General features: G+C 44.2%; 48 protein-coding genes and 4 pseudogenes (1 of these 52 running past the window's edge). 21 read left to right on the forward strand and 31 right to left on the reverse strand.

Annotated elements, in window-relative coordinates:
* Window positions 1-55: 55 nt before the first annotated feature.
* The 5 genes from ACX5J7_RS19380 to cysK all read right to left on the reverse strand — a co-directional run bounded on the left by ACX5J7_RS19380 (window position 56) and on the right by cysK (window position 3,775).
* Window positions 56-475, reverse strand: a complete 420-nt coding sequence (locus ACX5J7_RS19380) for a hypothetical protein (protein ID WP_334050969.1) — start codon at window positions 473-475, stop codon at window positions 56-58.
* Window positions 476-586: 111 nt separating this feature from the next.
* The gene (locus ACX5J7_RS19385) at window positions 587-1,201 is read right to left on the reverse strand and encodes an FMN-binding negative transcriptional regulator (RefSeq protein WP_498707923.1); all 615 of its coding nucleotides are present in this window, start codon (window positions 1,199-1,201) and stop codon (window positions 587-589) included.
* A 124-nt stretch (window positions 1,202-1,325) separates the two neighbouring features.
* Window positions 1,326-1,877 carry a hypothetical protein gene (locus ACX5J7_RS19390; protein WP_498707924.1) on the reverse strand — a complete coding sequence of 184 codons (552 nt, stop codon included), beginning with the start codon at window positions 1,875-1,877 and terminating at the stop codon, window positions 1,326-1,328.
* 225 nt (window positions 1,878-2,102) lie between these two features.
* On the reverse strand, window positions 2,103-2,516 hold the full coding sequence (locus ACX5J7_RS19395) for a nuclear transport factor 2 family protein (protein ID WP_498707925.1): 414 nt from the start codon (window positions 2,514-2,516) through the stop codon (window positions 2,103-2,105).
* Window positions 2,517-2,809: 293 nt separating this feature from the next.
* On the reverse strand, window positions 2,810-3,775 hold the full coding sequence (gene cysK / locus ACX5J7_RS19400) for a cysteine synthase A (RefSeq protein ID WP_498707926.1): 966 nt from the start codon (window positions 3,773-3,775) through the stop codon (window positions 2,810-2,812).
* Between the two features lie 270 nt (window positions 3,776-4,045).
* Between cysK and ACX5J7_RS19405 the strand changes: the two genes are divergently transcribed.
* The 3 genes and pseudogenes from ACX5J7_RS19405 to ACX5J7_RS19415 all read left to right on the forward strand — a co-directional run bounded on the left by ACX5J7_RS19405 (window position 4,046) and on the right by ACX5J7_RS19415 (window position 6,953).
* Window positions 4,046-4,882 carry an AAA family ATPase gene (locus ACX5J7_RS19405; protein WP_020743720.1) on the forward strand — a complete coding sequence of 279 codons (837 nt, stop codon included), beginning with the start codon at window positions 4,046-4,048 and terminating at the stop codon, window positions 4,880-4,882.
* A pseudogene (locus ACX5J7_RS19410) lies at window positions 4,882-6,064 on the forward strand (vWA domain-containing protein). Before ACX5J7_RS19405 ends, ACX5J7_RS19410 begins: the two are co-directional and overlap by 1 nt.
* A gap of 19 nt (window positions 6,065-6,083) precedes the next feature.
* The gene (locus ACX5J7_RS19415) at window positions 6,084-6,953 is read left to right on the forward strand and encodes a nucleotidyltransferase family protein (RefSeq protein ID WP_498707927.1); all 870 of its coding nucleotides are present in this window, start codon (window positions 6,084-6,086) and stop codon (window positions 6,951-6,953) included.
* A 17-nt stretch (window positions 6,954-6,970) separates the two neighbouring features.
* Here the strand turns inward: ACX5J7_RS19415 and ACX5J7_RS19420 are convergent, their stop codons facing one another.
* From ACX5J7_RS19420 to cmoA, 9 genes and pseudogenes are all read right to left on the reverse strand, one after another.
* The gene (locus ACX5J7_RS19420) at window positions 6,971-8,344 is read right to left on the reverse strand and encodes an MATE family efflux transporter (RefSeq protein ID WP_498707928.1); all 1,374 of its coding nucleotides are present in this window, start codon (window positions 8,342-8,344) and stop codon (window positions 6,971-6,973) included.
* Window positions 8,345-8,474: 130 nt separating this feature from the next.
* The gene (moeA, locus tag ACX5J7_RS19425; protein WP_020743716.1) at window positions 8,475-9,689 is read right to left on the reverse strand and encodes a molybdopterin molybdotransferase MoeA; all 1,215 of its coding nucleotides are present in this window, start codon (window positions 9,687-9,689) and stop codon (window positions 8,475-8,477) included.
* Window positions 9,690-9,826: 137 nt separating this feature from the next.
* Window positions 9,827-10,498: a phosphoglycolate phosphatase gene (locus ACX5J7_RS19430; protein WP_498707929.1), complete on the reverse strand. Its 672-nt coding sequence runs from the start codon at window positions 10,496-10,498 to the stop codon at window positions 9,827-9,829.
* 80 nt (window positions 10,499-10,578) lie between these two features.
* Window positions 10,579-12,333: a sugar phosphorylase gene (locus tag ACX5J7_RS19435; RefSeq protein ID WP_012518648.1), complete on the reverse strand. Its 1,755-nt coding sequence runs from the start codon at window positions 12,331-12,333 to the stop codon at window positions 10,579-10,581.
* A 5-nt stretch (window positions 12,334-12,338) separates the two neighbouring features.
* Complete coding sequence (locus tag ACX5J7_RS19440; RefSeq protein WP_012518647.1) at window positions 12,339-13,562, reverse strand: glycosyltransferase family protein; 1,224 nt, start codon at window positions 13,560-13,562, stop codon at window positions 12,339-12,341.
* A 12-nt stretch (window positions 13,563-13,574) separates the two neighbouring features.
* The gene (locus ACX5J7_RS19445) at window positions 13,575-14,384 is read right to left on the reverse strand and encodes an HAD-IIB family hydrolase (RefSeq protein WP_012518646.1); all 810 of its coding nucleotides are present in this window, start codon (window positions 14,382-14,384) and stop codon (window positions 13,575-13,577) included.
* On the reverse strand, window positions 14,381-15,253 hold the full coding sequence (locus ACX5J7_RS19450; RefSeq protein WP_071968905.1) for a kinase: 873 nt from the start codon (window positions 15,251-15,253) through the stop codon (window positions 14,381-14,383). The genes ACX5J7_RS19445 and ACX5J7_RS19450 overlap by 4 nt, the downstream gene beginning before the upstream one ends.
* A 94-nt stretch (window positions 15,254-15,347) precedes the next feature.
* Window positions 15,348-16,346: a tRNA 5-methoxyuridine(34)/uridine 5-oxyacetic acid(34) synthase CmoB gene (cmoB, locus tag ACX5J7_RS19455; RefSeq protein WP_024016393.1), complete on the reverse strand. Its 999-nt coding sequence runs from the start codon at window positions 16,344-16,346 to the stop codon at window positions 15,348-15,350.
* Between the two features lie 59 nt (window positions 16,347-16,405).
* A pseudogene (gene cmoA / locus ACX5J7_RS19460) lies at window positions 16,406-17,138 on the reverse strand (carboxy-S-adenosyl-L-methionine synthase CmoA).
* Between the two features lie 173 nt (window positions 17,139-17,311).
* Here cmoA and ACX5J7_RS19465 point away from each other — a divergent pair.
* Window positions 17,312-17,947, forward strand: a complete 636-nt coding sequence (locus ACX5J7_RS19465; protein ID WP_015067347.1) for a response regulator transcription factor — start codon at window positions 17,312-17,314, stop codon at window positions 17,945-17,947.
* Between the two features lie 26 nt (window positions 17,948-17,973).
* Here the strand turns inward: ACX5J7_RS19465 and ACX5J7_RS19470 are convergent, their stop codons facing one another.
* The 5 genes from ACX5J7_RS19470 to purM form a co-directional block, all read right to left on the reverse strand.
* On the reverse strand, window positions 17,974-18,489 hold the full coding sequence (locus ACX5J7_RS19470) for a CAP domain-containing protein (RefSeq protein ID WP_231125021.1): 516 nt from the start codon (window positions 18,487-18,489) through the stop codon (window positions 17,974-17,976).
* A 169-nt stretch (window positions 18,490-18,658) separates the two neighbouring features.
* Complete coding sequence (fadE, locus tag ACX5J7_RS19475; protein ID WP_024016391.1) at window positions 18,659-21,121, reverse strand: acyl-CoA dehydrogenase FadE; 2,463 nt, start codon at window positions 21,119-21,121, stop codon at window positions 18,659-18,661.
* A 372-nt stretch (window positions 21,122-21,493) separates the two neighbouring features.
* Window positions 21,494-22,237 carry a DUF3108 domain-containing protein gene (locus ACX5J7_RS19480; protein WP_012518639.1) on the reverse strand — a complete coding sequence of 248 codons (744 nt, stop codon included), beginning with the start codon at window positions 22,235-22,237 and terminating at the stop codon, window positions 21,494-21,496.
* On the reverse strand, window positions 22,197-22,847 hold the full coding sequence (purN, locus tag ACX5J7_RS19485) for a phosphoribosylglycinamide formyltransferase (protein ID WP_012518638.1): 651 nt from the start codon (window positions 22,845-22,847) through the stop codon (window positions 22,197-22,199). The genes ACX5J7_RS19480 and purN overlap by 41 nt, the downstream gene beginning before the upstream one ends.
* Complete coding sequence (gene purM / locus ACX5J7_RS19490; protein WP_012518637.1) at window positions 22,844-23,884, reverse strand: phosphoribosylformylglycinamidine cyclo-ligase; 1,041 nt, start codon at window positions 23,882-23,884, stop codon at window positions 22,844-22,846. The genes purN and purM overlap by 4 nt, the downstream gene beginning before the upstream one ends.
* Window positions 23,885-24,188: 304 nt before the next feature.
* Here purM and ACX5J7_RS19495 point away from each other — a divergent pair.
* Together ACX5J7_RS19495 and hda are read left to right on the forward strand one after the other, a co-directional pair.
* Window positions 24,189-25,587, forward strand: a pseudogene (locus tag ACX5J7_RS19495) (DUF2066 domain-containing protein).
* Between the two features lie 6 nt (window positions 25,588-25,593).
* Complete coding sequence (gene hda, locus ACX5J7_RS19500; protein WP_498707930.1) at window positions 25,594-26,331, forward strand: DnaA regulatory inactivator Hda; 738 nt, start codon at window positions 25,594-25,596, stop codon at window positions 26,329-26,331.
* A 156-nt stretch (window positions 26,332-26,487) separates the two neighbouring features.
* Here the strand turns inward: hda and ACX5J7_RS19505 are convergent, their stop codons facing one another.
* From ACX5J7_RS19505 to arsC, 3 genes are all read right to left on the reverse strand, one after another.
* Window positions 26,488-26,910, reverse strand: a complete 423-nt coding sequence (locus ACX5J7_RS19505; protein WP_012518634.1) for a DUF2069 domain-containing protein — start codon at window positions 26,908-26,910, stop codon at window positions 26,488-26,490.
* Between the two features lie 92 nt (window positions 26,911-27,002).
* On the reverse strand, window positions 27,003-27,605 hold the full coding sequence (gene wrbA / locus ACX5J7_RS19510; protein ID WP_015067340.1) for an NAD(P)H:quinone oxidoreductase: 603 nt from the start codon (window positions 27,603-27,605) through the stop codon (window positions 27,003-27,005).
* The gene (gene arsC / locus ACX5J7_RS19515) at window positions 27,605-27,958 is read right to left on the reverse strand and encodes an arsenate reductase (glutaredoxin) (protein ID WP_012518632.1); all 354 of its coding nucleotides are present in this window, start codon (window positions 27,956-27,958) and stop codon (window positions 27,605-27,607) included. The genes wrbA and arsC overlap by 1 nt, the downstream gene beginning before the upstream one ends.
* Window positions 27,959-28,216: 258 nt before the next feature.
* Between arsC and ACX5J7_RS19520 the strand changes: the two genes are divergently transcribed.
* Window positions 28,217-28,723: a TlpA family protein disulfide reductase gene (locus ACX5J7_RS19520; protein WP_462835817.1), complete on the forward strand. Its 507-nt coding sequence runs from the start codon at window positions 28,217-28,219 to the stop codon at window positions 28,721-28,723.
* Window positions 28,724-28,738: 15 nt separating this feature from the next.
* Here ACX5J7_RS19520 and bepA read toward each other — a convergent pair whose 3' ends face one another.
* Window positions 28,739-30,202 carry a beta-barrel assembly-enhancing protease gene (gene bepA, locus ACX5J7_RS19525; protein ID WP_498707931.1) on the reverse strand — a complete coding sequence of 488 codons (1,464 nt, stop codon included), beginning with the start codon at window positions 30,200-30,202 and terminating at the stop codon, window positions 28,739-28,741.
* 329 nt (window positions 30,203-30,531) lie between these two features.
* Here bepA and ACX5J7_RS19530 point away from each other — a divergent pair, with 329 nt between their 5' ends.
* Window positions 30,532-31,605 (forward strand): AI-2E family transporter, encoded by a 1,074-nt coding sequence (locus tag ACX5J7_RS19530; RefSeq protein ID WP_015067336.1) that lies wholly within the window; start codon window positions 30,532-30,534, stop codon window positions 31,603-31,605.
* Window positions 31,606-31,759: 154 nt separating this feature from the next.
* Here the strand turns inward: ACX5J7_RS19530 and bcp are convergent, their stop codons facing one another.
* Both bcp and ACX5J7_RS19540 read right to left on the reverse strand, forming a co-directional pair.
* On the reverse strand, window positions 31,760-32,224 hold the full coding sequence (bcp, locus tag ACX5J7_RS19535) for a thioredoxin-dependent thiol peroxidase (protein WP_012518628.1): 465 nt from the start codon (window positions 32,222-32,224) through the stop codon (window positions 31,760-31,762).
* On the reverse strand, window positions 32,202-32,765 hold the full coding sequence (locus tag ACX5J7_RS19540) for a glycine cleavage system transcriptional repressor (protein WP_012518627.1): 564 nt from the start codon (window positions 32,763-32,765) through the stop codon (window positions 32,202-32,204). Before ACX5J7_RS19540 ends, bcp begins: the two co-directional genes overlap by 23 nt.
* A 178-nt stretch (window positions 32,766-32,943) precedes the next feature.
* Here ACX5J7_RS19540 and dapA point away from each other — a divergent pair, with 178 nt between their 5' ends.
* The 5 genes and pseudogenes from dapA (at window position 32,944) to ACX5J7_RS19565 (ending at window position 39,314) form a co-directional block, all read left to right on the forward strand.
* Window positions 32,944-33,828 (forward strand): 4-hydroxy-tetrahydrodipicolinate synthase, encoded by an 885-nt coding sequence (gene dapA / locus ACX5J7_RS19545; RefSeq protein WP_015067334.1) that lies wholly within the window; start codon window positions 32,944-32,946, stop codon window positions 33,826-33,828.
* 12 nt (window positions 33,829-33,840) lie between these two features.
* Window positions 33,841-34,944: an NlpB/DapX family lipoprotein gene (bamC, locus tag ACX5J7_RS19550; RefSeq protein ID WP_498707932.1), complete on the forward strand. Its 1,104-nt coding sequence runs from the start codon at window positions 33,841-33,843 to the stop codon at window positions 34,942-34,944.
* A gap of 12 nt (window positions 34,945-34,956) precedes the next feature.
* Window positions 34,957-35,670: a phosphoribosylaminoimidazolesuccinocarboxamide synthase gene (gene purC, locus ACX5J7_RS19555; RefSeq protein WP_498707933.1), complete on the forward strand. Its 714-nt coding sequence runs from the start codon at window positions 34,957-34,959 to the stop codon at window positions 35,668-35,670.
* Between the two features lie 189 nt (window positions 35,671-35,859).
* Complete coding sequence (locus ACX5J7_RS19560; RefSeq protein WP_024016383.1) at window positions 35,860-36,735, forward strand: DMT family transporter; 876 nt, start codon at window positions 35,860-35,862, stop codon at window positions 36,733-36,735.
* 223 nt (window positions 36,736-36,958) lie between these two features.
* A pseudogene (locus ACX5J7_RS19565) lies at window positions 36,959-39,314 on the forward strand (sensor domain-containing phosphodiesterase).
* 45 nt (window positions 39,315-39,359) lie between these two features.
* Here ACX5J7_RS19565 and ACX5J7_RS19570 read toward each other — a convergent pair.
* Window positions 39,360-40,457: an NADH:flavin oxidoreductase gene (locus tag ACX5J7_RS19570; protein WP_012518620.1), complete on the reverse strand. Its 1,098-nt coding sequence runs from the start codon at window positions 40,455-40,457 to the stop codon at window positions 39,360-39,362.
* Between the two features lie 277 nt (window positions 40,458-40,734).
* Entirely contained in the window at window positions 40,735-41,049 is a 315-nt protein-coding gene (locus tag ACX5J7_RS19575; protein WP_012518619.1) for a hypothetical protein, read from the reverse strand.
* A gap of 275 nt (window positions 41,050-41,324) precedes the next feature.
* On the opposite strand from ACX5J7_RS19575, the gene ACX5J7_RS19580 reads away from it, so the two are divergent.
* Window positions 41,325-41,567: a DUF2164 domain-containing protein gene (locus ACX5J7_RS19580; protein WP_012518618.1), complete on the forward strand. Its 243-nt coding sequence runs from the start codon at window positions 41,325-41,327 to the stop codon at window positions 41,565-41,567.
* Window positions 41,568-41,597: 30 nt separating this feature from the next.
* Here the strand turns inward: ACX5J7_RS19580 and yfaE are convergent, their stop codons facing one another.
* The 4 genes from yfaE to ubiG all read right to left on the reverse strand — a co-directional run bounded on the left by yfaE (window position 41,598) and on the right by ubiG (window position 46,710).
* A complete protein-coding gene (gene yfaE / locus ACX5J7_RS19585) occupies window positions 41,598-41,870 on the reverse strand; it encodes a class I ribonucleotide reductase maintenance protein YfaE (protein ID WP_024016381.1) in 273 nt (90 codons plus the stop codon).
* Between the two features lie 12 nt (window positions 41,871-41,882).
* Window positions 41,883-43,013 (reverse strand): class Ia ribonucleoside-diphosphate reductase subunit beta, encoded by a 1,131-nt coding sequence (nrdB, locus tag ACX5J7_RS19590; RefSeq protein WP_012518616.1) that lies wholly within the window; start codon window positions 43,011-43,013, stop codon window positions 41,883-41,885.
* A gap of 122 nt (window positions 43,014-43,135) precedes the next feature.
* A complete protein-coding gene (nrdA, locus tag ACX5J7_RS19595) occupies window positions 43,136-45,457 on the reverse strand; it encodes a class 1a ribonucleoside-diphosphate reductase subunit alpha (protein WP_015067330.1) in 2,322 nt (773 codons plus the stop codon).
* 548 nt (window positions 45,458-46,005) lie between these two features.
* Window positions 46,006-46,710 (reverse strand): bifunctional 2-polyprenyl-6-hydroxyphenol methylase/3-demethylubiquinol 3-O-methyltransferase UbiG, encoded by a 705-nt coding sequence (gene ubiG / locus ACX5J7_RS19600; protein WP_015067329.1) that lies wholly within the window; start codon window positions 46,708-46,710, stop codon window positions 46,006-46,008.
* A gap of 302 nt (window positions 46,711-47,012) precedes the next feature.
* Between ubiG and gyrA the strand changes: the two genes are divergently transcribed.
* The 7 genes from gyrA to ACX5J7_RS19635 all read left to right on the forward strand — a co-directional run.
* Window positions 47,013-49,727, forward strand: a complete 2,715-nt coding sequence (gene gyrA / locus ACX5J7_RS19605) for a DNA topoisomerase (ATP-hydrolyzing) subunit A (RefSeq protein ID WP_024016379.1) — start codon at window positions 47,013-47,015, stop codon at window positions 49,725-49,727.
* A 144-nt stretch (window positions 49,728-49,871) separates the two neighbouring features.
* Window positions 49,872-50,957: a 3-phosphoserine/phosphohydroxythreonine transaminase gene (gene serC, locus ACX5J7_RS19610; RefSeq protein WP_020746049.1), complete on the forward strand. Its 1,086-nt coding sequence runs from the start codon at window positions 49,872-49,874 to the stop codon at window positions 50,955-50,957.
* A 1-nt stretch (window position 50,958) separates the two neighbouring features.
* Entirely contained in the window at window positions 50,959-52,242 is a 1,284-nt protein-coding gene (gene aroA / locus ACX5J7_RS19615) for a 3-phosphoshikimate 1-carboxyvinyltransferase (RefSeq protein WP_141154038.1), read from the forward strand.
* 172 nt (window positions 52,243-52,414) lie between these two features.
* On the forward strand, window positions 52,415-53,086 hold the full coding sequence (cmk, locus tag ACX5J7_RS19620; RefSeq protein ID WP_015067326.1) for a (d)CMP kinase: 672 nt from the start codon (window positions 52,415-52,417) through the stop codon (window positions 53,084-53,086).
* A 119-nt stretch (window positions 53,087-53,205) separates the two neighbouring features.
* Window positions 53,206-54,876, forward strand: a complete 1,671-nt coding sequence (rpsA, locus tag ACX5J7_RS19625; protein WP_015067325.1) for a 30S ribosomal protein S1 — start codon at window positions 53,206-53,208, stop codon at window positions 54,874-54,876.
* A gap of 76 nt (window positions 54,877-54,952) precedes the next feature.
* Window positions 54,953-55,240 carry an integration host factor subunit beta gene (gene ihfB / locus ACX5J7_RS19630; RefSeq protein WP_014949641.1) on the forward strand — a complete coding sequence of 96 codons (288 nt, stop codon included), beginning with the start codon at window positions 54,953-54,955 and terminating at the stop codon, window positions 55,238-55,240.
* A gap of 207 nt (window positions 55,241-55,447) precedes the next feature.
* Window positions 55,448-57,671, forward strand: the 5' portion of a protein-coding gene (locus ACX5J7_RS19635; protein WP_024016376.1) for a PilZ domain-containing protein. It continues 119 nt past the right edge of the window; only the first 2,224 of its 2,343 coding nucleotides appear in the window; its start codon is at window positions 55,448-55,450; the stop codon falls past the right edge of the window.

The following is a 57,671-nucleotide window of genomic DNA, read 5'->3' on the forward strand; positions in this document are numbered from 1 at the left end:
CAGCTAATTATGGACCGAAAAAATGTCAGGGAGACACTCGGTTTTTATTGAGTTGTTATGCATCATTTTCCAAAACATCCAAGTTGCAATGGACTAAATCTGCGCCTTCTAGATTAGCGCACTCTCTATAACCATATTGCTTCAAAGATTCAATGACGGCGTTGTTTGTACTGTAGGTTCCTGTATTTAAACCATAGTCATTTTTATAGATATCTCTCAATCGAATATCGTCACGATACATGAGCGACACCGCAAGAACATACTGAAACTTAGCCGTTTCTTTGTCCTCCAATGAGGCTTCATATAAAGCAGTAAGAAGCTGGATGTCATTCCAACGATCGGAAGACAAATTGACAGTTGTGACTAACGCATCTATGTATTCTGAACTCTTTTTTGAAAGTGTAAAATATTTACCTGCTAAGAACGAAAAACCGGCTACTAATATTAAAGTGACAAAAAAGAGTTTATTTTGCATGTTCATCCTGATGCATAACACTAAGCTTTGGGGCGCAGGCACGGGGCTACAATCGCGAAGCGGCCCCGTGTTTGCGTCCCAGCGAACGAAGTGAGCGGCAACAGCGTTTTGTTAGCGGCCATGGCCTACTCCGCGCTGTTTCATATAATTAGCGAGCTGAACTGAATCGTTGTTTTGGCTACCAAGTAATGCTTCATAAACGCCAAGTTGATCTTGGCTTTTCTTGTGCTGCCCCAGTTTTTCTTTTCCTTGAATATCGGTTACTACCACTTTAAAACCTACTACAGCGTTTAATAATTTCTGAATGTATTTTTGCGGCATGAGATCTAAGTTATCTAATATCTCTGGTTCGTACTTATGAATCAAAGAATTTATTGCGTTAAGCGTTTCATCTGCATTCAGTTCATGAAATGTTCCAAAACAATGTACTGAAGCGTAGTTCCATGTTGGGACCGCTGGGTTTGAAACATACCAAGTAGGTGAAATATAGGAATGCGGCCCATTAAAAAGAACAGAGACTCGCTTTCCAGAAAGGCCTTTCCACTGCGGATTGGCTCGAGCCATATGTCCTATTATGCAACCATTCGCATTTTCTGATGTATCAAAAATCAGAGGTAGGCGCGTTGCCTCCAAATCTTGGGTGATTAATGTGCCAAAACCAAAATCAGATATGAATGCGCTGATAGTTCGCATATCTGACATTTCCATATTTTTTGGGGTGTACATTCAAATCCTCAATGCTAATGGCTGCTAACTTTTAAATAAGGGGCGCAGGCATGTGGGGCATAATGGCGAAGCCGCCCCGCATGTATGCGTCCCAGCGAACGAAGTGAGTGACTTGATTTTTTTGTTAGATGGCATTAGCCGCAAGTGTTCGAAGCTCACTTTCGTATCCTTGCAAGTTGAAATTCGTTGAGCACTTATTCATAAAACCATGAAAATAAGGCACCTGCCTAATTTCGGTTCTTTCTGTGTTGTGCAATTCCGAGATTAATTCTGGTACCGAAAAGTGTTTTTCTGTTTTTGGGAAAACAAGAGTAACTGGAAATAGTGGAACAACTTTTCGGTTATTTCTTATTTGAGACCCGTAAAAGCATATGGCTTTTTTTATGCGTGAAGATGCAAAACTTTCTGAGAGATTCCAAATGGCAGCAGCACCGATACTGAATCCGACGAGGTTTACAGAAGAATCCAAGTTGGTTAGCGAGTTAATCAAATGCTTGCTGTAATTTCCCAAGCCGATATTAGAGGAGAAATACTCATATGCATCGCTTTCAGTTTGGAACATTTTATATTGACCGTCATACGGGTCGACGATGAGATGGTTCTTACAAATGATATTTGCCAACTCTTCAAGAGCTGGTGTTTTACCAAAAATATCTGCAACGATTACAGTAGTCACCTAAACCTCCGTGCCATCTAACAGTTTAGTGTAAGGAAAAAATCCTTTATGTAAGGTGGAAAATTTCCGTATATCACTTTTTATTTGGAACAGATTATCAAACAAAAACAACACACAAAATAAAAACGAAAGGTTTTTTAGATTGAAAGCCGGAAAATTTCTCTTTTATTTTTACCTATAGCAAAAGACTGAAGTGCTGGTTATAAAAACAGTGCTTCTTGCTAATTATAAATAGGCGTCAGGGTGAATCTTGTTAACCTTCCACTCGCCATCTTCTTTAATCAAATCCAGGCTTCGTAGGTCTTCTACTTTATCGCCGTTATAGTTGCCGCTTAAAAACACGGTAATCGTTGATTTTTCTGCAAACTCGTTTCTGCCAACCCGTCCCGCGCTTTGAGGGGTAACTGTCACTGTGTCGTATTTTAAATTAAGCAAGTGGCGTTGAACGTTACTATTCGTGTGATATCGGGTGAGTATTCTGGATAATTTTTCGCTAGAAAGCTGTATCGCAGTATCTAAGTTGTCGTCTTCATAAACACTTTTTAGAAATTTCACGGTAGTGTATTCGGGAGTGCTCTCGTCTAGCATGCCGTAGCGGCCAATGCCTTCTTCTTTTTCACCGCAGCCGGATAAAATCAATCAAAACTGTAAAAAGCCCCAAAAGGGCGTACCACATACGCGTTTTCATTTGATATACCTTAATTTGAAGACGTCCGTTTCTTATTGATAGTTTTATATCTTAATGAAGTCAATGTACTGTTCGCTTCAATAAGCTATTGCTTGATTATTCACAATATTTAATGGAAAAGCAAAATAAGGAATGGGGGGCGTAACGCAAGAGGTAGTATAGGGAAGTCATCTAAGGCTGATTGAGACAAAAAAAGCGAGGCTTCAACAAATGCCTCGCTTCTCTAATTAAAAACGTTGCGTTTTTATTGAACTTCTTCTTGCTCGTCAAATGCACCAGCAAACAGCGGGCTACTTAGATAACGTTCGGTACCGCTAGCTAGCAGAACAACCACTACTTTGTCTTTGTTCTCTGCGCGTTCGGCAAAGCGCTTTGCAGCCACAACTGCAGCACCAGAAGAAATACCGGCAAGAATACCTTCGTCGGTCATAAGCTTACGCGCCATATCCATACATTCATCGTTGGTTACTTGCTCAACTTCGTCAATTAAGTCTAAGTCTAGGTTACCTGGAATGAAACCTGCGCCAATGCCTTGGATTTTGTGTGGTCCAGGTGTGAGTTCCTCACCCGCAAGCGCTTGCGTGATAACCGGTGAGTCCGTTGGTTCTACTGCGATAGACGTAATAGCTTTACCTTGGGTATTTTTTAGGTATCGGCTTACACCGGTAATCGTACCACCGGTACCAACACCTGCTACAAATGCGTCTACTTTACCGTCTGTATCTTCCCAAATCTCAGGGCCAGTGGTTTTTTCGTGAATTGCCGGGTTAGCAGGATTGTCAAACTGCTGCAGCAATACGTACTTATCTGGATCTGAAGCCACAATTTCTTGTGCAGCAGCAACCGCACCTTTCATGCCTTTAGGCGCTTCTGTTAGCACTAGGTTTGCGCCTAATGCTTTAAGTAGCTTGCGGCGCTCTAGGCTCATGCTGCTAGGCATAGTAAGCGTTAGTTTGTAACCGCGAGAGGCAGCGACAAACGCAAGCGCTATACCTGTGTTACCGCTGGTAGGCTCTACAATCTCTTTACCTTCGGTAAGGACACCGCGCTTTTCAGCATCCCAAATCATGTTCGCACCAATACGGCACTTAACGCTGAAACTTGGGTTGCGCGATTCAATCTTAGCGTACACATTACCTGATGTTACGCGGTTTAGCTTAACTAGTGGCGTGCGGCCAATAGATAGGGAATTGTCGTCAAATACGTTCATTATAAATCCTTACCTCGTTCCTGATTTAAAGGAAACCCCGTCTGTCGTGATCTGTACGACCTTTTTAGTAGTTAATAATTCAGCGCACGTGATAGTTAATAATTCACAGCCTAAATTAGGGGATTTCGTCATACCCCTATATCATTGGTCCCAAACTGTAAAATGCAAAGTGTTTTTTAGCTATATGTTATATCTATGGGCAATCATCTAGGTGCCTTGATAATATAGTAAAAATTGCAAAGACGAAAAATTAAACGGAGTACAACAATAATGGCTTTTAGTGGCACGTCTAATTATATCGCAACCAAAGACTTACAGCTGGCGGTTAACGCTGCCATTACCTTAGAGCGCCCGCTACTTATTAAAGGTGAGCCGGGCACAGGTAAAACCATGCTTGCCGAAGAGCTAGCCGAGAGTTTAGGTACTGAACTCATCCAATGGCATATTAAGTCAACTACGAAAGCGCAGCAGGGCTTGTACGAATACGACGCGGTATCGCGCCTTCGCGATTCCCAATTAGGTGACGATCGCGTTCACGACATCAGTAATTACATTGTAAAAGGTAAGCTGTGGGAAGCATTCAGTGCAGAAAAACGTCCCGTTCTCCTCATCGATGAAATTGATAAAGCCGATATCGAATTTCCTAACGACTTACTGTTAGAGCTCGATAAGATGGAATTCTTCGTTTACGAAACACAAGAGCGTGTAGTCGCGAAGCAGCGTCCTATTGTAATTATCACGTCGAACAATGAAAAAGAGCTGCCAGATGCCTTTTTGCGTCGTTGTTTCTTCCACTATATTCAGTTCCCGAACCCAGATGAAATGCAAGAAATCGTAAATGTGCATTTCCCGGATCTAAAGAAAAATCTGCTTGATGAAGCGTTGAAAGCCTTTTTCGAAATTCGCGATGTACCTGGCCTCAAGAAGAAGCCTTCTACCTCTGAACTGATAGATTGGTTAAAGCTACTTGTCGCTGAAGATATTCCACCTGAAGCGCTGCATTCAAAAGACGGCAAAGCATCAATACCGCCACTATACGGTGCTTTACTTAAAAATGAGCAAGACATTCATTTGTTTGAAAAACTGGTCTTTATGGCGCGTCGCTAATGCTTATTCAGTTTTTTTATACACTGCGAAAGTATCAGGTTAAAACCACGCTCCGCGAGTTACTTGATTTGCTCAAAGCGTTGGAGCATCACGTGGTATATGCCGACATCGAAGCTTTCTACAGCTTGTCTCGTACCATTATGGTGAAAGACGAAACCCAGTACGATAAGTTCGATAGGGCATTTGCTGATTATTTTGAAGGGGTAGAGTCTGTCGATTTGTTCGGTAAAGACATCCCAGAAGAGTGGCTGCGTAAAGAGATTGAAAAAAACTTGAGCCCGGAGGAACGTGAAGCGCTGCGTAAAGCTGGCGGACTTGACGAACTTATGGACACCTTGAGAAAGCGCTTGGAAGAACAAGAAAAGCGCCATCAGGGGGGGAAATAAGTGGGTAGGCACTGGCGGTACGTCGCCGTTTGGCGCCTATGGCGACAACCCGGAAGGTGTACGTATAGGTCAGAAAGGAAACCGCAAATTCTCTGCCGCTAAGGTGTGGGATAAGCGAGAGTTTAAAAACTTAAGTTCTGATGTTGAGTTAGGTACGCGCAACATTAAAGTGGCGCTTCGGAAACTGCGTAAATTCGCGCGCACAGGTGCTAGCGAACACTTAGATGTACCTACTACCATTGGCGAAACCGCGAAGAAAGGCGGCCTGCTTGATATTCACATGGCGCCAGAGCGCCACAACGCGGTTAAAGTGTTAATGTTCTTTGATGTAGGCGGTTCAATGGATCCCCACGTTAAGAGTACCCAAGAGCTCTTTTCTGCCGTACAAACCGAATTTAAGTACTTAGAGTACTTTTATTTTCATAACTGTGTATATGAAGAGGTGTGGAAAGACAATTTACGGCGGGAGAAAGAGCGTATTCCTATTTGGGATATCATTCATCGCTACGGTAAAGATTACAAGGTGATATTTGTCGGTGACGCCACTATGGGGCCTTACGAAATAACCTATCCAGGTGGCAGCGTAGAGCATTGGAATGAAGAGCCGGGTAGTGTGTGGATGCAGCGTTTGTTGAATCATTTTAGCAATGCCGTGTGGCTTAATCCGCAACCTGAAAACTATTGGCCTTATTATTCATCTATCAAGATCATCCGAGAGATCATGGAACAGAGAATGTATGGGTTAACCCTTGAAGGTCTAACTGAAGCCATAAAAGGGCTAAGTCGTAGCCGTTAGGTATAAACGACAATCGCTGATGAGCACGCGGAATTTGAATTTAGGTGATTATAATATAGCGTTCGTATTACTTGCTGGCGGGCAAAGCGCCCGTTACAAGGGTAATAAGCTGCTATCTACTCATCCCGTTTCTTCATTACCTCTTATTGAGCACAGCGTACGTACGCTCATTAAAGCAAAAGAGATATACCTTACCGCGCCATCGGCTTCTGCTTCTAGGGCTTTGTTTACAAGGGCGTGCAATCAGTCAACGTTACCGGTTCAAAACCAAGTCACTGTTGTTACGGGTAAGTGGCATTCAAGTATAGAAGCTCAGTTGAGTCAGCTACCGGTTAACCTTGTATGTAACACGGCGTGGAAAGAGGGGATGGCTTCCAGTATTCGGGTAGGTGTAAAACATGTTCTGTCGATTTCTTCACAAGCCGCGCTAAAAGATAAAACCATTTCTGAAGGTACACTTAAACCAGATTGCCAAAAGGAAGCGGACTGGCCCACTCACGTTTTATTTTCATTGGCAGATTTGCCGTGCCTTGTTGAAAGTGACGTGTTGCGGCTTATCGAAGCGTCGCAAAAGAACCCTAATAATATTGTTTGCAGCCAATGGCATATCAGTCGTGAAAAGCCAGGCGTAGCAAACAATTCGGGTGCACGGTTAACGGTACCAGCCATATTCCCCAAAGACATGTTTAACGAGCTACTTTCACTTCGCGGGGATGTGGGCGCTAAGCCAGTTATTAACAAATACTTAAAGGCGGGAAGGGTAACCATGGTGCCTACACCGAATGCGCAATTCGATATAGACACACCACAGGATTGGTCGCGCATAAGCCGTCTTTTCATTTTACCCAGTCATAATCTCGCACAGAGTAAAAAGCCAAAAGACGCTTAGGCAAACAGTAAGCTAAGCTACACGGCGTTTAAACGCGCTGCATTACTAGGGCGTTGAACATAAAGAAGGCGTGCGCCCAACATGATCGCCGCCGCGCTTAAACCTACGATAATACCAATCCAAAAGCCCGCAGCTGCCATTGGCTCTGTAGTTATCCAACTGGTTCTGCCTAAGACTACGCCAGTCGGTAGGCCGATTAACCAGTATGAGACAAAGGTAATGAGAAACATCGCTGTAGTATCCTTATAGCCACGTAATGCATTGGCCGAAATAACCTGTACCGCGTCGGATAGCTGAAATAGGGCGGCGTAGATAAGGAGCGCATTGGCAAGGGTGTAAACCGCGTCGTCACTGGTATAAAGGCCAATGATGAAGCCTTTAGCTAGCAGTGTAAATGTTGCGGTGCACACGGCAGAGCAAAAACCAATAAAAATGGCGGTGCGAGCTGCAATTTTAGCTTGCCGCTGATTGTTTTGGCCAATTCGGTAGCCTATTCGAATAGCCGCTGCCATACCTATACTCATAGGAAACATAAACATGAGGGCTGAAAAATTCAGTGCAACTTGATGTGCGGCAACGGTTGTTGCGCCAAATGGAGCAAGCAGCAGTGCAACCAGTGAAAATAAGGTCACCTCAAACAGAATGGTCATGGCGATAGGTAACCCAAGTTTGAACGTTCTCGTTATGGTGGCCAAGTTTGGTTTGTATAGCTGCCCGAACAGGTTATATTTTTGCAAAGCTGGCGCAAAGCGTACGTATATCACTGTGGCGATAAGCATGGTGTAAATAACGATGGCTGTTGCAATACCACACCCTGCACCGCCCATTGCGGGAATCGGTCCAGCGCCGTAAATGAATAGATAGTTACCTACTATGTTGGCCATCAGTCCAATTACAGTAATAGTCATTGTTGGCTTGGTTTTGCCTAACCCTTCGCAGTAGTTTCTTAGCCACTGGTAAAGTGCAAAACCGGGCATTGCAAATAACACGTATAGTACGTAGTCCACGGTTATACTGTATAGTTCTGAGGCCATTGGGAATAAAGCAACAATACTTGCTGTAAAGGGAATTAAACCCGCCACCAGTACGCCTACAAAAAAGACCAAGTAGCCTGCCTGTTGACTAGCATCGGCAATGCCATTTAAATTCCGATTTCCTTGTAAACGAGAAATAATAGGGGGCAGCGCTAACGCAATCCCCTGAATAAAACACAGCAAAGGTACGGTAATACTGAAGCCCAGCGCTACGGCTGCCATATCGGTTGCACTGTAACGGCCTGCCATGATGGTATCGCTCACGCCCATTAGCATTTGCGTAATTTGAGCAACCAGTAAAGGCCAAGCTAGTTTTAAAATATCTCTACCTTCTAAAAGAAAGCGTTTTTTATTCACGGCAATGTGTCTCTTAAGTTATCGCTAAGGTGCGAGCAGTGTGTCGGTTTATGTATTAGTGCTCTTGCTTAATAGGTTAAAGCGTGTGGAATTGAATAATGTACGTTAACCCTTCAAGTGCATACTTTATTTAAAAATGAAGAGGCATTACTTGAACCGTATCGCCTTCTTTTAATTCGCTTACTTCCTCAGGTACTATCATCAGGCAGTTTGCAGATGTAATTGACGTCATTACCCCAGAACTCTGCGATTTAAATGGCGTGACTTCCCATTCACTTTGTACATTTTTAGCCATGGTGGCCCGCTGAAAATCCCGACGGCCTGCACGGCGCTTTAAAGGCGTTGTGATAGTGGCGTTAATAAAGAGCGGCTCGTGGGGCTTTGCTTCTCCTTGCATTTTTTTGATAACGGGCACAACCAGTAACTTTGCGGTGACAAATGACGACACAGGGTTACCAGGTAGGCCACAGAAAAGCGTATTATTTATTTTACCTAAGGCAAAAGGCTTACCTGGTTTAACTGCCACTTTCCAAAAGTCTATGCTGCCTAGCTCTGCAATAATATCTTTAACATAGTCGGCATCGCCTACCGATACGCCGCCGCTACTTACCATGACGTCAACGCGCTTGCTAGCCTCAATGAAAAGTTCCCGTAGCGAAACTTCGTTATCTTCAACAATGCCAAAGTCGATAAGCTCAACGTTTTCGTTTTGCAAAATACTGGCAATGCCTACCCGGTTCGATTCGAAAATTTGAGTGGCGGCGCGGCTTTCGCCCGGTGCAGCTAGTTCAGAGCCTGTAGCGACAACCCCCACGCGCAGCTTTCGGAAAACGTCTATTTTACTTTTTCCTTGTGAAGACAGTAGCATGAGGTGCTCGGCGCGCAGTCGAGTGCCCTTATGAACGAGCGTATCGCCACAGCCAATATCATTGGCCTTTTTACGAATGTTTTCGTGGGCGATGGGGCGTTTGTCTATCTCCACATTGCCGTTGCACTCAGAGGTATTTTCTACCATAACAACGGCATTGGCGTTGTTCGGAATAGGGGCGCCAGTCATTATTTTAAATGCCTTACCTTTTTGTAGCGGGGTATCGGCTTCCATACCTGCTGTGATAATACCTTGAACTTCGAGTTCATTGCTGCCAGAAAGGTCTTCAACGTTAACGGCGTAGCCGTCCATTGCTGAATTGTCCCAAGGCGGTACATCAAGGGTGGCAACAAGGTCGTGCGCCAAAATGCGATTGTTAGCCTCAAAAATGCTCACTTGCTCTACGTCGTCAATGGCGTACGCCGCGTCTAATGCTTTGGCCAGAGCTTCTTCTAATGAAAGCCATTTTGATGACATACCCGTCACTCCTTGAAATATTTAACACGCGGATATTACAGAAAAAGCCGCGTTATACCAAAGGTTAAAGCGTGAAATAAAAGAAAGCGGGGAGTATTTTCCTTCTTCAGCTTTTGGCCCCCGTGTTTGGGTTTAATTTAAGCGCGCAACGACAGAATGTCGCTAAAGCTATCGAACACCCAGTCAGGCTGGTAGGTCGCAATACTTTCACCGTAATTGTACCCATAGGTAAGGCCTATACTTTTTATATTCGCGGCTTTAGCGGCAAGAATATCATTCTTAGAATCGCCTACCATTACGCATTCAGAGGGTAAAACGCCCAATTTTTCACAGGCATGCATAAGCGGTAAAGGAGAGGGTTTCTTCTCTAAAAGCGTGTCACCGCCAATGGTAATTGAAAACAAGGGCAACAATGAAAACGATGTAAGGATTGGTTCTATAAACTCTGAAGGTTTATTTGTTACTAACGCAAGTGTAAAGCCATGCGCTTTAAGAGTTTTGAGCGTGGCGGCAACACCGTCGTAAAGCACGGTGCTTTTGGTTTCTAATGTTCTGTAACAGATAAGAAATTTGTCTAGCGCGATATCAACTTCTTCTTGGCTAAAAGCGTGGTTAATTTTTGTATTACCGCTTAAACCTCTTTCAACCAGAACCCGAGCGCCATTGCCCACCCAGTGCCTTACTTTCGCTTCCTCATAGATTGGCAGGTTGTAATCACTTAGCATCAGGTTCAGGGCTTTCGCTAAATCTGGCACAGAATCTACTAGTGTTCCATCTAGGTCGAATAGAAAGGTATTAATATCTTGCATGAACATATAATAGGAGGGAGTGGTAGGTTAATCATAACACCGCAGTATCCGTACCGCGGTATATTTATCGACCAGTTGGGTTATTCAAAATCTTGGTTACTGATCCACAGTACTTGGTAGGGCTTCATTTGTAAAAAGCCGCTGGAAAGTGAAATCTCATCACGGGTAATGAGGTCAATCCAGTTGTCTGTACCTATCAAGTTAATGTCAGAAAGCAAAATAGTTTGCTCTTCGTCACAAATATTGCTGATACAGAAAATACTTTGCTTTCTGTCTAAGCTCTGACGCCAATAGCCGAATATTTGATTGCCCAATTGCAGCGTAAACTGCGTAGCATTGGGGTGGAATGCAGGCTGTGCCTTACGTATGCGGATTAACTGAGAAATACGAGTTAAAACCTTGTGATGTTGAGAGAACGGAGAATCTAACAAGGCTTCTAGTTCGTTAAAGTCCCAGCGCTTTCTGTTTATCGAGCGGTTCTGGCCAGTGTTAGCGACTTTCTCATAGTCGTTAGAGGTGCCCAGTAAACTATGAATATAGATACCAGGAATACCTTCCATGCCTAACATAATGGCATGTGCACAAATAAAACGGTCGACCTGATACTTGTCAGGCCCCTTTATCGTGCCTTGCAGAGCGTCAAACAGTGTGATGTTAATTTCATACGGTTTTTGCTGACCATGCTCAGAGGCCCGCCAAGATACTTTTCCACCGAAGTGCTGCATGGCGTGAACCAAATCAGATATTTCCTCTTCAGAAAGCAGGCCTTCTGCAGGGCGCAGCCCAATACCATCGTGCGAAGCAATAAAGTTAAAGTATGCCGTTCCGTTTTGTGCAGGAGGCATGCTCATCATCCAGCTCTTCAAATAGGTACAATCACCACTTACCAGTGTGTTTACAAGCAGTGGCGGTAACGAAAAGTTGTAGATTGCATGGGCTTCATTTGCATTACCAAAATAGGTTAGATTTTCCCTGTTTGGAATATTTGTTTCGGTAATGATAATGATGGATGGGTCAACGTGTTCAATCAGGGTTCTTATTAAACGAATGACTTCGTGAGTTTGAAACAGATTAATGCTGTTTGTGCCCACAATTTTCCATAGAAAGGCAACCGCGTCTAAACGGAATATCTTGGCGCCTTTATCAATGTACAGTTTAATGATATCGATAAACGCTAAAAGCACTTTAGGGTTTCTAAAGTCAAAGTCTACTTGATCGTGACTGAAGGTACACCACACATACTTAGTGCCATCGGCGGTCTCGGTTTCACGCAACAAAGGGGAAACACGAGGGCGGGTCACCAGCGATAAATCGTCAGCCGGATCTGCGGTAAAGAAAAAGTCAGATCCCGGCCCTTCACCTTTAACAAAGTTGTCGAACCAAACGCTGCGCGCAGAGCAGTGGTTTATCACTAAGTCTGTCATCAAGCCATAATCTTTGGCTATAGCTTCGATATCATCCCACGACCCTAATGCTTCGTTTACCGTAGAGTAGTCGATGACAGAAAAACCGTCATCGGAACTATAAGGAAAGAAGGGAAGAATATGCACGTTATTGATTGTGTTCTTACAATAACGATGCATGAACTTATTCAACGTAACAAGAGGGCGCTCATCTTCATCAATCACGCTATCACCATAGGTGATCATGATAATGTCTTCTTCATCCCAATAGTTGTGATGAGATTGAGGTGAAGCTATATCTGTTTGTTGCTGAATACCTATTGTATTCATTAGCTCTGTGGCTAGCGTCTCATAAGAGACGTCTAGCGCTACATCGGCGTAAATGCTTTCTAAATGGTGCTTTACTTTGTCATGGAGGTGCTCCCATGCCATATTACTTACTCCATATATTCTGCAGTGTCAGCTTCAACCGCTTCTAATAAGCGTTCTAAAATATCCGGTACCGCACTAGTAACGCGGTTCCAACTAGGGATAAACGGTGTTTCCATTGGGTTTTCTAAGAAATTTTGTCCCGCTTTCATTATATTGCTGGCAAACATTTCTACCGCTTTTTCCTCGCTGTGAATGTCTAAGTTTAAGCCGTTCATTACCGCGTCATTGTGATAGGTTTCTATAAAGTCTAGCGCAATACGGAAATAGGTAGCTTTTATTGAACGGAACATTTCGTTACTAAAGGTATAGCCTTGAGTCGCGAGCTTTCTAAATATCGCTTTAGTAATGTCGATAGACATTTTAGACAAACCGCCCTGGTCGTTATTTAGCGATAGGTCTTGGTGCTTATGGTCGTAAATGTCACAAATATCAGCCTGGCATAGGCGGTTGTGAGAATAATTTCGATGCATTTCAGAAAGCACACCAATCTCTAATCCCCAATCGCTGGGAATGCGGATATCGTTCAAAACGTCACGTCTGAATGAAAATTCACCGGCCAATGGATAGCGGAAGCTGTCCATGAATTCCAAATATTCGTTATCACCCATTATGCGCTTTAAGGCACGTAGTAAAGGCGTTACTAACAGGCGCGAAACTCGGCCATTAATTTTTCCATTAGCCACACGAGCGTAATAACCTTTACAGAATTCGTAGTTGAACATAGGGTTTGCAACCGGATAAATTAGCTTGGCAAGCAAATCTTTTTCGTAAGTCACAATGTCACAATCGTGCAGCGCTACAGATTCAGCGCGATTAGACGCTAAAACGTAACCCATGCAGTACCATACGTTTCTACCTTTGCCTAACTCTTTAGGGGCTAATCCTTGTGCCTGTAGCTCTTCATCAAGTGCTTTTAGTCGCGGGCCATCGTTCCATAGCACTCTGTGGTGCTGAGGAAGTTTGCCAAAGAATTTAAGTGCGTGCTTGTATTGCTCTTCGTTAGCTCTATCTAAACCGATAACAATTTCTGAAAGATAGGGCACGTTGGTCAGTTCATTCACAATATGCGGAAGAGCTTCGCCTTCAAGTTCGGAAAAAAGAGACGGTAAAATAAGTGCCATCGGGCGCTTTTGTGAAAACTGAAGCAACTCTGCTTCAAGCTCTTCGGTAGGACGACGAGCCAAGTTATGTAACGTAGTAACCACACCATTTTGATAAAAATCAGCCATGTGTCCTCCTGATCATAGGGATAGCAATTGAGTAAGCATTTCGTTCCAGCCTTCGGGGCCAGTTAGGGTGCTGGTGTATACCTCTTCTTTTTGTACTTCAGGTGGAGGATTTACCGGAGATAAAATGCGAATAGGAACGTGTGCAGCTTCAAGCATTGCCACGTCATTTTTACCATCGCCAAGGGCGATAGTGTTAACTTTCGTTAAATACTGTTTCTGGTATTCACTCGCCAGCCATTTAAGCGCTTGGCCTTTATCGCAATTACCAGAGATATGAATAAAGCGACCGCCTTCTAAAGGAAACGCGCCTCGGTCTTTAACAATTTTTAAGAAGCGGTGCTTTTCTTCCTCGCTACCTAGCCACAAAACAGGCTCCCCAAATTGACGCTTGGCCGCGAGGGCTGCAGAACGCTCATCTAAGCCAGTGCATTCTTGGATCTCTTCAATAGACATCTTAGAAAACTGCTTATATTTGCCATCGAACTCACTGCCCATTTTCTCAAGCAGTTTAATCCAGTAGTTTTTATTAGAGATAAATGCTTTACACCAATAGCCATCTATCCAAACGGTACCACTGGGCTTTTGCTTAAAAAATCCGTGGGGAATAAAAATAGCCGCGCCATTTTCAATGATGAATGGGCCATCTAAACCAATGCTTTCCCTTAGTGGCTGAAGCTCGGCAAACGTTTTGCTCGTTGTTGGAACAACCGGGATGTCTTTTTCTTCTAACGCTTTTAAAGCCGGTTTCGCCGCCTCGAATGAGTAGGTATGGTGGTCTAACAGCGTGCCGTCCATATCGGTGAAAACAAGCGTTTTCGTCATTGTTTTACGTCCTGTTTAGTAATCGTTCTTGTTTCATCAAGATAAAACACGGTATCGCTCTTTTTAGGCAGTTGGCGAAGGGCGTGTTCGGTAATCCGTTGGTAATGTTGCACAAAGTTTGCCACTTCTTCATCTGACATCACGCCTGTGCTATTTTTTGCGGCTTTTTTAGCGAGTTTATGTTCTTGCTCTAGTCGCCATTGATACACACAATCAAAACTTGGTGCTTTGAGCATAATACGGTAATCGATTTTGGCAAATAACGTTTGGTAATCGCCTGCAAGTTCGGTGTTGACGAAAGAACGCCAAATACCCAGCGGATCTTCAACTTCCTCTAAGTGATTTATAGGGGGCTTCAGTTCGCTTTGTGACTGTGGTGTAGCCCCTACACACCATCCTTCAAGTATGATGAAGTCAGGTGACGACGCTATTACAGGCCATTGTTCAGTAGGGAAGGGGTTGTCGGTTGCTTTGTCAAAGCGGGGAAGCAAGGTGCGTGACCCCGAATCTAAATTACGCAGGGTGTCTAATGCTAACGGTATATTGTGGGTGCCCGGTACGCCGCGAGTTGCGAGCAATGGGTGTACTTTTATCGCTAGTGCATTGCGCTGTGACTGATCAAAATAAAAGTCATCGATAGATAGCGATACCACCTGTTTGCCGTGAACCGATGATAGATAATATTCAATAAAACTGGTCAGCGTAGATTTTCCTGACCCTTGGCTGCCATTTATTCCAACAATAAATGGTTTGGTTGCACCTTCTTGGTGCTTTAGCAGCTGTTCACATAATGGAGTGAACCATTTTTGTGCAGTCTCTGCGTAACTACTTGGCAATTGATGCGTAGTTAAAAAGCCATGTATATCCATGTTGTCACCTCAATCATTGCAGAATTCGCACATTCAACTGGATTGGGGTAACAACAATTATGCCAATAGGTTGGTAAAGACGCTACGCGAGTAACTACTTCTTGTTCGCGACAATGACGGCCCGTTGTGGTGCAGGGTAACCTTCGATGGTGCGAGTAATATCTTCCGGATCGAGAAAATCTTTCAAAGACTGTGTATCCATCCAAGATGTTGAGCGCTGCTCATCTAACGTAGTATGGTTCACATCAACAACGCGAATATTTTCAAAGCCTAATCGGCTAAGCCAAACGGTGAGGGCGTCGGTACTTGGTAAAAACCAAACGTTTCTCATTTGTGCATATCGCTCACCCGCCATAAGCACAGTAGTTTCATCGCCGTCTACGACCAAGGTTTCTAGTATTAATTCGCCGCCTTTACGAAGCTGATCTTTCAGCTGTTGTAAAAATGCCATGGGGTCTTTTCTGTGGTAAAGCACACCCATTGAAAATACGGTATCAAAGGCTTGCAGAGGCTGCATGTCTTCAATTCCCATTGGCAGAAAATGAATATTGTTAGCAGGCCCATAGCTGTTGCGTATAAACTGTTTGATTGCGTGAAATTGAATAAAGAAAAGCTGTGTAGGGTCTACACCAATAACCCTATTTGCGCCTTCGCCCAACATGCGCCACATGTGATAGCCGCTACCACAACCGACGTCTAACACGTTTCGCCCTTTTAGGGAGCTAATATGAGGCGCTACTCGGTCCCATTTCCAGTCAGAACGCCATTCTGTATCTATGTGGATACCGTGCACGTGAAAGGGGCCTTTACGCCATGGCATAAATTGCCTTAAAAGCCCTTCGATTTGTTTTTGAGTATACTCATCCACATCGCTTTTAGCGCCGATGGTAACACTTGTCGAAAGGTCTATTTGCTTTGGCGAGGTATTAGGCAATTTGTTAAGTAATCGGCACCATTTATCGAACTCGCCGTGCTTAGCAGTACGCTGCCAAGTATCCATAAGTGCAGGTAAAGTTTGCAGCCAATGTGCTAATGGGCTGTCAATTAACGACGTGTAGCATTCGTTAAACCAAGTCTGTTCTAGTTTACTCATGGTGTTCTCGATGTGTGCTTTAAGCCGCTAAATCGCGGCGATGAAATAAATTGAAAGGGCTAGGCTTTAATCGCAACCATTGACGTAAAGTTATAGCATTTGTACCACATAACCACGTCGGCAAAGCCTACTTTCTTTAAGCGAGTTTCATGTTCATTAAATGTATCGGTAAGCATTTACTTTTTCAAGTGCTGCGCGCTTTTGGCTCACTTCTAACTCGCTATATCCGTTGTCTCTTTTGAACTGGTGGTGAAGGTCGATAAGCAGTTCATTGCCGGAGCGAGTTGGGTGTTTCACCTTTTCCGACAGCACTAAGATGCCGCCAGGGTTTAAACCTTTATAAATACTGGCAAGTAGCCCTTCGCGATCGGAAGGAGGAATAAACTGTAGCGTAAAGTTCATTACTACCATTGAAGCGTTGTTGATATCTACGTCTTGTGCAAGCCCTTGCTCAATACTTATCGGGTTAGGTAGCGTAAATGTCTGCACAACGCGTCTACAGCGTTCAACCATAGCACTTGAGGCATCTACGCCAATAATCTCACACGTATTAGCACTCACTGCTCGTGACACTGATAAACTCGCCGCACCCAAACTACAACCTAAATCGTAAACCATGGAGTTCGGCGTTACTGATGACTTGGCGAGCTCGCCAATGGTATGAACGATGGTCTCATAGCCTGGAACCGATCTTTGAATCATATCGGGAAACACATCAACCACAGACTCATCAAATTTAAAGTCATCTACTTTATTGAGTGCCTTTGCGTAAATATTGTCGTGCTTCTTCACTGCTGTTCTTCAATTGCCTAATTTGGAGCGCAATTTTACCGTCTGATACGCAAATGCCAATGGAAAACGCTAATTTTGTTAAATTTTGAGTGATTTTTGTGGATTAGGGCTTTTCGTCACTAATCGAAAGTATTAATCTATACTCATAATACAATAAGGAAGCAGTAACGCTAATGACGAGAATTCTAGTAGCAGACGATCACCCATTGTTTCGCGAGGCATTAAGCGGCGCGTTGGAACCTTACTTTGAAAATGCGCAAATAATTCAAGCGGGAAGCTTGGACGATGCATTGGAAAAGCTTAATGAGTTTGACGGTGTTGAACTGGTGCTCCTTGATCTAAATATGCCTGGTGGTGAATATTTCAACGGTTTAATCACGCTTCGAGAACAATACCCGAATATTCCGATTGGTGTTATATCTGGTAGCGACACGGTAGAAGTTGTGGCACAAGTCATGAGTTTAGGGGCGCAAGGTTTTATACCGAAAGTGTCTGAAACGCGTGAAATTGCCCAAGCCATTGTTGATATCATTGGCGGTAAGAAGTGGCTTCCTGAAGGTATGGAAGAAGAACTAGAGAAAGTCGATGACGAGCTTAAAGTGTTGCTCCAACGTTTTCGCGAGTTAACGCCTAAACAAATTCAAGTGCTTTCATATTTGCGTGCTGGTCTAATGAACAAGCAAATTGCACACGAGATGAACGTAACAGAAGCGACAATTAAAGCTCACATAAGCGCAATCTTACGCAAGCTAGAAATTAACACTCGTACTCAAGCGGTATTGTTAATGGATAAGCTTCAGCTCAGCTAAACGCGTTTTGTTTGATAAAAACCGGATTATTCATCCGGTTTTTTCGTTTGTAAAATAACCTCACCACTTTCGGTAACAATGCCCAGTCCTTTGTCGGGCACCTGCTCAAACTTCTTCTTTCGCTTTGACAGTAATAAAGTAGACGGCCTTTTCGTTTCGGCCTCTGGCAAACGCTGTGTATCAGCCAATTTGGTTAAGTATATAGCCCAATATTCTACATGAGGCGTCGAATAGTCTTTGAAGAAAGCAATGCCTATCTGATCTTGTTCTTGATAGAAGGGGAGCTCTCCCAATAAATGCTGACGATGCGATGTAGAGGTTTTAAGTGCATACCATACGTCATCTGCCGTTTTGTAGCCGCCGGCTAAGGCCTCTACTTGATTACTCATAGCGTCGCCATAATACTCAGGCAACGTTAATCCAGCATTGCGGATACGTGTATTAGGGCTTCCACCTAGAAAATGTGATACCAGCCCTCTCTGTGCCATGTCTTTGGCTTTTTCTTCAGCAAGTTCAACAAGCGTAGGGTTGCACGTTAACACTTTTCGTTGCTGTTTCGTGTCCTTAGCAATAAGCAATGAAAGCGCTTGTGCTTGTTTGCTATTACCGCAAGGGGACCCATCAGCAAAACTAAGGGGGGCAAATATGCAAGCGAGGGGAAGTGTGTAATGAAAAAGGCCGCGAGCGCGGCCTTTACGTTTAAACGTTAAACTAAGCAGCTTTACCACCTCGCTTTTTCGCGGCGCTGGTAGAGTTAACTTTAGCGACCAGTTCTTCGTGGTCAAAGTCATCAACGTTGATAGTACGAAGTCTGCCAGCTTCAGTCTTGCGAAGTAGATTCGCTTCTTCTTCGTTAATCACCTCTTCGGCAAGCGCTTCGTCAGCAAGAATATCTAAACGGGTAAATGGAAGCTTAGCTTTCTTATGCTTACAAATACGTTCGAAGATAGGCTCGCTCGCTAATACATCGTCAAGTGTTTGTTCAAGGTCGCCAAATAGGCTGCCTTCTTCGCGCGTCAGGTACTGGCCATACCCTAAGCGGCTACGTGCAGTGGATGGAGTTTGAAGCATTTTAGCAATGGCATGCTCTGTCTTATCCGAGGGCTTGCCAATACGACGGCCAAACGGTATTACCATAACGCGAAGCGCTGCAGCGATAGCACGGTTGGGGAAGTTCGCTAAGAAGTCATCAATAGCCGTTTCAATATCGTGCAACGTGGTTTGCATTGCCCAATGTAGAAGCGGTAAATCTTCTTTCAAACGACCTTCTTCGTCAAAGCGTTTAAGCGTTGTGCTGCCCATGTATAGGCCACTTAAAATGTCGCCTAAACGCGCAGATAGACGCTCGCGGCGTTTAAGATCACCACCCAGTACACCCATAGACACATCGGTAAGTAACGCTAGGTTTGCGCTATACCCTTGAAGAAGTTTGTAATAGCGGGCTGTTTCATCAGTAAACGGTGCACTGCTAAACGCGCCATTGGTTAACGAGAACCAAATACTGCGAACCGTGTTAGCTACAGCAAAGCCGATGTGACCAAATACCGCTTTATCAAACGCTTGTAGTGCTTCTTTCTTATCTTCAATTGAAGCAGCTTCAATTTCTTTAAGTACATAAGGGTGACAGCGCATAGCACCTTGACCAAATATCATCATATTACGGGTTAGAATGTTTGCACCTTCTACCGTAATGGACACTGGCACGCCCTGGTAGCCGCGGCCCAAGTAATTATTTGGCCCAAGCATTACGCCTTTACCGCCGTGAACGTCCATTGAGTCGTTAATGACCTGACGCATTTTTTCGGTAAGGTGGTACTTACAAATTGCAGAGATAACCGACGGCTTCTCGCCAAGGTCTACACCAACCGTTGAGAAACGCGTGACTCCGTCCATTAAGTATGCATTACCGCCAATGCGCGCCAGCATTTCTTCAACCCCCTCCATGTGCCCAACAGGCATACGGAATTGGCGACGAATACGTGCGTATGCACCGGTGGCAAGTGATACTGATTTTGCACCACCAGCAGCTGATGAAGGAAGCGTAATACAGCGACCTACAGACAAGCATTCAACAAGCATACGCCAGCCGCGACCTGCCATTTGCGGGCCACCAATGATGTAGTCGATAGGTACGAAGATATCTTCGCCTTTAATTGGCCCGTTTTGAAATGGCGTATTAAGGGGGAAGTGACGACGCCCAATTTCCAAGCCTTTGGTATCGCGAGGAATAAGTGCGCAGGTGATACCTGGCTCTTTATTATCGCCAAGAAGGCCCTCAGGATCTTGTAGTTTAAAGGCAAGACCAATAACCGTAGCCACAGGCGCAAGCGTAATGTAGCGCTTATTAAACGTTAGGCGCATGCCTAACACTTCTTCACCATTCCATTCGCCTTTACATACCACGCCTACATCCGGGATCGCACCTGCGTCAGAACCCGCTTCAGGGCCTGTTAGTGCAAAACACGGAATTTCTTCACCCGCAGCAAGGCGAGGTAAGTAGTGGTCTTGTTGCTCTTTTGTTCCATAATGTTGAAGCAGCTCGCCCGGGCCCAATGAGTTAGGTACACCAACGGTGCTTGATAAAACAGCACTTACGCCAGCAAGCTTCTGTAGAACACGTGATTGTGCATACGCAGAAAACGCTAAACCACCATATTCTTTCTTGATGATCATAGCAAAGAACTTATGCTCTTTTAAAAACTGCCAAATTTCAGGAGGAAGGTCCGCATCTTTATGGTTAATCTGCCATTCATCAACCATTGAGCACACTTTGTCACATGGGCCGTCTAAGAATGCTTGCTCTTCTGCAGTAAGGCGACCTTTTGGAATGCGGTGAAGCTTATCCCAGTCAGGTTTACCACTAAAGATATCGCCATCCCACCATACGGTACCAGCGTCGATTGCTTCTTGTTCGGTGCTAGACATTTCTGGCATAACTTTGCGATAAAAGGCTAACAGCTTTTTAGAAATGTACTGTTGTCTGATATTGGCAAGGGTGAAAGGAAGCGTTAAGGCAAGAAACACCACCCAACCTAGCAGGCCAATGTCACCAAATAAGGTGCCCAAAATCATTACACCTGCGCCCATGGCAACTGCTGTTACCAAGCTGGTGCGCTGATAGCTAGCAACCGCTAGTGTCAGTACCACCAGTAAAAACCATATAAAATCTGCCATACTTCACTCCTGAAAGGCGTTAAACGTTACACTTATCTGTTTCTCGATACTGTTTTTGCTTAACAAAAAGCACGTTTAGATCGAGGTCAGACCAGCATGCTGTAAACGTATTATTTAATAGGGCAAAGATCAAGATTTTTACATGAATAATCTATTAACAACGTAATAAATAATAGAGCGATACACAGCAATACCTATAAGTATAGACGTTACTTATTGAAAGCATTTACCACGTAAATTAACTCGCTGAAAAACGCGATTATTTAGCGCGTACCGCCCTGTAGGCAAGCAGCAACATTGTGGGGGGAATAGCGATAAAAAAAGCACGCCATTAGCGTGCTTTTTTGAGGAATTTAACAAAGCGTTAAAAAACTACTGCATTTGAAAAGATTTGAGCTTAATGTCGCCTTGCTCATCGCCTTCTTTAAACTGCTGTAGCCGAACTAATGTGTAGTTCAATGAAGGGGCAAACCACGCGAAGGTTTCTCGTTTTTTCGAGTCCCGTATGAGTTTTACTTTTACAGCTTCAATTTTACCGTAAGGCAGAGAAAGCACTTCTTCATCGATAACTTGTACGCCGTAGTGTCTAAGTTGACCACGGTAATTAACGAAGTCATAGTCCAAAGAGGTCTCGCCTTTTGCTAATTGCTTAGCAAGGTCAATGCGATAAATTTGATTGTCAAATTCACCGTTCCATTTAAAGGTATCCCCATTATCTACGGAGATTTTACCTTCGCCCTGTTGACTGAACGTGACTTTAAGTTCTTTATCTGGGCCCGTACCCGATCGGTTATAGTAGTACTCAGAAGGTACTACCGTGTTGTCATCCACAAAGAAGATAGAATGCTCACTACGTTCGTCGGACAAAAAGAACTTAGAAACCTTAGAGGTGTAAATCATCGAGTACTGTTGGTTGCCCAATTCAGTAAGCTCTATGTTCGCTTCACCTACATCATCACCCCATTTATAGGCGGTGTACGTGGCCTTGTAAGGCTGAAGGGGCAGTTGCGCGCTAGTATCAGCTTGCGCTTCACATGAAAGCGAAATCGCTAACAGTGCGCCTACCGCGAAAGGCTTAGTCGTTTGCATAACCAGATTCTGGAAGTTCTTGCTCATCTAAAACTGCCTTATTGTTTCGCATTGAAAGCCGACCTGCGCTAAACCAAGAAAGCACAAGAGGGTAGATGCGACGTTCCTGTTCTTGAACACGCTCGGCCAAGTCGCTTGGAGTATCCTCTTCAAATACAGGTACACGACTTTGAATAATAACGGGGCCGCCGTCGAGCTCTGGCGTAACAAAGTGCACACTTACACCGTGCTCTTTGTCACCGTTGTCAATAGCCCGTTGGTGCGTATTCAAACCTTTGTACTTTGGCAACAAAGAGGGATGAATGTTCACTAATTTTCCAGTAAAACTATCAACAAACTCAGGCGTTAAAATACGCATAAAGCCCGCAAGCACTACGCAGTCGGCACCGAACGCATTAATTTGCGATTTTAGTGCTTCATCATAGGAAGCGCGATCATCATATTCCATATGATCCAAACAAACGGCTTCTATACCTGCTTCTCTCGCTCGTTCAAGGCCATAAGCATTTGGCCGGTTGCTAATAACGCCAGTAATTTGCGCGTTAAGACGGCCTGCTTGTACTGCGTCGATAATAGCCTGCAAATTACTACCGTTCCCGGAAATAAGTACGCAAAGTTTAGTTACACGAGTACTCACGCGTTGATCTCTACTTGTTCTTCGCCATCTTTAGACGCGATATCGCCAATTACCCACGCATTTTCACCGTGTTGTTTTAGAATGTTTACCGCTTGTTCTGTATCGGCATCATCAACTACGATAACTAAGCCAACACCACAGTTAAAGGTGCGGTACATTTCATGGCGGGTAACGTTGCCGTTTTCTTGTAACCAAGAGAAGACCGCTGGCCATTCCCATGATTTTTCGTCAATGACTACTTTTGCATCCTCAGGTAGAACCCGTGGAATATTTTCCCAGAAACCGCCGCCGGTGATATGAGAAATAGCGCTCACTTGCACTTCTTCTAACAGCGCTAGTACTGACTTCACGTAAATACGTGTAGGCTCTAACAACTGGTCGATGATAGGCTTACCGTTAAGCTCTGCGTTTACATCAGCACCACTCACTTCGATAATTTTTCTTACTAATGAATAGCCATTAGAGTGCGGGCCAGATGAGCCAAGGGCGATAAGTTTCTGACCAGGCTTAACGTTAGTACCGTCAATGACGTTGTCAGCTTCAACGACACCTACACAAAAACCGGCAATGTCGTAGTCGCCGTCGTGGTACATGCCCGGCATTTCAGCAGTTTCACCACCAATCAGTGCACAGCCCGCTTGTTCGCAGCCTGCGCCAATACCAGTAACCACTGAAGCAGCAACATCAACATCAAGTTTTCCTGTTGCATAGTAGTCTAAGAAGAATAGGGGCTCTGCGCCTTGTACAATAAGGTCGTTTACACACATTGCGACTAAATCGATGCCCACACCGTCGTGACGGTTAGCATCCATAGCTACTCTTAGTTTTGTACCCACGCCATCCGTACCTGAAACAAGTAGCGGCTTTTTATATTTGGTAGGCAGTTCGCAAAGTGCACCAAATCCACCCAAATTGCCTTTCACTTCAGGTCTATGGGTTTTCTTGGTAACAGATTTTATGCGTTCAACAAGTTGATTACCTGCATCGATATCTACGCCTGCATCTTTGTAACTTAAAGAGGTTTTATTTTCGCTCACGGTTGGGCCCTGAAACTAAGAGGTAGAAAACCGCGGATTCTACCAGCAAGTCGTCACAAGTCCAATTTGTGACGGCTATTTTATGCGCTTTTTGATCTTTTTTATTTTATGGGTGAAATTAAACCGAATATAAAAGACAATAGAAGGCTATCTTTTGGTGAACAACTTACTTAATAAAATGTCTCGCGCTAAGAGTAGAGAAAATAGTGTGCTTGTTTGATGTTTTGTCTGCGTCTTTCGCAACAATAAATCGGCGTAGCAATTCGATGGGTAAGGAATTGATTTTAAAGAGTATGGAGTGTCAATGTTAACCGCAGTAAAGCGTAACACCAAGAAAGCAAATACCAAGGGGCGACGTCTCACACCCGCTATAGGGCTTTCACTAATAGCATTGCTAAACTATTCTGCGTTTACCTTTGCTGCCCAGCGGGTTGTCGTCAGCGAAGCGCACATTCAAGTAGATGATCAATCTCAACGTACCCAGCAAGCTGCGCTTAAAAAACGCGCTTCGCCAAGTTTTTATAAAGATGTCTGGCAGTACCCATGTTTTAGATAATGCAGGGGTGAGAGCCGCACTTAGTTCTCCTCAATCTTTGCTTCGCTCATACCGGTTTGCCTACGAAAATGGTCAAACTTATTACGTTGCTGAGTTCGACCAAGCTAAACTTAACGAGATACTGCAACGCGAAATGCTCCCACTATGGGGTGACAGGCGACCCGAAACTATTGTTTGGCTTGTTGAAGAGGGCGAGAATGAAACCCGGTCTATACTCGATGAGTCAGTAAATACAGAACTACAACTGGCGCTTAAAAAAACGGCAAAAGAGCGCGGCGTGCCGTTAAGCTTACCTTTAATGGACCTTACCGATAACGTAAATATTTCTACGTATGATGTATGGGGGCGGTTTGTTGAGCCTTTGCGTCAGGCTTCTGTACGTTACAATATCGATAATATTATCGGCGCACGTGTTTATCCGAACGACCCTAGCGCCATCCCTGATTTGCCGGAAAACGCGGTGCCTTCTGGTACAGTCGAGTCGTTAGACGATGTGCTTAGCAAAGAAAGTCAGGACACCATGTCGGAAATGGGCGCTGACGCCACTGTCACCGGTGATAGCGCAGAAGGTGAGGCCCAGAGCGAAGTGAATGGCGACGACACAGAGAGCAACGGTAACGTGAGCAATAGCGAGCAAGCGTTTGATGCAGCTCTAAACAACCGTGATGATAGCGCGGTACCATTTACCATGAACGAATTTGCCGATTACGCTAAACGCGCTGATGAAGGAAAATATGCATTAGATTGGGTGTTCGTTGGTGGCGGCAAGGTCAGCTACGGCAGTATTTATGGTGATTCACCACAGGCTTTGGGTAAACAGCTCATTGATGCCTATTCAAATTACTTATCGTCGCTGTATGCTGTTGTTGGAATTGAGGTTTCAGAACGAGAAGTGATTACGGTATCAATTGCAAACATCGGTTCAATAAACAGCTATGCGAGTGCTACAGACTACCTTAATAGCTTAAGCGTCATTGAGAGTGCTACGTTAGTAGAACAATCGGGTACAGTGGCTACTTACTCGTTAACTTTGGTAGGAACGGTTGATGATTTACTTAATAGCATCCAGTTGGAAGGTCGGTTACGTTCAGTTACCGACGCTTACGGGCAAACCGTAAAAGGGCATAGTTTCTATTGGAGCAATTAATTTAACATGCAACTGCCTTTGCCTATAACGTTACCCGTAGACGAAAACTTCGATAGTTTCGTAAATAAGGGTAATGAAGAAGTCGTATCAATTCTCAGGCAAATTGCAGAAGCGTTGCCATATTGGCGAGAGGCCCCCGCATTGGGGCCGTTGTCTTCACTACAGCTTCCCCTTGTTACTTTGCTAGGCAATAGCGCAATTGGTAAGAGCCACTTATTATTTGCTACTTGTCATCAATTGGCGGGTAAGTCTGTAAGCCACCTGTATCTTAATTTAAACGACTACCAGGCGTGGTCGTTAGACATTTTCGAAGGCCTTGAAAACCTTTCACTGATAGCGTTGGACAATATCCACGCCATTGCAGGCAATGTGCAGTGGGAAGAAGCGTTATTTGACCTTTTTAACCGTGTTATTGAGACCAAGCGCGCGTTGATCATTTGCACCAGTCACCTTGGGCCATCGAACCCGGCGTTTACGTTGCCTGACTTGCGCTCGCGATTAGCGTGGGGTGTGATTTACCATGTAAATCAATTAGATGATGGTGGGCGTGAAGAAGCCGTTCGGCTGCGTGCTGAAGAGCGCGGGTTAACCCTTTCAAACCAAGCCTTACAGTTTCTCTTACACCATAGCGAACGAGACTTGAAAAGCTTGATGTCGTTACTTGCAAGGTTAGATACACGTTCGCTGCAAGAGCAAAAGAGACTATCAGTAGCCATGGTAAAACGTGAACTTAACTTAGGTTAAGAAAACGCCGTCGCTAGAGCCAACGCCTCCACATATACATATTGCAACTAACGCTATCGTCACAAAAATGGCTAAATGCTTGGGCTAGCGACGTGCCCTTGTCACCTTTTAATAAAGGTTTTTTTTCTTGGTATGTTACTTATTACTGCAGGCTTTTTACTGCTGATTTTGCTCGAAACGGGCCTTTTCTTCTTTCATTTCTTCTTTTAGCTTTTTCAAGCCTAACCCTAATTCTCGACCTCGTTTCCTTGCAAAGGCACTGCAACCTACGAACATTCCCGTACATAAAATGATTTCAACCACAGCGTACCAACGTTCTGCCGGCACGGCGTACGCTACGGTGCAACCATGAATGAGATAGAACAAGACAACGAAATTCGCCCAGGCGTGGGTGTAAGGCTTGCCCTTGAGTATGCCCCAATAGGGTAGCAATAAAGGTAAAATATAAAACAGGGCAATAAAAATCGGCGAATACGTATGTGCTTTAGTAAAGGTAAATTGCCATAATGTTATCCAAATAATTAGCCCTGTGTGGCTAAGAAGTGCGAGATAGCGAAAAAAGCGCGTATCTGATGACATGTTAATTCTCCGATGAGATCGTGTTTTTAAATGTAAAACGTAAGTGTTTGCGTTTTTCCAAAGCGTCTTTTTCAGCGTCGTACGTGACAGCGTTACCGTTCTTCTTTTAGCTTTTCAGCCAATCTAGCTAACCGTTTACCTTGGGCAAAACAGAGCGCTCTTTCATCATCACTGAGTTGCTCTGGCGAAGCATGGCTATGATGCGCAACGTGAGTTACCCCATAGGGGCTGCCTCCAGTCATCGTATTGTGCAATTCAGGTTCGCTGTAGGGCAATCCGCATATAACCATGCCGTGATGCATAAGCGGTAGCATCATCGAGAGTAGCGTCGACTCCTGACCACCGTGCATCGATGACGAGGATGTAAACACACAGGCTGGCTTGTTAATTAACGCGCCTTTAAGCCATTGACTGCTCGTAGAATCTAAAAAGTGTTTAACGGACGCGGCCATATTGCCAAAGCGAGTAGGGCTGCCTAATGCTAAACCACTGCATTGCTCTAATTCCTGAGCGGTCACCACGGGTACCTCTGCTGAGGCGTTGTCAGGCGAAGCTTCGCCGTCTGTCTCGCTAATACTTTTCACCGTGCGCACGATCACCGGTACATTTTGAGATGAAACCCCTTGCGCAATAGCATCGGCTAAGCGCTTGGTGCTTCCGTGGCGGCTGTAATAGAGTACGAGAACAGGTTGCACTATAGTATTTCCAACACCGATTCAGGTGGGCGCCCAATTCGCGCACTATCACCTTTTATAACGATAGGGCGTTCGATGAGCTTTGGCGTTGCTTCCATCGCGTTAAACAGGTCGTCATCAGACAGTGTTTCATCGCCTAAATTGGCGTCTTTATATTCGTTTTCCTTTGTACGCATCATCTCTCTAACCGATTCAACGTTAAGTTTTTTAAATATGTCTTTAAGCGCTGAGGCGTTGAGAGGCTCTTTTAGATACTGAACAACCACGGGCGATAACCCTTTTTCTTCTAGCAGCGCTAGTGTCTGTCTGCTTTTAGAACAGCGAGGATTGTGAATTATAGTAATGTCTGTCATAAGCGACCTCATTGCATAGTTTTTTCAATTGGCGCGAACTATTGCGTTTTTGGTTTCTAATATCAAGCAGTTTACCGATAACTGCCAGAAAATTGGCCAATAACTAATGTTTAATGTAATTCAATCCATATGAAATCGCGGTTTCCCGTCGCACTAAATTAGCTTAGAGTAAGCAAAGTGGCATATGAAATGTGTGTGAAATGATTAAATTACGCTGTTACACAATGCAGTGCTAGAGCGCAAATATAGAGGAACGCAATGGGGTTATTAAAAGCAAAGGCCAATACAAACAAACTAAAGCCGCTTTTAACTCTGCTGTTATTAGTGACGGCGGCCATGGGCGGGGTTTTTACGTATCAGCACCTTCAGCATGATTTTGAAACCTTAGAAGGGCGAACATATAGCTGGAGCACACTAAAAGGCCAGTGGGTTGTAGTAAACTATTTCGCTCCTTGGTGCGCACCGTGTCTACGAGAAATGCCGGAACTTGCTAAATTTAATGCATCACTGCCAAGCAATACTAAGCTCTTCGCTGTTAACTACGACCTGAAAACACTCTCTGAGCTAAAAGAGATGACAGAAAAATATAATATTACCATTCCGGTTATAGTGAGTTCACAGAGTACGGCGCTTCCTATGGAGAAACCGCCCTATTTGCCGGCCACTTTTATTATAGGGCCAGAGGGGAAGGTCGTTGACACTATAATGGGTGAATTAACCGCTGCGCATTTAACTCAGCGCCTTCAAGCTTTAAGGCGCGAGTAAATAAAAGAAAGCATTCTACAGGCGTTCTAGCCGTTCTTCTTGATCTCTAAATTGCTTTATTCTTGCTCTAATTCTTTGCTTTATTAAATGATCATCGCCGGCGAAGTTGTAGGCATACTGTAACTCATCTACGGCGCGGTTGTAGGCGCCATAAAGCGCATAGACTTCCGCTTTGCTTTGATGCATTTGTGAAAAGCGCTTCGATTTTTGATATGCCTCACTCATTAACTGATGAGCAATTTGATAATCCTTTTTAACCAGTAAAAAGTCTTTTAACAGCGAAATCGCTTCATCGTAATTTTGAGCACTGATGTAGGCATTCGCTTGGTTAAGTGCTAAAACTTGATTTCTTGGGTTATGCGTAACATGTGGTTTGAGCAAGTTAACCGCTTTAAGTGGCTCGCCAAGCGAAATATAAATGTCTGTCATTGCATCAAGATAAAAGAGGTTGCTGCTGTCACCTGCAATAAGTTCGTCCATGATTTTTTTGGCTTTTTCAGTTTTATCATCGCGCATATACGCCAGTGCCAATCCATAAAGCGACGCTTCTTTACTGCGCTGAACATTTTGTTCGACTGCTGCCTCATAGTATTCCACTGCGTAGTCAGGCTCAAAGGAATAACGCGCTTTTATGCGCGCCTTAGCAAGCTCAAACTGTTTATTAATGGGCAAATAACGGCGCGGATAATCGCCGGCACGGTTTCTCGCATCTGCGATACGACTTTCTGTTAATGGGTGAGTTAATAAGCGCGCTGGCGGACGTGAAACCATGCGATACTCTTCTGCCATGGTTGAGAAAAAAGACGCTGCAGCGTTGGGATCAAAACCTGCGCGCGCCAACATAGCTATACCAATGCGGTCGGCTTCTTGTTCGTTAGAGCGGGTATAGTCTATTTGTAGCTGAGCGGATGCAGCAGACCCTGCTTGCATAGCCGCGATACCCGCTTCAGGGTTGGCCATAGCAATAAGTACGCCGCCAATGAGTGAAGCTAATGCCAAGGGAGACGAGCGCTGCTGCGCCTGCATGCGCCTGGCAATGTGACGCTGTGTCACGTGAGAGATTTCGTGAGCCAGTACTGAAGCTAATTCACTTTCACTCTCAGCTCGGCGCATAAGCCCCGTGTGAACACCAATATGACCGCCGAAAAAAGCGAAGGCATTAATGGCATCGTTATTCACCCAAAAGAATTCAAAGGGAAACTTTGCATTATCGGCATGAACCACAAGACGATTACCTACGTCCTGCAGATATTCGTCAAGCAGGGGATCGGAAATAACGGGGCTTTGACCGCGCATTTGGCGCATAACCGCATCACCGACGATCATTTCCTTGTCTAGCGATATTGCATCTGAGGCAACCACACCAATTTCAGGCAATGCGTTTTTATTACTGTAATTGGCATCTTGCGCTACAGCTGTAATGCTCGAAGTGAGCACGAAGGAGAGGGCAACTAAAGATGCTGAAAACTTTTTTCTCATGAACCTACAATCGTTGTACATGTTTAATAATGCATAACGCTTAGAGCGCTAAGTTGCTAAACAGTTTCAAATTTTATTTTTTTCTTATGTGTATGCGTTTCGAATGGATATAATGCCGAAGTCGATGCACATATACTACGCTTTTTGGTACAAACTCACTTACCGTAGCGTAAATCAACTAATGATAAGAAAACAATCTGTCACTTAATATACTGTAAAAACATCATACCAGTTTGATTTTCAAAGATTCTTAAGTGCTACTTATTGCTAATTGCTAGCGCTATCAACTATGATGCGTGTCCTATTCTTAGTAATTTCTGGGCGTTTTTATGTTTAGCGTTTTTGGTCGATGGTACCGACGCAAATTTTCCGATCCTGATGCAGCAATGCTGCTTATTCTTATTCTTCTGACTACCGCAGTGCTTTTACTGTGGGGCGAATTAATTATGCCAGTACTCGTAGCTGCGGTCATTGCGTATCTACTCGATTGGCCGGTGTGTCGCTTGGTTAATGTTGGGCTTGGGAGAACGATAGCCTGTGGTATTGTCATGGTTGGCTTTATCACTATCACAATTCTAACGCTTGTGGGTTTGGTACCCATAATTTCAAAGCAAAGCGTTAACCTCATTCAGGAAACCCCGCTTATCTGGCAAAAAGCCCAAGAGTGGATTTTAACGCTGCCAGACAAGTACCCAGACTATGTGCAGGTATATCAAATACATCAAATGATGGAAGGGATTAACGAGAAGCTTGTTGAAGTGGGTGAAACCCTGATTTCTGCCTCATTTAGTAACATTGCAAATCTAGCAGCGCTACTTGTATATGTCATTCTGGTACCGTTAATGGTGTTCTTTATGTTAAAAGATAAGCTGTTTTTTTTAGACAGCATCTCTCGTCTTTTGCCTAAAGAGCGTCGTCTTATTACCCAGGTAGGGCATGAAATGAATTCTCAAATTGCGAACTATATTCGCGGTAAGGTTATTGAGATTATTATCGTTGGTGTGGTGAGTTGCGTAACATTTGTACTGATGGATTTACGCTACGCCATTTTACTCGGCGTGCTGGTGGGGTTTTCAGTACTTATTCCTTATATTGGCGCAGCGGTGGTAACGATACCTGTTGCCGTTGTTGCAATGTTTCAGTGGGGGATATCGCCTGAGTTTTGGTATCTCATGATAGCTTACGGCATTATACAAGCCCTTGATGGTAACTTGTTAGTCCCTTTACTTTTCTCTGAAGCCGTAAGCTTGCACCCACTTTATATCATTGTTGCTGTATTGGTCTTTGGCGGCCTTTGGGGGTTCTGGGGGGTATTTTTCGCCATACCGCTGGCAACCTTGGTAAAAGCTGTGGTTACTGCGTGGTCTAGCAACCCTGTGGTAATCCCAGAAGAAGCGAAATAAACGACTTACTGATGAACTAGCCGTGTAACTGCGCTGGGTTGTGGTAGCACAATAGTCGTTATGACTTCAAAGACCCTAAAAGAAAAGCCCCGGAAAGTTTACCTTTTCGGGGCTTTTGATATTTAACGATTCAATTTAAAATTGAAACGCAGTATTAGCTGTTCAAATAGTCCAACACAACCGTGTGATGTTCTTTGGTTTTGAACTTATTAAACACATGCTCAACAACGCCGTTTTCGTCGATAAGAAAAGTGAGGCGATGAATGCCGTCGTACTCTTTGCCCATAAACTTCTTAGGCCCCCACACGCCAAATGCATCCGCCACCGCGTGGTCTTCATCTGACAGCAAGGTGAAGTTGAGGTTTTCTTTCTCAATGAACTTCGGCAAACGCTTTACCGCATCGGGGCTGATACCTAATACAACTACGTTTTTCTCTTTTAGTTCGTCGTTTACATCCCGCAAGCCTTGTGCCTGAACAGTACAGCCGGGCGTCATTGCTTTAGGGTAAAAATAAACGAGGACTTTTTTACCTGCGTAGTCTGAGAGCGATACGGTTTGATCATCTTGGTTCTGCAATGAGAATTGCGGCGCTTTATCACCAGCTTGTAACGTTTTCATTGGGATCCTTTTTTTGTGTGTCTTGTACTTTACCTGTCACATTTAACGAAGTGAACAGGGCCATTAGATCAGATTCTAAGTCATCTACATTTTCATTCGGCGGAAGCGAAACAACGAATTTGCACTGCATGTTGTCTTTGCCCGTGGCTTTATCTTTATACGTGCGCTGCCTGAATGCACTTAACATAGCTTGCCGCTCTGCAAAAAAGCCCGTTACCGCTTTAATCAACCCAGCGGCGTCTTCGCCACTGAATTCGACATTAAAAAGGTGGGCAAGATTTTGCTTTTCATGATGGCTCGTGCGTTTCATCATGGATAATAAATCTAGACGTTGAAACAAAGCGGGTAAAATGCACTCTGCCTTTGTTATAGCGCTTTGCGTACCTTCAATGATCATGGTCAAAGAAAACTCCTTGCCATAGATGGCTTGCCTACTATCAAGAATATTGCACTGGGCTTCAGATACCGTGGTGGCAATTTCGCTCAATATGCCACTGTTGTCTGTACCTAGTATGGTCACGATAAGTTGGTGTTTCGGCATCTACTTCACTTCAATGGTAACGATGTCGGGATGTTAGCACAGAGTTTTTTTTAAAGTCAGCGCCTTTTTCTTGCCTTTGAATAAGATATTGTCAAATTCTTGTCATTTTACATGCGCTATTACTTGTGTTTAAGCACTGACATATTTACCATGTGCGCTCACATTTTGCGGAGAGATTATGTTTACTGGTAGTTACGTAGCACTCGTCACGCCGATGTTCGAAAACGGCGATATTGATTACAAGTCTTTAGAGAAACTTGTGAAGTTTCATGTAGAGCAGGGCACCCACGGTATAGTGTCGGTTGGAACTACTGGTGAGTCAGCAACCCTACCGTTTGATGAGCACATTAACGTGGTCAAAGAAACAGTAGCTATGGCATCGGGCGCGATCCCGGTGATAGCAGGCAGCGGAGCAAACTCTACTGCAGAGGCCATTTTTCTTACTGAGCAACTCGGCTCAACGGGTATCAACGGCTTTTTAAGCGTGGTGCCTTATTATAACAAGCCTCAACAGGCTGGTATGGTTGCACACTTTAACGCAATTGCAGATGCCAGCGATCTTCCGGTTATTCTTTACAATGTGCCTGGGCGTACAGTTGCAGACATGTTACCTGAAACCGTAGCAGAGCTTGCCACACATAAGAATATAGTTGGTCTTAAAGACGCCACCGGCGATATTGCGCGATTAAAAGCAACACAGCCCCTTGTTCCAGAAGACTTTGTAATTCTTAGTGGTGATGATGGCACTAGCTGTGAGTTTATGTGCGAAGGCGGACATGGCGTTATCTCTGTAACCGCCAATATCGTGCCTAAAGCAATTGCACAAATGTGCGAAACTGCACTGAACAAAGAATTTGATAAGTGTCGTGACATTGATGCGTCTATTAAGCTGCTTCACGACGAGCTATTTATAGAGCCAAATCCAGTAATGCCAAAGTGGGCATTATATAAAATGGGCATGATGGAAAGCGCTGTTATGCGATTACCTATGGTTTTACCGGAACTATCAAGCCAAAAACGTATCGAAGAACTACTAAAAAAATACGCATTGATTTCTGGTTAATAAGGAACACAGATGAAAAGAACGCTGGCTATAGCAAGTTCAGTAGCGATAGTTGCACTTGCAGGTTGTTCAAGCCAAATAGATAGAAAGACCGCGTCGGGTAGCTACGAGTACTTAAAAACTAAAGAACACAAAACGCTAGAAGTACCCTCTGAACTAGATGCGCCAACTTTCTCACGGGAATTTGCAGTACCTGAACTAGGTCAAGAAGCGGACAAAAACTTGGTTGGCAAATCGCTTATGGTCCGCTCGCCTGCGTTGGTTCTCCCGCTTGTGACCGGGTCACATGTTGAAGAGGGTAAAAGCTCCGCCACGATTTGGTTTGACCAAGTTGACGACAGTCAACCGCTAAGTCAGGCGATTTGGAATTCCCTTCTAAGCTATTTAGACGAGCAGGGTATTGGTGTAGATAGCTTCAGTCCAGAAGGCAAAGTATTGGTAACCGACTGGATGGTTATCACTAAAGAAATCGATGGCCCTTGGTATAGCTTTGCTGATGAAGAAAGTGAAATTGGCAGGCGCTTCGAGTTCAGCTTGGACGTAAAACCTCACGGTCGCAGTGCGGCTCTCACAGTAGAGCTTAAAGATTACATGCAAACCTTAGGTAACGATGTGGTTGCCGACGTATCTTCAATGGAAGAGCGCCGTGAAGAGGTTGAAGTACTCAACCAAGTTATCGGTCATTATGAATACCAAATTCAATTAGCGGAAACCCGAAGAATTGCGCGTATACGCCAGGGTATTCAAACTGAAATGGGCTTTAATGCTGATGGTGACCCAGCCTACCTCGTTGAAGCGCAGTACGACGTAGCTTGGCCGAGAATGCTTTTAGTTCTTCGTAAGCTTGGTTTTGACGTCAAAGATTTAGATAAATCTAACGGCCTACTATTTGTTACTTACAATGGTGATCAAGGTAGTTGGTGGGATGGTTTATTCACAAGCGATAGCGAATTACTTGAAAAAGGTGATTATCGCTTAAAAGTTGCAAAAGCGGGTGCGAATCGCACGTCTGTTACTTTCATGGACAATGAAAGTGTACCGTTTGACGCAAATCAGGTTTCCGACCTTTACAGTGCCTTCGCTGAGGTCATGTCAGAAGATAATCTTGATATATAACTGAGACTGAGAATGGAAAAACGCGACGAGCTTTACCGCGGTAAAGCAAAAACTGTTTATTACACTGATGATAGCGATAAATTAATTCTTCACTTTAGGAACGACACTTCGGCGTTCGACGGTGAAAAAATTGAACAGCTTGATCGCAAAGGTGAAGTAAACAACAAGTTTAATCACTTTATTATGACAAAGCTTGAAGAAGCAGGCGTTGCAACGCAAGTTGAAGCCCTGATTTCTGATACTGAGTCGCTGGTTAAAAAGCTCGACATGATCCCTGTTGAGTGTGTGGTGAGGAACTTATCTGCTGGCTCTTTGGTTCGCAGACTAGGTGTGGAAGAAGGCCAAGCGCTTAACCCACCTATTTTCGAGTTTTTCCTTAAAAATGATGCGCTTCATGACCCTATGGTAAATGACTATCACATTCTGTCATTTGGCTGGGCAACACAAGAGCAAATTGCTGAAATGAAGGCGCTTACGTTTAAAGTGAACAGCGTTCTAAAAGCATTGTTTGACGATGCGGGTATGTTGCTAGTCGACTATAAACTCGAGTTTGGTGTCGATAAAGGTGGCAACATTGTATTAGGCGATGAATTCACGCCCGATGGCTGTCGTTTGTGGGATAAAGAAACCCGTAAAAAAATGGACAAAGACCGCTTCAGACAAGGGCTAGGCTCGGTTGTTGAAACCTACATTGAAGTAGCTGAGCGCTTAGGTTTATCGCTGTAGTTGGTGAACAAAGCGTTATTGATAAAAAGAGGACGTAATACGTCCTCTTTTTTCGTTTAAGCGCGATACTACTTTTTCCACGCCTCGCCCTTTCAATAGAGGCTTATTTTAGCCACTATATCCTTGCGGGTGACGCTGTTGAAGCCACCGAAAAGCTAATATTCATGCCCAGCATAAGGGAGACGCGCATTGTTTAAACCATTTTTACTGGTAGCAATTGCCATGGTCGCATTTGCGGCAAACTCACTGCTTTGTAGAATGGCCCTTGCCCATACGTCAATTGATCCAGCTAGTTTTACTGCAGTGCGGTTATCAAGCGGGGCATGGGCGCTGCTGTTCCTATCTTTTGTGTTAAAGCACCGGGTTTTAACCACGGGGCCGTATAAGAATCTATGGCAGGGGCTCAAAAATAATGCAAATTTGCTAGGTGGCCTAACATTATTTTTATATGCCTTATGCTTTTCCTACGCTTATGTGTCGATGTCTACAGGTACCGGTGCGCTGTTGTTATTTGGCGCGGTTCAATTAACCATGATTTCTTTTGGGTTAGCGTCTGGTGAACGTTTTAAGTTCCTCCAATGGCTAGGTTTTATTTTAGCTTTTGCGGGGCTGGTTATCCTACTATTACCTAGCGCGTCGGCGCCGCCGCTATTGGCAGGTGTGATTATGGTTGCTGCTGGGATGTCTTGGGGAGTGTATTCTCTATTAGGCAAAAAAAGTTCGTCTGCGCTTTTAGCTACGTCGGGCAATTTTGTTTACGCCACCGTGTTATGTTTTGTGCTTGGCGTTGTCGTTCATTTTATGATTGGCTTTAACCTAGTTTTAGACACCAAGGGGTTGTTATACGCCATAGCCTCTGGCGTAGTAGCGTCAGGCTGTGGCTATGCTATCTGGTATAGTGCATTACCGCTTATAAAGTCGACAACGGCAGCCACCGTTCAGTTAAGTGTTCCAGTACTTGCCACACTAATGGGGTGGGCCGTTCTAGGAGAGCAACTAAGCTTGCAAATTACCATCGCCTCAGTGATGACGTTAGGCGGTATTTATTTGGTAATAAAAAACTGATTTAGCACTGTGTTTTGATGTGGAAAAGGTGTAAAAAAATTCGCTGTGATAGCGACACGCCGTAATAAAGCGGCTGTCTGGGCCAAATAGATTGTAGGCAACGTCCTATGTGTTCACTACTTGTAGACTAAAGAGAAATGTTTTTTATGCACAAGTAATGTTAACGTTTTCGAACTTTCGAACTATATTTTAGACGGCAGTGTCGAGTAAAGAAAACGTAGTAGTGCTAAAAGGAAAGCAAACTTTGGGTCTATCTAATGTCATATCTAATGAGCCTGAGAGGATAGCGACGCTCAAGCGATTGGGTCTGCTGGATACGCCGAAGGATGAGCGCTTCGATAGAATTACACGCTTAGCTAGCAGTGTATTTAACTGTCGTTATTCTTCAATTACGCTAATTGACGCGGACAGACAGTGGTTTAAGTCTGCTGTAAATCTTGAGTTGAGTGAATCGGGTAGATAAGTCGCGTTTTGCAACCATACTATCTCGCAAGACGATGCATTAATTATCCCAGATACGAAAAAAGATCCGCGCTTTGAACAAAACCCGTTTGTTATTGGTGAACCTTATGTTCGCTTTTACGCAGGTGTAAGCCTTGTTGTGGACGGTCAGGCAGTAGGGGCTTTGTGTGTATTTGATTCAGAGCCACGTATTTTTTCCGCAGACGAAATATTCCAATTAAAAAGTTTAGCGGAGATGGCGCAATCCGAACTATGTAAAAAAGAATACTCAGCGCTGTCGGAGCAACTTGAAGAGTATCAAACTCGGTTGGCACAAACGCAGAAAATTACGAATGTAAGAAGCGCTATATTAGAAAAGGTCGTTAATGCTGAATCGTTACACAGCGTACTGTTTGACATCGTAAATGCTATTGAATCTGAGTATCCAGAAAAAATTTGCAGCATTTTGCTTCTTGAAGATGGGAAGCTCACGAAAGGCGCGGCACCTTCATTGCCTGAGTTTTTATAACGATGCCATAGATGGTGTAGAAATTGGTGAGGGCGTTGGAGCATGTGGTAATACGGCGGCCACTAACGCGCCAACCATCGTAGAAGACATTAGCACCCATACCTTTTGGCATGACTATAAAGAGATAGCGGCTCGGGCTGGTGTAGCCGCCTGTTGGTCTCAGCCCATTAGAGGTGCCAGCTCAGAGGTAATAGGTACATTCGCTATTTATCATCGCTATAAAGCTGTACCCACCCCTGAAGAAGTCGTGCTGATTGAACAATTTGCACATATAGCCAGTATTGCTATTGAACGGGAGCGTGCTAGCGAGCTTATCTGGAAGCAAGCAAACTTCGACACGCTTACGGGCTTACCTAACCGAAACCTGATGCTCGACCACCTCCAGTTAGCTTTAAAAACAGCTGATAGGGAAGGTGACAGAGTGGCAGTCGCTTTTCTCGATTTAGATAATTTTAAGGATATTAATGACACGCTCGGCCATGATGTAGGAGATCAGCTTCTTATTGAATGCGCTGAGCGAATAAAGCAATGTTTAAGAGCCAATGATACCGTTTCCCGGCTAGGTGGAGATGAGTTTGTGGTTATTCTAAACAGTATAGAAACCCTGAGTTCTATCGACATTGTTGTACAGAAAATTCTAGACGTTATTTTAAAGCCATACCTAATAAATGTTGAGCGAGTACATACCAGCGCAAGTTTAGGCGTTACGCTATACCCCGACGACGCTCGTGACATAAAAGGGCTGTTAAAAAACGCGGATCAAGCAATGTACGGGGCTAAAGATCTCGGTAAAAATAGCTATAAATACTATACTCAAGACATGCAAGCGGTTGCCGTCAAGCGCATAACCTTGCTGAACGACCTTCGTTATGCAATTCAAAACGATGAGTTATTCATTGAGTATCAGCCTATCACGTCTTTTAAAGACGGTAAGGCAATCAAAGCAGAAGCGTTACTTAGGTGGCAGCATCCAGAGAAGGGGCGTATTGCGCCAGATGAATTTATTCCCTTAGCGGAAGAGTCGGGCTTAATCATCGAAATCAGCAATTGGGTGTTCGAAGAAGTATGTAAAAATGTGAAGCGCTGGCAAACTCACTATTGTCGTGAATTACAGATAAGTATTAATACTTCGCCCAGTCAATATTTTCAGCAAGAAACGAGTATCACTGATTGGCTCACTCGCTTATTGGATGAAAACATTGCGGCACGGTCAATTTTGCTCGAAGTGACAGAAAACCTTCTGATGGAAGCAGATACAAATGTTTCTAAAAAGTTATTTCAATTTAGACAAGCGGGTGTAGATATAGCACTTGATGACTTTGGTACGGGCTACTCGTCGATATCGTATTTGAAAAAGTTGCCTACCGACTACTTAAAAATTGATAAAAGCTTTGTGAAAACGATGACCGACGTTAGTAACGATAAAGTGCTGTGTGAAGCCATTATCGTTATGGCGAAAAAGCTCGGTATCAAAGTGGTTGCTGAAGGTGTCGAAACCCAAGAGCAATATGACATACTCAATAATATGGGCTGTGACTTTGGTCAAGGTTACTTCATTGCTAGGCCGATGAGTAAAACAAATTTTGAAGCTTTTCTGAAAGCCCACTAGCGCGAACTAACGCGCTAGTGAATTGATCACGATATGCCTAGGCTACTACGACAAACTAGCTAGCGCCTTACCTGAATATTGCTCTAACTCGTCTGTTCGGTTCTCTTTGATTTTGTTTGCCCAGTTCGGGTCTTGCAGCAGCGCTCTGCCTACGGCAACCAAATCAAACTCACCCTCCTCTAAACGCTCGAGTAAATCATCTACAGCTCGAGTACTAGAGTCCTGACCTTTAAACGCGCCGAAGAAGTCGTCGTTAAGGCCAACAGAGCCAACGGTGATGGTTGGTTTCCCTGTGATTTTTTTCGTCCATCCAGCAAGGTTAAGGTCGCTTCCATCGAATTCGCTTTCCCAATAACGGCGTTGTGAACAGTGAAATATGTCTACACCAGCGCTACTGAGTGGCATAAGGAATTGCTCTAACTCTTGAGGGGTAGTAGCAAGTCGTGCCGTGTAATCTTGCTGTTTCCACTGAGAGTAACGAAGCACAATAGGAAAGTCAGGGCCGGTGGCGGCGCGTATCGCTTTTATGATCTCTACAGCAAATCGACCACGGTTATCCATACTACCGCCCCAGCTATCAGTGCGTTGGTTCGTGCCTTCCCAGAAGAACTGGTCGATAAGGTAACCATGCGCACCGTGAATCTCGACACCATCCATACCTATAGACTTGGCATCGGCAGCAGCTTGCGCGAAGGCCGCTATCACTGATTCAATGTGTTCTTCAGTCATAGGCTCGGCGCCTTGTTTACCGGGTTTAAACAACCCTGAAGGCCCCGCACTTGAAAGTTCAGGGTAGGGCGCTTTTTCTGCAACCCGTGCCATACCCACGTGCCACAGTTGCGGCATAATTTTCCCGCCTACACTGTGAACCTCGTCTACCACATTTTTCCAACCTGTTAACGCCTCTTCGCCATGAAATTGGGGAATATTGGCATCCATTGTTGCGACTTTATCGTTAACTGTGGTGCCCTCGGTAATAATTAGTCCTGTGCCACCTTGCGCACGACGTTTGTAATACCCTGCCACGTCGCTGGTAGGTACGCCGTTAGGTGAAAACTGACGGGTCATCGGGGCCATAACAATACGGTTGGTCAACGAAAGGTTGCCTTGTGAATAAGGCTTAAACAGTGCGTTTGCTGGCATTTTCTATTCCTGAGTTTTGTTGTGCTTGTATGACCTTCTGCGTTTTGCCCATAGAAACAAAACATGCCGCTTTGGCTTAAAAAGCGCCAAATTGACAAGTAGCCTGATGTTTCAATGGCTTAGTGCCTTACACACCATTAATAACATTGGCAAATTAAAAGGTTCACGTTGTATGCCTGATACTACTGAGGCGGGGGGGTAAGTCAATTTTCTAATGTTGATAGTAAGCCATAAGTAAAATTAAACAATAAAGCCTCATATTGAGAAATTGCGTTCTCTAATCCAAAATTTCAACAATTTCTCTTGTGGCTTGGATGAGTCTCACCACTTTATTTTCAATACGTACCGTAACTGTACCTTCTTTACCTAATGGCACAACAACTCGCGCATGTTTATAAATATCTCTGTCTAGACGCTTTCCGACGGCTAACTTTTTTTCCCAACCCGGCGGTAACTCACCTGTTCGATCATATTTTTTCGCTATACCTGGAGGCAGAGATTTATCCTTGTGCCCATTGTTCGTAGTGGAATTCGCGGGCAAGCTAATTAATGCTAATACTGCGGAAATACTTAGCAATGGTAAAATTTTCATTGTCATCCTCACATAATACATGAAAGCGTTACACTAATTTTATCGTGCAGCAAAGGTGTACTAAGACCAAGAGCCTTGAATCTTATACGCTACAAGCCTTTTTCAAAATTGAAAATTGGCGAACGTAAAATAGCAGCATGATAGTGATACAGCGAAAACTGTACCAGGGTGAACAAGATAAGTTATCAAATGCTTAATAAGCGTGCGTTCGGTTATGTTACGTTTTAAACTTACTGCTAATCAGATAGTTAATAAACAAGAATTGGGGCAGCGCAATGAGTGATATTGTATTTTCGCGTGAGGAAAAAGGCGTATTAGTTGCTAAATTGCAACGATATTTTGATGATGAATTAAGCGTTGAGCTTGGTCAGTTCGACGGCGAGTTTCTTCTGGATTTCATTAGTAAGGAAATGGGCGCATCGTTTTACAACAAAGGGGTAAACGACGCTAGAGCAGTCGTTGCATCGCGCTTACAGGTTATTGATGAAGAGCTATATGCCATCGAAAAAGTGCTGTGAGAGTGATAATAAGCGTGATGAATAAAAAGGTTACAGCGGTACTTTGATTTTTAACGGGCATTTAGCTACACAACAGCAGGGAAGAATTTCATCGTCGTCAATAAAGGCGAGGGGATCAGTGGTGTACTCCACTTCGCCTTCAATCAGCTTTGTTCGGCATGCACCACAAAAGCCTTCACGGCAGTGGTAGTGAATATGAACGTCTGCTGCTTCAAGAGCGCTTAAAATGGTTTTATCAGAGGGGGTATGAATCGCGCCCACATCGACAACATCGATGCGGACGGATTTTTCGTCACTGCTCATTAAGCTGTGGTTTTACAGCTCAAAATCAGCAAAGTCGTCTTCGCTTACCGCAGAATCAATTTGTCCAACAAGGTAAGAGCTAATTTCAGACTCTTGAGGGGCAACTTGAACGTTGTCTGAGTTTAAGTAATTGTTCATCCATGGAAGTGGATTACTGCTAATATCAAACGGTGTGTCCAGGCCAATAGCAGACATACGCTGATTAGCAATATACTCAACATATTGGCAGAGGATTTCTTTGTTTAGGCCAATCATCGAACCGGTTTTAAACAAATAATCCGCCCACTCTTTTTCTTGCTCAACCGCATTCATGAAAATAGCGCGCGCTTCTTCTTTGCACTCTTGTGCAATCTGCGCCATTTCAGGGTCATCTTTACCCTTCGCCCACAGGTTAAGAATGTGCTGTGTTGAAGACAAATGAAGGTTCTCATCGCGTGCAATTAATCGAATGATTTTAGAGTTACCTTCCATTAGCTTACGCTCGGCAAAAGCGAAGGTACAGGCAAAAGATACGTAGAAGCGAATGGCTTCAAGTGCATTTACCGAGTTCATGCAAAGGTATAGCTTCTTTTTAAGCTCATACATATTAATCGTGTATGCCGTACCATTAACGGTATGAACACCTTCACCTTGTGTCTGCCAAAGCTGAGTGGCGAAAATGAGGTCATCGTAATACTTAGAAATATCCGCCGCACGGCGCTTAATTTCATCGTTAACCACGATATCTTCAAATATCTCACTTGGGTCTGAAAACAGGTTACGCAAAATATGGGTATACGAGCGCGAGTGAATCGTTTCGAAAAACGACCACGTCTCAACCCAAGTTTCCAACTCGGGTAGTGAGATAATTGGCAAGAACGCAATATTCGGACTACGACCTTGTACCGAGTCTAAAAGGGTCTGATACTTAAGGTTTGAAATGAATATGTGCTTTTCTGGATCGGTTAATTTCTGAAAATCAACCCGGTCACGAGAAACGTCAACTTCTTCAGGACGCCAAAAAAAGCTAATTTGTTTCTCAATAAGCTTTTCGAAAATGGCATGCTTTTGCTGGTCGTAGCGTGCAACGTTTACGGGATTACCGAAAAACATCGGCTCGATCAATGGATTTGTACTTTGCTGATTAAACGTAGTGTATTTCATGATGGCCTAACTAAAAACTTAATGATTAACGCGTATTATTGTTTGTGTTCTTGCTGCGAAACGTCAATGGCAAGTGCAGCAATACCTTGTATGCACTTGCCACTTAAACAGGAGCGCGCGGTTTATATCTTACACGCGCCGCCTGCACAATCATCATCTTCCTCTACAACCACTTCTTCTTGACGTGGCATAGGCTCGTTGGCTTTAGCGTCTAGCGCCGAGGTGTCTGATGCACCGTCACGAGTGTTATGATAATAAAGTGTTTTAACACCAAGCTTGTACGTAGTAAGAAGGTCTTTCAGAAGTAATTTCATCGGTACCTTGTTACCTTCGTAACGACTTGGGTCGTAGTTCGTATTCGCTGAGATAGTTTGGTCGATAAACTTCTGCATGATACCCACAAGTTGCAGGTAACCATCGTTTGAAGGGATATCCCAAAGTAGCTCGTATTGGTCTCTTAATGTTTCGTACTCAGGTACTACTTGTTTAAGTACCCCGTCTTTACTCGACTTGATACTGATAAACCCACGTGGTGGCTCGATACCGTTAGTCGCATTTGAAATCTGAGACGATGTCTCTGATGGCATTAATGCAGATAGGGTGGAGTTACGCAGACCATGCGTCTTAATCTCTTCACGTAGCGCATCCCAATCGTAATGGAGCGGTTCATTACACACGCTATCAAGATCTTTCTTGTAGCTGTCTATTGGCATGATACCTTGCGAGTACGTGGTTTCGTTAAACTTAGGACACGCACCTTTTTCTTTCGCTAGGTTGTTCGACGCTTTCAGTAGATAGTACTGCATTGCTTCAAACGTACGATGAACTAGACCGTTCGCACTGTGATCTGAATACTTAACACCGTTTTTAGCAAGGTAGTACGCAAAGTTAATAACGCCCACACCCAGTGTACGGCGGCCCATAGTTGCATTGTAAGCAGCCGGAACAGGGTAGTCTTGGTAATCAAGTAGGTTATCTAGCGCGCGTACCGCAAGGTCAGCAAGTTCTTCAAACTCATCAACAGATTTAATGGCACCTAAGTTAAACGCGGATAGCGTACAAAGGGCAATTTCGCCGTTTTCATCATTAACGTGCTGAAGTGGCTTAGTCGGTAGTGCAATTTCAAGACACAGGTTGCTTTGACGAACTGGTGCAACTTCAGGGTTAAACGGGCTGTGTGTATTACAATGGTCTACGTTTTGAAGATAGATACGACCGGTGCTCGCACGCTCTTGCATGAACAAGCTAAACAACTCCATGGCTTTGATTTGCTTTTTGCGAATGCTGTCGTCGTTTTCATATTTTACGTACAGTTCTTCGAATTTCTCTTGATCAGCGAAGAACGCATCGTAAAGACCAGGTACATCAGACGGGCTAAATAATGAAATGTAGCCATCTTTCATCATGCGCTGGTACATTAGCTTATTGAACTGAACACCGTAATCTAGGTGACGTACACGGTTTTCTTCAACACCACGGTTGTTCTTAAGAACCAACAGCGATTCAACTTCCATATGCCAGATAGGGTAGAACAACGTAGCCGCGCCACCGCGCACACCACCTTGTGAACAGCTTTTTACGGCAGTTTGGAAGTACTTGTAAAATGGGATACAACCGGTGTGGAACGCTTCACCACCGCGAATTGGGCTGCCCAGCGCGCGAATGCGGCCCGCATTTACACCAATACCGGCACGTTGACTTACGTATTTTACGATAGCACTTGCTGTTGCATTGATAGAGTCTAGGCTATCACCGGTTTCAATCAGTACGCATGAACTGAACTGACGGGTTGGCGTGCGCACACCTGCCATGATTGGGGTAGGTAGCGATAGCTTGAATGTTGAAGCAGCATCGTAAAAGCGACGGATATAGTCCATTCGTGTTGCTTTGTCATAATTCGCAAAAAGACACGCTGCCACTAAAATATATAAGAACTGCGCACTTTCGTATATTTCACCTGTAACACGGTTTTGGACCAGATACTTACCTTCTAGCTGCTTCACTGCCGCATAGCTGAAGTTCATATCGCGCCAATGGTCGATGTAAGTGTCCATTTCAGCAAATTCTTCTGGGGTGTAGTCTTCAAGCAAATGCTTGTCGTACTTACCCATATCAACCATCTTTCCAACGTGTTCAAACAGCGCTGGCGGCTCAAACTGTCCGTAGGCTTTCTTGCGAAGGTGGAAGATAGCTAAACGCGCAGCCAAGTACTGATAATCTGGCGCATCAGTTGAGATCAGGTCAGCCGCTGACTTAATCAGTGTTTCGTGGATCTCGCTGGTATTGATACCGTCATAGAACTGAATTTGTGCCTTTATTTCAACTTGTGAAACAGAAACATTGTTAAGTCCTTTGGCTGCCCATGTAACGACTTTGTGGATCTTTTCTAAGTCGATGGACTCTTTTTCACCGTTGCGTTTGGTGACGAATAAGTTGTTGTTCATGTTACTGGCCGTTTGTCTGTTAGCGCTTGATGCGTGGGCTATGTAATGCCCATTTTCGTTTTAATTTATTTACGTGACGCTGTTATGCTAATTGGCTCACGCCAGGTAACAACACACACGAAAGCGGCCTAAACCGATACTTAAAAAGTATAAAGTAGAGACTGCTTTTTAAATTCTTTTACTGCTTTTATCTTTCAGCGAGATTGATATCGCGTTAATTAAATGAATAACTTCATTTGCTTTTTTGTGCGATCGGGCGATCCCGATTTCTACGGTTGGGATCCCGTGCTGAACTAAACACAAGATAGTGAGGTTTGACCCGTAATGCAACCCAATATCTGGTGGTATTTCAAGCACTCAAGCTGGCATGAAATTTATGTTAGTAACAACTAACTTTTTAGCGTTCTACAAGCGTAAAATATCGGGATTGCAAGCCTTTTAAATAAAATCTTCGCGTTAAAAATTAATTTATTCTTAGAATTTTATTTTTAGATAAACACGATATATGGTGTTTAAAATATCAGCGCAACCCAATATATAGTGTTAATTTAGTTTTGCGCAACTGTATATAGTAAGTAGTTAACGTCTACATTATTAGACGAAAGATAAAAGCCTTGGGAAATCGGGTCCATATGCAAGCCTGTCATGTCTCTTGGTAAAAGACCGGCTTGATCTGTCATTGCCATAAGCTCTGAAGGCTTAATGAACTTACTGTGATCGTGCGTCCCTTTAGGTACCAATTTAAGTACATATTCAGCGCCCACTATGCCCATTAAGTAGGACTTTATGTTCCTATTTAGCGTAGAAAAGAAAACGTGACCACCCGGTTTAACTAATTTAGCGCAGGCCATAACCACAGATGCAGGGTCTGGTACGTGCTCTAACATTTCCATACAGGTTACTACGTCAAATTTCGCTTCATTCGCTTCTGCAAATGCTTCGGCGGTCGAGCACACATAGTCAACCTTTACGCCCGATTCTAAACCGTGCAATTTAGCTACTTCTAACGAGGCTTCAGCCATATCCAGACCCGTCACCTTAGCGCCCGCTCGCGCCATTGACTCTGCTAAAATACCGCCACCACAGCCAATATCAACCACCTGTTTATCGAAAAGGCCTTCACTATGTTGGTTGATAAAGTCTAAGCGAAGGGGGTTAATAAGGTGCAATGGTTTGAACTCACCCTCTGGATCCCACCAGCGAGAGGCAAGCTCGGAAAACTTGTTTATTTCTTGTTGATCTACATTCGTCATGGCTAAAACAATCCTTAAACTATCTCTTTTTAAGATATCGCAAATTGGGTTTGTGTTTTACTGTTTTTAAACAGAATTAGCCTTTTTATAGGACTGGGTGAGCGAAAAATAATCGCTTGTCTTTTTGTTGATTAATAAGCGTAATTAAGCGCTACATAATTCTGTCATCAAGTGGTACACTCGAAGCACGATTATGACCCACATAATAACAATAGTGCGCGCCCACGCCTCGCTTTAACATTGATGTAAGGTGAGGTAGTGGATAACGCAGAACAAACCAAAATAAAGGGATTAAGCAGTTTATGTCTGATAACGCTAAAGAAATCCTCCCCGTTAATATTGAGGAAGAGTTAAAGAACTCCTACCTCGATTACGCGATGAGCGTTATTGTCGGGCGAGCCTTGCCTGATGTAAGAGATGGCTTGAAGCCAGTGCACCGTCGTGTGCTGTTCGCAATGAACGAACTTAAAAACGACTTTAACAAGCCATACAAAAAATCTGCCCGTGTGGTAGGTGACGTAATTGGTAAATATCACCCTCACGGTGACTCTGCAGTTTACGACACTATTGTTCGTATGGCTCAGCCGTTCTCACTTCGCTACATGCTCGTAGATGGGCAAGGTAACTTCGGCTCTGTCGACGGCGATTCTGCAGCGGCAATGCGTTACACCGAAGTTCGCATGGCTAAAATCGCTCACGAACTTCTTGCCGACTTAGATAAGGAAACCGTTGATTTTGTGCCTAACTATGACGGCACAGAATATATTCCTGAGGTATTACCTACCAAAGTACCAAACCTCCTAGTAAACGGTTCTTCAGGTATCGCAGTTGGTATGGCAACGAACATTCCACCGCATAACCTCACTGAAGTGATTAATGGCTGTGTTGCGCTAATCCAAGACCCATCAATTACGATTGATGACCTGATGACGCATATACCGGGGCCAGATTTCCCAACAGCGGCAATGATCAGCGGTCGTAAAGGCATTGAAGATGCGTACCGCACTGGTCGTGGTAAAATTTACCTTCGCGCTAAGGCGGAAATAGAGACCGATGCAAACGGCAAAGAAACTATTGTTGTTAACGAAATTCCTTACCAGGTCAATAAAGCACGTCTTATCGAAAAGATTGCTGAACTGGTAAAAGAGAAGCGTATAGAAGGTGTTTCTGCACTGCGCGACGAGTCTGATAAAGACGGTATGCGTATTGTTATTGAGGTTAAACGCAACGAATCAGCAGAAGTACTGCTAAATCATTTATATGCCAATACCCAGCTTCAAACGGTATTTGGTATTAATATGGTTGCGTTAGACAACGGTCAGCCAAAAGTATTTAACCTTAAAGAAACGTTAGAATGCTTTATTCTTCACCGCCGTGAAGTGGTTACCCGCCGCACTGTATTTGAACTGCGTAAAGCCCGTGACCGTGCCCACATCCTTGAAGGTTTGGCCATTGCGCTTGCCAACATCGATCCAATTATCGAGTTGATTAAAGCGTCACAAAGCCCGGCAGATGCGAAGAAGTCACTTGTTGCGCAAGGTTGGGATTTAGGCGACGTCTCTCAAATGCTAGAGCGTGCCGGTGATGATGCTGCACGCCCTGACTGGTTAATGCCTGAGTTTGGTATTCGCGACGGCAAGTACTACTTAACTGAGCAACAAGCGCAAGCTATTCTTGACCTTCGTTTACACAAGCTAACGGGTCTTGAGCATGAGAAGATCCTTGAAGAATACAAGCAGCTTCTTGAACTTATCGCTGAATTACTTCACATTCTAAATAGCCCTGAGCGTTTGATGGAAGTCATTCAAGAAGAGCTTGAAAAGATACGTGACGAGTTCGGCGACGAGCGTCGTACCGAAATTACCGCTGCAAGTCACGACATAGATATTGAAGACCTTATTGAGCAGGAAGACGTTGTTGTTACGCTTTCTCGCGAAGGCTATGTGAAATATCAGAAGCTGACGGATTACGAAGCGCAACGCCGTGGTGGGCGAGGCAAATCGGCTACTAAGATGAAAGATGAAGATATCATCGAACGACTACTTGTGGCCAATACCCACGATCATATTTTGTGCTTCTCAACCCGTGGTCGCTTATATTGGTTGAAAGTGTATCAATTGCCATTTGCAAGCCGAAATGCTCGTGGACGTCCAATTGTGAATATTCTTCCATTAGAAGATAACGAGCGTATTACCGCTATTCTTCCAATTAAAGAGTTTGAAGAAGGCAAATATGTATTGATGGCAACAGCCAACGGTACAGTGAAGAAAACCGACCTAAGCCTATATTCTCGCCCACGTTCAAGCGGTATTATTGCCGTAAACCTGAATGAAGGTGATGAGCTTATTGGTGTTGATATCACCCATGGTGACGATGACATCATGCTGTTTTCTGACGCAGGTAAAGTGGTTCGCTTTAACGAAAAGCTTCGCGACAGTGAAACGGGCGAAGTGAAACGCGATCCTGAAACCGGTGAAGAGCTATTAGCACTACGTCCAATGGGACGTACCGCAACCGGTGTTCGCGGTATTCGTCTTCAGGACGGTCAAAAAGTGGTATCACTGATTGTTCCAAAAGGTGATGGGCCTGTTTTGACTGCGACGGAAAACGGATTTGGTAAGCGTACGCCACTTGAAGATTACCCAGCGAAGAGCCGTGCAACACAGGGTGTTGTATCAATTAAGGTGTCTGAGCGTAATGGTAAAGTGGTTGGTGCGGTCCAAGTGGACGATACCAATGAAATTATGCTTATTAGTGACCAGGGTACGTTAGTGCGTACTCGTGTTAGCGAAGTGTCAGTAGTAGGTCGAAACACGCAAGGTGTACGCTTAATACGTACTGTTGAAGGCGAGCATGTTGTAGGTTTACAACGCATTGAAGAAGTAGAAGAGTTACAAGCGTTTGATGAAGACGGTAACTTGATTATTCCTGAAGATGCATCAGAACAAGCAGAAACTGCTGTTCAAGAGCAAGATAACGCCGCAGAAGACGGTGAAGGCTCAACGACAGAAGAGTAGGGATAGCGCGCTCGCGTTAGGTGTAGCGCATTATCAGTGTTCTTTAAAACAAGCGGCTTTTGCCGCTTGTTTACCTAATAGACCACGAAACATTGCAAAAATCGTGCGTTAAACGGTAATTATCTACAGGTGTTGAAAAACGCGATGAAAGAAGTTTTTAACTTTAGTGCGGGCCCGGCAATGCTTCCAAAAGAAGTAATGGAACAGGCTCAGTCAGAATTTACAAATTGGCGCGACTTAGGCTGCTCTGTGATGGAAGTCAGTCACCGCGGCAAAGACTTCATTGAAATAGCAGCGAAAGCGGAACAAGATCTTCGCGATCTTCTCTCTATACCCGCTAACTACCATGTGTTATTCACACATGGTGGCGGCCGGGGCCAGTTTGCCGCCGTACCCCTCAATCTATCGAACCCAAATGATACCAGTCTTCACCTAGTGAGCGGCTCGTGGTCTAAAGGCGCTGTTAGCGAGGCAGAAAAGTACAACAACGCAGTAGTAGTTGGCAACGTATCTGAAAAAGGTGGGCTTCACTACATTGCGCCACCACAACTCACTGATATTGACCAATCTGCGGCCTACTATCACTTCTGTCCAAACGAAACGGTAGACGGCATCGCTTATGACTGGCTGCCAGAGTCTGGCAAAGTACCGCTTGTTTCTGACATGTCTTCTACTATCTTGTCACAACCATTGGATGTGGCTAAGCATGGTGTCATTTACGCTGGCGCACAAAAAAATATCGGTCCGAGTGGTTTGTCTGTAGTAATTGTACGTGAAGACCTTGTGGGTAAAGCGCGCAAGGAAACCCCTTCAATCTTCGACTATGCACTAGCGGCAAAGTCAGATTCTATGTACAACACGCCGCCTACTTTCTCGTGGTACTTAGCAGGGTTAGTGTTTGAATGGCTAAAAGAGAAGGGCGGTGTTGATGCAATGGCGAAGCGCAATGCCGAGAAGGCTGCACTTTTATATTCTGCTATCGATAGCTCTGACTTCTACTCAAGTAAAGTACACCCAGACAATCGCTCAAAGATGAATGTACCGTTTCATTTAGCTGACCCTGAGCTAGACAGCCTATTCTTGAAACAATCTCAGGAAGCGGGTTTGCTTGCATTGAAGGGGCACCGTTCGGTAGGGGGCATGCGTGCCAGTATTTATAATGCAATGCCTGTAGAGGGCATAGTTGCGCTAGTTGAATTTATGCGCGAATTTGAAAGAGTGAATGGATAAAATGGAGCAGTTAACATTAGACCCGATTGCAAAAGTATCGGGAGAGGTCAATGTACCTGGTTCAAAAAGTCTGTCTAACCGCGCACTACTTCTAGCTGCGTTAGCAGAGGGTGAAACTGAACTGACCAATTTGCTCGATAGCGAAGACATTGAGCATATGCTAAATGCCCTGACTAAGTTGGGAATAAACTATCGTCTTAGTGAAGATAAAACCCAATGTGTGGTGCAGGGAAACGGCGGTGCATTTAATGTGGCCGAACCCCTTGAGCTTTTTTTAGGTAATGCCGGAACAGCTATGCGTCCTTTGTGCGCAGCGCTAGCTGCAAGCAATGTGGATACTGTGCTAACCGGTGAGCCGCGCATGGAAGAACGCCCAATTGGTGATTTGGTAGATGCACTGCGTGAGGCACAAGCTGACGTTACCTACTTAAAAAACGAAGGTTATCCACCGCTACAAATTAAGGGCAAGACCTTAAACGGTGGTGAAATGTCGGTAGATGGCAGTGTATCAAGTCAGTTTCTAACTGCGCTTTTAATGGCGGCTCCGCTTTTTTCTGGTGATGTTACTATCCGCATTAAAGGCGAATTAGTGTCTAAACCGTATATCGATATTACGTTAGACACCATGGCAAAGTTTGGCGTGTCGGTAGACAACGACAACTATCAAACGTTTACCGTTTCTGGTGAGGCTAAGTACGTTGCCCCTGGTAAATTTATGGTAGAAGGGGATGCATCGTCTGCATCTTACTTCCTTGCAGCGGGCGCTATTAAAGGCGGCACGGTACGCGTAACCGGAATCGGTCAAAATAGCATTCAAGGTGACATTCGCTTTGCAGATGTGCTTGAAGCGATGGGCGCGAAAGTAGTCTGGAACGATGAATATGTGGAAGTCACCGGCGCACCGCTTAAAGGGGTGAATATGGATATGAACCATATTCCTGATGCGGCCATGACCATTGCGACTACAGCGCTGTTTGCCGAAGGTCCAACCACCATGACAAACATCTATAACTGGCGCGTTAAAGAAACCGACCGTTTAGCTGCCATGGCTGCAGAGTTACAAAAGTTAGGGGCTAAGGTGGAAGAGGGCCATGACTACATCACTGTGTGGCCAACTGACTCGTTGAAACACGCAGAAATAGATACGTATAACGATCATCGTATTGCCATGTGTTTTTCGTTAGTCGCGCTTAGCGATACGCCTGTGACGATTAACGACCCAGGTTGTACGCGCAAAACCTTCCCTGACTACTTCACGCGCTTTAAAACATTATATAGTGCGTAAATACACCGCTTAAATATAAAACCCATCGAATAAACTTTGGTGAGTCGATGGGTTGATCTATATCAGCATTAGCCAAATGTACAATGCCACCTACGCTAGGTGGCATTGCTTATCTTGCACTAAAGCGTATAATTACGCGCGATTTTTTAGTAATTTAAACGATGGAGCAGGTATGCATTCCACACCCGTAGTCACGGTTGACGGTCCTAGTGGTGCTGGCAAAGGTACGTTAAGTAGCTTGTTAGCAAAGAAATTAGGGTGGCACTTTCTTGATAGCGGTGCAATTTACCGCGTATTGGCAGTAGCTGCACTTCACCACGACCTACCGTGTGATGATGAAGAATGTGTTGTTCCTCTAGCAACCGGTCTTGATGTGAGTTTCGAGACGAATGGCGATTCAACGCGCATTATTCTGGAAGGCGAAGATGTCACAGACGATATTCGCACAGAAGAAGTCGGTGCTGTGGCTTCTAAAGTAGCTGCGCTACCGCGTGTACGTGAAGCTTTATTGCGCAGACAGCGCGCTTTTCAACAAGATCCAGGTCTTGTTGCAGATGGCCGCGACATGGGCACGGTAGTATTTCCAGATGCGCCGGTAAAGATTTTTCTTACCGCTAGCGCAGAAGCCCGTGCTGAGCGCCGTTATAGCCAGTTGAAAGCAAAGGGCATGGATGTTAATATTGCGCGCCTTTTAACCGATATCAAGGCAAGAGACGAGCGCGATACTCAACGTGCAGTGGCTCCACTGGTACCGGCACAAGATGCAGTAATTATAGATTCAACGGACTTGGACATTGACCAAGTCTTTGAAAAAGCGATGGATATTATTTCCTCACGCCTTTAATGACGAGAGCTGATCGCATCCAAAGCAGTGTTGCTACAGGAAGTGGCGACTAAATTTAATAACCCCGCGTTATCCGGATAAGAAGCGTGGATATCAACTTAAAAGTTTATTTGAGACTTATGACTGAAAATTTTGCACAACTTTTTGAAGAAAGCTTACAAGAACTAGAAACACGTCCTGGTTCAATTGTAAAAGGTACTGTTGTTTCTATCGACAAAGACATCGTTCTTGTTGATGCAGGCTTGAAATCAGAAAGTGCTATCCCAGCTGACCAATTTAAAAACGCTGAAGGCGAATTAGAAATCGCTATCGGTGACCAAGTAGACGTAGCACTAGATGCAGTTGAAGATGGTTTCGGTGAAACTATCCTTTCTCGCGAAAAAGCGAAGCGTCACGAAGCGTGGGTTGAGCTGGAAAAAGCTTACGATGATAAAGCGACTATTAAAGGCGTTATCAACGGTAAAGTTAAAGGCGGTTTCACTGTTGAAGTTAACAGTGTACGCGCGTTCCTTCCTGGTTCACTAGTTGACGTACGTCCAGTACGTGACACTACACACCTTGAAGGCAAAGAGCTTGAATTTAAAGTTATCAAGCTAGACGCTAAGCGTAACAACGTTGTTGTTTCTCGTCGTGCAGTTATCGAAGCAGAAAGCAGCGCAGAGCGCGAAACGCTTCTTGCTAACCTTGAAGAAGGTCACGAAATCAAGGGTATCGTTAAGAACCTTACCGATTACGGTGCGTTCGTTGACCTTGGTGGCGTAGACGGTCTTCTACACATCACTGATATGGCTTGGAAGCGCGTTAAGCACCCAAGTGAAATCGTGAATGTTGGTGACGAAATCAACGTTAAAGTACTTAAGTTCGACAAAGAGAAGCAGCGCGTTTCTCTTGGTATGAAGCAAATGGGCAACGATCCATGGCAAGAAATTGCGTCTCGTTACCCAGAAGGTACTAAGATCAACGGTCAGGTTACTAACCTAACTGATTACGGTTGCTTCGTAGAAATCGAAGATGGCGTAGAAGGTCTTGTACACGTTTCTGAAATGGACTGGACTAACAAGAACATCCACCCATCTAAAGTTGTCAACCTAGGTGACACTGTAGATGTAATGGTTCTTGAAATTGACGAAGAGCGTCGTCGTATTTCTTTAGGTCTTAAGCAATGTATTGCTAACCCTTGGGAAACATTTGCTGAGTCACACGAAAAAGGTGACAAAGTGTCTGGTAAGATCAAGTCAATTACTGATTTCGGTATCTTCATCGGTCTTGACGGCGGCATCGACGGTCTAGTTCACCTTTCTGACATCAGCTGGAACAAGTCTGGTGAAGACGCGGTTCGCGACTACAAGAAAGGCGACGAAATCTCTGCTGTTGTACTACAAGTCGACCCAGAGCGTGAGCGTATCTCGCTTGGCGTTAAGCAAATCGAAGAAGATCCTTTCAACAAGTATCTGACAGATAACAAGAAAGGTGCTATCGTTACTGGTACAGTAACAGCAGTTGATGCGAAAGGCGTTACTGTAAACCTAGCTGAAGAAGTTGACGGCTACATCCGCGTTGCAGATCTTGCTGTAGAGCGTGTTGAAGACGCAACAGAAGTAGCAAGCGTTGGTGATAGCATCGAAGCGAAGTTTATGGGCGTTGACCGTAAGAACCGCACTGTTAACCTATCTGTTAGAGCGAAAGATCAGGCTGACGAAAAAGAAGCTATCGACAAAGTTAACCAGCAAGAAGATGTTGGTTTCGCTAACGCGATGGCAGAAGCATTTAAAGCTGCTAAAGGCGAATAATGCTTTTGTGGGTGTGCACACGCACACCCTATTCGCGATAGCTGTTTAAACAATAATATTGACAATGAGGTTAAACATGACCAAGTCTGAATTAATTGAACGGCTCGCGGATCAAGCGCGTCATATTCCGGCGAAAGAACTCGAACTGGCAATTAAAGAACTTCTAGAACAAATGGCGCAAACACTTCAAAAGGGTGAGCGTATTGAAATTAGAGGTTTTGGTAGCTTTTCGCTTCACTACCGCGCACCTCGCGTAGGTAGAAACCCTAAAACGGGTGAAACCGTAAAGTTAGATGGTAAGTATGTACCGCACTTTAAGCCTGGTAAGGAACTTCGCGAAAGGGTAGACGCCTCAATCGCATAATGCATTTTTTAAAAGCCGCTGGAAAGCGGCTTTTTTGTATCTAGCATTTGATGTTAGGTAAGCATAAGTGGATAAGTCAGTTCATTATTACGGTGCTATGTTTACGTAATAGTAAATATACTTTTGTTTAATTTTTAATGTCTATTGACCCCGGCTTTAATAGGGTTATATATTACTTGAATAACAAAAAACGATATTCATGAAGTAATGTCAGCCGGCGATGAACAAGCAATAATAAAACAATACCAGCCGCTCATACGTGCTTTAATTCCTTATGAACAACAAAACAAACTGTTAGAAGGAATTAACAAGTTTTCGAAGCGACTCCCTAGTAGTGTCCGCAAAGTCGTGAAAGAAGAAGTGGTTCGCCTTACTTCATTAACCGATGCCCCCGCGGATAACTCGGCGTTCGCGCAATTCCCTGTGATGAAGTTTAAGCATTTCGGGGTGCAAATGCGCCTTGATAAAGTTGGTGCGCAAATACTCAAAGACGAAACGTCTCTTTACCAAGATAGATACACCGTTGGTGTGTTTGAGTCGGTCATGAACTCCGACTTCTACCAAAACCAAATAAAAAGAGAGCAATTCAAAAAAATTGTCGATGCCTTTAATGTCGAAAGCCAGTCCTTTACTGACATAGACTTTGGCGACGACATTGCCGTTCGACCTAACTTTACGATATCTTCACCTGACTTTGAGAAAGGCCGTCATTGCTCAATCAGTTCAATGTCACACAAAGGTATTTCTCTTGAAACGAAGAGGCCGCCGAATGCTTCGACTGGAGACATTCTAACGTTCACTGTTCCCGAAGTGAAAGGCTTAACAAAAGAGCCTACGGAAATAAAGCTAGAGTTGGAATCAGTAAAATACAACAAACATCTGGGAAAATATGAGTCATCATTCTCATTTCATGCTGATGTTGATGACACATTCATTGCTACGCTTAAACGCTATGTGGCAATAACCTCTTATAAACAGCCTTTGCAACGAGATTTAGAAATAGAGCGGGCTATGCAAGAGCTAGAGCGAGATCGCATTTTAGAAAATAGCCCATGGTTGCCCGTTTTTCTCGCGCCAGATAAGAAGTCGCTGAAACCGCTTATCGCGCTTTTTACTAAGGCCAATGTTGAACATAACAACGCAGAAAAGCTCCTGTCGAGTCTTCACGATAAACCCATTTTCGCAACGCTGGTTGAAGAGTTGCATAGGTATAACGAAGCCTATGTATTTCACGGTAACATTAAGACCAAAAGTGGAAACGTTCAAATTACCGCCACACACCGTCAGCTATTGGAAATTAAGCAGCTAAACGCACTGGTCTATTTACTGGTTAAGAGTGGTGATTTTATTTGTACCCACTGCCGTTTAGAAGGGGTCAATAGAGAAGATAAACAAAAAGCTTTCGCCATTCACGATATTGCCAGCAAGGAATTTGAGCAGCTTGCGCAAATCTCTCATGTCCTTTATTGCAAAGATGTTTCAGCTTACCTCACTAATCTAACGCTTTCGGCTAAGTGTGATTTTAAGCCCCTGTCGAAGACACTTAAGGCTAGTGGAAGTAACTGGCGTATTGACTATGTAATGGAAGAGGACTTGGACAGGCGAAGTGAAACCCGTTATGTCATTGATAAGCCCGCGTCGATAAAAGTAGGGTTACTTTCTTCTCTTGATGCCCGCGTGGCAGATTTAAGTGCCAGCGGTATGAAATTGATCGTATCGCCAAACAGCGAGTTACAAAAAGAAATACGGGTATCGGTACCGGAACTTAAAATAAAGGGCGAAAAATACAAAGTCGTTCATTACCAGGCTGACACCGGCACGGTAAGACTTTGCCTTATGGAAGACACCCGTAAAGCAAAGGTCGGTTCTAATGTCGATCACATGGTGGAAGAGAACACAGCGTATTTCAAAGTGCGAGATATAGCACGTATTCAGCGTGCTACTCATCGCTATATTTGGGAGCTTGCGGTAAGGCACATGCCTTCGCTGTCGGTACTGTGTGTTATGAACCGGTTTACATTGGACAGGTTGAAAACCGTATATCAAAGCGACACCTCAGACGACCTGTATCCGTTTTCTCGTACTCAAAATATTATCCCTCTGCACGGTTTCTTTGCCGACAAGGCACAGGCAAAGCCTAAGTCTCAAATTCTTGAAGGCATGTTTAAAGAGACGTCAAACCAGGCATTAGTGGTTCATTGCGTGCGAAAGAGTGATAACAGACTAGTTTACATTAAAGAGCGGGATTTTCTGTTTTCTCGCCTACGGACCCAAATAAAAACCCAGTTAGACGAAGGAAAAATACAACTTAGTGCAACCGATGTTACCGCTATTCGTTGTCACGGCGCGATTACGCCACTAACGAAGAAACGGCTTGCTCAGCTTTCTAAAATTGACAAAGCCATGTACGACAAGCTTGAAACCATGCAGG

The organism is Alteromonas infernus (assembly GCF_902705815.1).

Bases quoted from the DNA above. Each gene is read 5' to 3' on its own strand.
- ACX5J7_RS19380 (WP_334050969.1), bottom strand. From the start codon at position 475: ATGCAAAATAAACTCTTTTTTGTCACTTTAATATTAGTAGCCGGTTTT.
- ACX5J7_RS19385 (WP_498707923.1), bottom strand. From the start codon at position 1,201: ATGTACACCCCAAAAAATATGGAAATGTCAGATATGCGAACTATCAGC.
- cysK (WP_498707926.1), bottom strand. From the start codon at position 3,775: ATGAACGTATTTGACGACAATTCCCTATCTATTGGCCGCACGCCACTA.
- ACX5J7_RS19405 (WP_020743720.1), top strand. From the start codon at position 4,046: ATGGCTTTTAGTGGCACGTCTAATTATATCGCAACCAAAGACTTACAG.
- ACX5J7_RS19415 (WP_498707927.1), top strand. From the start codon at position 6,084: ATGAGCACGCGGAATTTGAATTTAGGTGATTATAATATAGCGTTCGTA.
- moeA (WP_020743716.1), bottom strand. From the start codon at position 9,689: ATGTCATCAAAATGGCTTTCATTAGAAGAAGCTCTGGCCAAAGCATTA.
- ACX5J7_RS19430 (WP_498707929.1), bottom strand. From the start codon at position 10,498: ATGCAAGATATTAATACCTTTCTATTCGACCTAGATGGAACACTAGTA.
- ACX5J7_RS19435 (WP_012518648.1), bottom strand. From the start codon at position 12,333: ATGGCATGGGAGCACCTCCATGACAAAGTAAAGCACCATTTAGAAAGC.
- ACX5J7_RS19440 (WP_012518647.1), bottom strand. From the start codon at position 13,562: ATGGCTGATTTTTATCAAAATGGTGTGGTTACTACGTTACATAACTTG.
- ACX5J7_RS19445 (WP_012518646.1), bottom strand. From the start codon at position 14,384: ATGACGAAAACGCTTGTTTTCACCGATATGGACGGCACGCTGTTAGAC.
- ACX5J7_RS19450 (WP_071968905.1), bottom strand. From the start codon at position 15,253: ATGGATATACATGGCTTTTTAACTACGCATCAATTGCCAAGTAGTTAC.
- cmoB (WP_024016393.1), bottom strand. From the start codon at position 16,346: ATGAGTAAACTAGAACAGACTTGGTTTAACGAATGCTACACGTCGTTA.
- ACX5J7_RS19465 (WP_015067347.1), top strand. From the start codon at position 17,312: ATGACGAGAATTCTAGTAGCAGACGATCACCCATTGTTTCGCGAGGCA.
- fadE (WP_024016391.1), bottom strand. From the start codon at position 21,121: ATGGCAGATTTTATATGGTTTTTACTGGTGGTACTGACACTAGCGGTT.
- ACX5J7_RS19480 (WP_012518639.1), bottom strand. From the start codon at position 22,237: ATGAGCAAGAACTTCCAGAATCTGGTTATGCAAACGACTAAGCCTTTC.
- hda (WP_498707930.1), top strand. From the start codon at position 25,594: ATGCAACTGCCTTTGCCTATAACGTTACCCGTAGACGAAAACTTCGAT.
- ACX5J7_RS19505 (WP_012518634.1), bottom strand. From the start codon at position 26,910: ATGTCATCAGATACGCGCTTTTTTCGCTATCTCGCACTTCTTAGCCAC.
- arsC (WP_012518632.1), bottom strand. From the start codon at position 27,958: ATGACAGACATTACTATAATTCACAATCCTCGCTGTTCTAAAAGCAGA.
- ACX5J7_RS19520 (WP_462835817.1), top strand. From the start codon at position 28,217: ATGGGGTTATTAAAAGCAAAGGCCAATACAAACAAACTAAAGCCGCTT.
- bepA (WP_498707931.1), bottom strand. From the start codon at position 30,202: ATGAGAAAAAAGTTTTCAGCATCTTTAGTTGCCCTCTCCTTCGTGCTC.
- ACX5J7_RS19530 (WP_015067336.1), top strand. From the start codon at position 30,532: ATGTTTAGCGTTTTTGGTCGATGGTACCGACGCAAATTTTCCGATCCT.
- bcp (WP_012518628.1), bottom strand. From the start codon at position 32,224: ATGAAAACGTTACAAGCTGGTGATAAAGCGCCGCAATTCTCATTGCAG.
- ACX5J7_RS19540 (WP_012518627.1), bottom strand. From the start codon at position 32,765: ATGCCGAAACACCAACTTATCGTGACCATACTAGGTACAGACAACAGT.
- dapA (WP_015067334.1), top strand. From the start codon at position 32,944: ATGTTTACTGGTAGTTACGTAGCACTCGTCACGCCGATGTTCGAAAAC.
- bamC (WP_498707932.1), top strand. From the start codon at position 33,841: ATGAAAAGAACGCTGGCTATAGCAAGTTCAGTAGCGATAGTTGCACTT.
- purC (WP_498707933.1), top strand. From the start codon at position 34,957: ATGGAAAAACGCGACGAGCTTTACCGCGGTAAAGCAAAAACTGTTTAT.
- ACX5J7_RS19570 (WP_012518620.1), bottom strand. From the start codon at position 40,457: ATGCCAGCAAACGCACTGTTTAAGCCTTATTCACAAGGCAACCTTTCG.
- ACX5J7_RS19575 (WP_012518619.1), bottom strand. From the start codon at position 41,049: ATGAAAATTTTACCATTGCTAAGTATTTCCGCAGTATTAGCATTAATT.
- ACX5J7_RS19580 (WP_012518618.1), top strand. From the start codon at position 41,325: ATGAGTGATATTGTATTTTCGCGTGAGGAAAAAGGCGTATTAGTTGCT.
- yfaE (WP_024016381.1), bottom strand. From the start codon at position 41,870: ATGAGCAGTGACGAAAAATCCGTCCGCATCGATGTTGTCGATGTGGGC.
- nrdB (WP_012518616.1), bottom strand. From the start codon at position 43,013: ATGAAATACACTACGTTTAATCAGCAAAGTACAAATCCATTGATCGAG.
- nrdA (WP_015067330.1), bottom strand. From the start codon at position 45,457: ATGAACAACAACTTATTCGTCACCAAACGCAACGGTGAAAAAGAGTCC.
- ubiG (WP_015067329.1), bottom strand. From the start codon at position 46,710: ATGACGAATGTAGATCAACAAGAAATAAACAAGTTTTCCGAGCTTGCC.
- gyrA (WP_024016379.1), top strand. From the start codon at position 47,013: ATGTCTGATAACGCTAAAGAAATCCTCCCCGTTAATATTGAGGAAGAG.
- serC (WP_020746049.1), top strand. From the start codon at position 49,872: ATGAAAGAAGTTTTTAACTTTAGTGCGGGCCCGGCAATGCTTCCAAAA.
- aroA (WP_141154038.1), top strand. From the start codon at position 50,959: ATGGAGCAGTTAACATTAGACCCGATTGCAAAAGTATCGGGAGAGGTC.
- cmk (WP_015067326.1), top strand. From the start codon at position 52,415: ATGCATTCCACACCCGTAGTCACGGTTGACGGTCCTAGTGGTGCTGGC.
- rpsA (WP_015067325.1), top strand. From the start codon at position 53,206: ATGACTGAAAATTTTGCACAACTTTTTGAAGAAAGCTTACAAGAACTA.
- ihfB (WP_014949641.1), top strand. From the start codon at position 54,953: ATGACCAAGTCTGAATTAATTGAACGGCTCGCGGATCAAGCGCGTCAT.